This is a genomic window from Lactonifactor sp. BIOML-A5 (assembly GCF_009677585.1).
In the GTDB taxonomy this organism is placed as follows: Bacteria; Bacillota; Clostridia; order Lachnospirales; family Lachnospiraceae; genus Lactonifactor.
Window position 1 is genome coordinate 1 of sequence record NZ_WKYV01000035.1, and the last position, 45,303, is coordinate 45,303.

Annotated in this window: 35 protein-coding genes and 1 pseudogene; 9 read left to right on the top strand and 27 right to left on the bottom strand. The window is 45.2% G+C overall.

All coding sequences use genetic code 11. From position 1 onward, the window contains the following. The 15 genes and pseudogenes from GKG41_RS20130 to GKG41_RS20205 all read right to left on the bottom strand — a co-directional run. Positions 1–340 (bottom strand): annotated as a pseudogene (locus tag GKG41_RS20130) (hypothetical protein); the annotation flags it as partial. 58 nt (positions 341–398) lie between these two features. Next, entirely contained in the window at positions 399–698 is a 300-nt protein-coding gene (locus GKG41_RS20135; RefSeq protein ID WP_347563368.1) for a helix-turn-helix transcriptional regulator, read from the bottom strand. Between the two features lie 319 nt (positions 699–1,017). Beyond that, complete coding sequence (locus GKG41_RS20140) at positions 1,018–2,352, bottom strand: McrC family protein (RefSeq protein ID WP_154261630.1); 1,335 nt, start codon at positions 2,350–2,352, stop codon at positions 1,018–1,020. 14 nt (positions 2,353–2,366) lie between these two features. Further along, positions 2,367–6,143, bottom strand: a complete 3,777-nt coding sequence (locus GKG41_RS23655; RefSeq protein WP_243141080.1) for an AAA family ATPase — start codon at positions 6,141–6,143, stop codon at positions 2,367–2,369. Between the two features lie 23 nt (positions 6,144–6,166). Beyond that, positions 6,167–6,373, bottom strand: coding sequence for a hypothetical protein (locus tag GKG41_RS20150; protein WP_154261631.1), 207 nt, complete (start codon positions 6,371–6,373; stop codon positions 6,167–6,169). After that, complete coding sequence (locus GKG41_RS20155; protein WP_154261632.1) at positions 6,357–7,487, bottom strand: hypothetical protein; 1,131 nt, start codon at positions 7,485–7,487, stop codon at positions 6,357–6,359. Before GKG41_RS20155 ends, GKG41_RS20150 begins: the two co-directional genes overlap by 17 nt. A 52-nt stretch (positions 7,488–7,539) precedes the next feature. Beyond that, on the bottom strand, positions 7,540–7,764 hold the full coding sequence (locus GKG41_RS20160; RefSeq protein ID WP_154261661.1) for a helix-turn-helix transcriptional regulator: 225 nt from the start codon (positions 7,762–7,764) through the stop codon (positions 7,540–7,542). A 785-nt stretch (positions 7,765–8,549) separates the two neighbouring features. Beyond that, a complete protein-coding gene (gene rlmD / locus GKG41_RS20165; protein ID WP_347563369.1) occupies positions 8,550–9,944 on the bottom strand; it encodes a 23S rRNA (uracil(1939)-C(5))-methyltransferase RlmD in 1,395 nt (464 codons plus the stop codon). A 91-nt stretch (positions 9,945–10,035) separates the two neighbouring features. Then, a complete protein-coding gene (locus tag GKG41_RS20170) occupies positions 10,036–10,263 on the bottom strand; it encodes a hypothetical protein (protein ID WP_072848896.1) in 228 nt (75 codons plus the stop codon). Between the two features lie 76 nt (positions 10,264–10,339). Beyond that, positions 10,340–12,550 (bottom strand): DNA helicase PcrA, encoded by a 2,211-nt coding sequence (pcrA, locus tag GKG41_RS20175; protein WP_154261633.1) that lies wholly within the window; start codon positions 12,548–12,550, stop codon positions 10,340–10,342. A gap of 166 nt (positions 12,551–12,716) precedes the next feature. Further along, positions 12,717–14,915 (bottom strand): extracellular solute-binding protein, encoded by a 2,199-nt coding sequence (locus tag GKG41_RS20185; RefSeq protein WP_154261635.1) that lies wholly within the window; start codon positions 14,913–14,915, stop codon positions 12,717–12,719. Between the two features lie 167 nt (positions 14,916–15,082). Next, positions 15,083–16,246 carry a multiple monosaccharide ABC transporter permease gene (gene mmsB, locus GKG41_RS20190; RefSeq protein ID WP_154261636.1) on the bottom strand — a complete coding sequence of 388 codons (1,164 nt, stop codon included), beginning with the start codon at positions 16,244–16,246 and terminating at the stop codon, positions 15,083–15,085. Between the two features lies 1 nt (position 16,247). Continuing rightward, the gene (mmsA, locus tag GKG41_RS20195; protein ID WP_154261637.1) at positions 16,248–17,786 is read right to left on the bottom strand and encodes a multiple monosaccharide ABC transporter ATP-binding protein; all 1,539 of its coding nucleotides are present in this window, start codon (positions 17,784–17,786) and stop codon (positions 16,248–16,250) included. Between the two features lie 63 nt (positions 17,787–17,849). Next, positions 17,850–18,980 carry a multiple monosaccharide ABC transporter substrate-binding protein gene (gene chvE, locus GKG41_RS20200; protein ID WP_154261638.1) on the bottom strand — a complete coding sequence of 377 codons (1,131 nt, stop codon included), beginning with the start codon at positions 18,978–18,980 and terminating at the stop codon, positions 17,850–17,852. Positions 18,981–19,168: 188 nt separating this feature from the next. Continuing rightward, positions 19,169–20,245 carry an aldose 1-epimerase family protein gene (locus GKG41_RS20205; protein ID WP_243141081.1) on the bottom strand — a complete coding sequence of 359 codons (1,077 nt, stop codon included), beginning with the start codon at positions 20,243–20,245 and terminating at the stop codon, positions 19,169–19,171. Between the two features lie 109 nt (positions 20,246–20,354). Here GKG41_RS20205 and GKG41_RS20210 point away from each other — a divergent pair, with 109 nt between their 5' ends. Both GKG41_RS20210 and GKG41_RS20215 read left to right on the top strand, forming a co-directional pair. Beyond that, complete coding sequence (locus tag GKG41_RS20210; RefSeq protein ID WP_154261639.1) at positions 20,355–20,978, top strand: DUF1836 domain-containing protein; 624 nt, start codon at positions 20,355–20,357, stop codon at positions 20,976–20,978. A 208-nt stretch (positions 20,979–21,186) separates the two neighbouring features. Then, on the top strand, positions 21,187–22,443 hold the full coding sequence (locus GKG41_RS20215; RefSeq protein WP_154261640.1) for a uroporphyrinogen decarboxylase family protein: 1,257 nt from the start codon (positions 21,187–21,189) through the stop codon (positions 22,441–22,443). A gap of 94 nt (positions 22,444–22,537) precedes the next feature. Here GKG41_RS20215 and GKG41_RS20220 read toward each other — a convergent pair whose 3' ends face one another. Genes GKG41_RS20220 through GKG41_RS20230 form a run of 3 tightly spaced genes read right to left on the bottom strand, consistent with a single transcriptional unit; the run spans position 22,538 to position 25,319 of the window. After that, complete coding sequence (locus GKG41_RS20220) at positions 22,538–23,965, bottom strand: phospholipase D family protein (protein ID WP_154261641.1); 1,428 nt, start codon at positions 23,963–23,965, stop codon at positions 22,538–22,540. Further along, on the bottom strand, positions 23,962–24,540 hold the full coding sequence (locus GKG41_RS20225; protein WP_154261642.1) for a CDP-alcohol phosphatidyltransferase family protein: 579 nt from the start codon (positions 24,538–24,540) through the stop codon (positions 23,962–23,964). The genes GKG41_RS20220 and GKG41_RS20225 overlap by 4 nt, the downstream gene beginning before the upstream one ends. Positions 24,541–24,557: 17 nt before the next feature. Beyond that, positions 24,558–25,319: an IclR family transcriptional regulator gene (locus GKG41_RS20230; RefSeq protein ID WP_154261643.1), complete on the bottom strand. Its 762-nt coding sequence runs from the start codon at positions 25,317–25,319 to the stop codon at positions 24,558–24,560. A gap of 196 nt (positions 25,320–25,515) precedes the next feature. On the opposite strand from GKG41_RS20230, the gene GKG41_RS20235 reads away from it, so the two are divergent. The 3 genes from GKG41_RS20235 to GKG41_RS20245 all read left to right on the top strand — a co-directional run bounded on the left by GKG41_RS20235 (position 25,516) and on the right by GKG41_RS20245 (position 28,349). After that, positions 25,516–26,475: a bifunctional 4-hydroxy-2-oxoglutarate aldolase/2-dehydro-3-deoxy-phosphogluconate aldolase gene (locus tag GKG41_RS20235; RefSeq protein ID WP_154261644.1), complete on the top strand. Its 960-nt coding sequence runs from the start codon at positions 25,516–25,518 to the stop codon at positions 26,473–26,475. Positions 26,476–26,659: 184 nt separating this feature from the next. After that, positions 26,660–27,712 (top strand): inorganic phosphate transporter, encoded by a 1,053-nt coding sequence (locus GKG41_RS20240; protein ID WP_226904174.1) that lies wholly within the window; start codon positions 26,660–26,662, stop codon positions 27,710–27,712. A 13-nt stretch (positions 27,713–27,725) separates the two neighbouring features. Continuing rightward, a complete protein-coding gene (locus GKG41_RS20245) occupies positions 27,726–28,349 on the top strand; it encodes a DUF47 family protein (protein WP_154261646.1) in 624 nt (207 codons plus the stop codon). Between the two features lie 95 nt (positions 28,350–28,444). Here GKG41_RS20245 and GKG41_RS20250 read toward each other — a convergent pair whose 3' ends face one another. The 6 genes from GKG41_RS20250 to GKG41_RS20275 form a co-directional block, all read right to left on the bottom strand. Further along, the gene (locus tag GKG41_RS20250; RefSeq protein WP_154261647.1) at positions 28,445–29,206 is read right to left on the bottom strand and encodes an SDR family oxidoreductase; all 762 of its coding nucleotides are present in this window, start codon (positions 29,204–29,206) and stop codon (positions 28,445–28,447) included. A 5-nt stretch (positions 29,207–29,211) separates the two neighbouring features. Further along, a complete protein-coding gene (gene ilvD / locus GKG41_RS20255) occupies positions 29,212–30,927 on the bottom strand; it encodes a dihydroxy-acid dehydratase (RefSeq protein ID WP_347563371.1) in 1,716 nt (571 codons plus the stop codon). A 276-nt stretch (positions 30,928–31,203) separates the two neighbouring features. Further along, positions 31,204–31,896: an FCD domain-containing protein gene (locus tag GKG41_RS20260; protein WP_154261649.1), complete on the bottom strand. Its 693-nt coding sequence runs from the start codon at positions 31,894–31,896 to the stop codon at positions 31,204–31,206. A 173-nt stretch (positions 31,897–32,069) separates the two neighbouring features. Next, the gene (gene ilvD, locus GKG41_RS20265; protein WP_154261650.1) at positions 32,070–33,794 is read right to left on the bottom strand and encodes a dihydroxy-acid dehydratase; all 1,725 of its coding nucleotides are present in this window, start codon (positions 33,792–33,794) and stop codon (positions 32,070–32,072) included. Between the two features lie 93 nt (positions 33,795–33,887). Beyond that, positions 33,888–35,276 (bottom strand): gluconate:H+ symporter, encoded by a 1,389-nt coding sequence (locus GKG41_RS20270; protein WP_084067601.1) that lies wholly within the window; start codon positions 35,274–35,276, stop codon positions 33,888–33,890. A 199-nt stretch (positions 35,277–35,475) separates the two neighbouring features. Next, positions 35,476–36,174: a GntR family transcriptional regulator gene (locus tag GKG41_RS20275; protein ID WP_154261651.1), complete on the bottom strand. Its 699-nt coding sequence runs from the start codon at positions 36,172–36,174 to the stop codon at positions 35,476–35,478. Between the two features lie 431 nt (positions 36,175–36,605). Here GKG41_RS20275 and GKG41_RS20280 point away from each other — a divergent pair, with 431 nt between their 5' ends. From GKG41_RS20280 to GKG41_RS20295, 4 genes are read left to right on the top strand one after another with little or no spacing between them, the layout of a single operon-like run. Then, the gene (locus GKG41_RS20280; RefSeq protein WP_154261652.1) at positions 36,606–37,628 is read left to right on the top strand and encodes a zinc-binding alcohol dehydrogenase family protein; all 1,023 of its coding nucleotides are present in this window, start codon (positions 36,606–36,608) and stop codon (positions 37,626–37,628) included. Between the two features lie 37 nt (positions 37,629–37,665). Further along, complete coding sequence (gene uxuA / locus GKG41_RS20285) at positions 37,666–38,709, top strand: mannonate dehydratase (RefSeq protein WP_154261653.1); 1,044 nt, start codon at positions 37,666–37,668, stop codon at positions 38,707–38,709. 17 nt (positions 38,710–38,726) lie between these two features. After that, the gene (locus GKG41_RS20290; RefSeq protein ID WP_154261654.1) at positions 38,727–40,340 is read left to right on the top strand and encodes a mannitol dehydrogenase family protein; all 1,614 of its coding nucleotides are present in this window, start codon (positions 38,727–38,729) and stop codon (positions 40,338–40,340) included. Between the two features lie 10 nt (positions 40,341–40,350). Then, on the top strand, positions 40,351–41,619 hold the full coding sequence (locus GKG41_RS20295; RefSeq protein WP_154261655.1) for a lactate racemase domain-containing protein: 1,269 nt from the start codon (positions 40,351–40,353) through the stop codon (positions 41,617–41,619). Positions 41,620–41,713: 94 nt separating this feature from the next. On the opposite strand, the gene GKG41_RS20300 is transcribed toward GKG41_RS20295, so the two are convergent. From GKG41_RS20300 to GKG41_RS20315, 3 genes are all read right to left on the bottom strand, one after another. Continuing rightward, entirely contained in the window at positions 41,714–43,132 is a 1,419-nt protein-coding gene (locus GKG41_RS20300; protein WP_154261656.1) for a Na+/H+ antiporter NhaC family protein, read from the bottom strand. A gap of 32 nt (positions 43,133–43,164) precedes the next feature. Further along, positions 43,165–44,151: an ornithine cyclodeaminase family protein gene (locus GKG41_RS20305; protein ID WP_173015672.1), complete on the bottom strand. Its 987-nt coding sequence runs from the start codon at positions 44,149–44,151 to the stop codon at positions 43,165–43,167. A gap of 238 nt (positions 44,152–44,389) precedes the next feature. Beyond that, positions 44,390–45,040: a GntR family transcriptional regulator gene (locus tag GKG41_RS20315; protein WP_154261659.1), complete on the bottom strand. Its 651-nt coding sequence runs from the start codon at positions 45,038–45,040 to the stop codon at positions 44,390–44,392. Positions 45,041–45,303: the final 263 nt, after the last annotated feature.

The following is a 45,303-nucleotide window of genomic DNA, read 5'->3' on the forward strand; positions in this document are numbered from 1 at the left end:
ATAATAGGTTAGTCCGCTCGCTCCGCATCGCGTCCGTTTTGCTCCGCAAAACCGTCCGTTGGAGTCCGCCGACTGCACCATCATTCGAATATGGTCTTACATCCAAACTGCTGATGCTCATCGCATTTAAACAGACCAATCCAATCATGCCGGATTTTCTATAATACCCCATCATGCTGCGGTCATTCTCTCCGCAAATACAGCACTCCTCTTCAGAAACCTCTGACGTATAATGCACTCTGTAATCTTTTTCCTCTTCAACCGTGGCTCCTTCTGCATTCGCACATCCCGAAAGGCACAGCATTATTGCCACTAATAATACAATAAATTTCCTTCCCATAACATTCCTCTTTTCATAAAAAAAGAACAGTCCGAAGCTCTTACACTTTCGAACTGTTCTACTTTCTTTTAAGACTACGAACAAATGAAATCATGATTTCCTGTTCTTTTTCGTCCAATCCATCCCAAGTATCTAATATTTCTTTCTGCAAATCAGTCAAATTATTTCTTGATGCATCTCTTACGAAAAACTGTGCCAGAGTTATTCCAAATGCATCGCATATCTTCTGTAACGTTGAAATGGTTGGAGCGTGTTTTTGTGCAATCATGTTTGATAATGCAGTCTGCGATATTCCCGTTTTCTGCGACAGACGGTACTTTGTCATACCACGCTGTTCACACAACTCTTTTATACGCATCGCAATATACTCTTCTGGACACAAGTAATATACACCTCTCTTCTGATATTAGTAACTTTATTTTACCCTCTTACCAGAAGTTTTATTAGACCGATATTACTTTAGTAAACTACTCCAATTTATTTGACTATTTGATTAAAAAAATAAGGACTTAAAAAGCATTTTCCAGTTCGGTTAGCATATCGTCCAATCATCCAAATTCCCTTTGCTTTTTTTTAATCTTATCACACAATTCAATGATTGTCGAACTTTTTACCTTTTCCTGTGATGAACACCATCCTAAATAATTATAAAGGAGGCATAACTGCCGCCTTTATAATTACATGTCAACCGAATCCAAATGAAATGGTTCACCCACACTTATTCTTTCTCTCAATTGGATAAGGCTCTCTTCTATATTCTCCACATCCACGAAGAATACATTCACAGTTGTTCCATCTCCGGAATCAAAGCATATATCTTCATGATTTTTCATTTCATCGTTTACTGGGTAAAGCAGCCATATCTCTGACGTTTCATACTTTTTCGAGTACGCATACATCTGATACATGTCCGCCTGAGAGATTCCATAATTTTTTCTCTCATTGTTGATCAGCTTCTTCCACTTCGTATCCATAACAATGATTCTGCCCTCTTTTTCAAGAACAATATCCGGACGAAGTGAGAACTGTTTTCTAGGCTCCATGAACAGGTAATGTCCTTTGTCCTGTGTTGAAACATTCCAACCATCTGTCTCCATTACCTTCTTCATGTTCTGTGCCACATAGCTTTCATATACGCTTTCCATCGGGAAAAGCAATGCTCTTGACCGATCCTTACCAGAAAACGTTGTAAAACTCTTATTCATAAGAAACACCTTTGACCACTGCATAAGCATCTTATAATCACTTGTATTTCTATCTATACTAACCTTTGCAAAATCCTTCTGATAATTCACAGATGGAGCCACCATTTCAAATGCAGTAAGCAGCTGTCGAATCACCTTAGAGTTTTCAGCACTGCCAGTTAATTTCTGCAGCTTCATCAATGTAGCCTTCACCAGTTTGTTTTCCGCCCTGTTTGGATGAAATTCATCATACGCTACATAGAATCTCTCCGCATGCGCCATGTTCTCTCTGATGTGCTTACTTACCTGAAATTTACCTTTATAGTATCTGAGATTATCTTCTTGCTGCACATAAGCCGACTTAATCCCATGTTTTACAAGCTGCCTCACTTCCTGCAAGTACATGTTAATGAATATCTCATACAGATTCATTTTATCCACTTTCAGTGAAGCATCATTAAATACTTTACTTGGGAAATCTTTCATGCTACAGAGCATCTTCAGAAATGTTTTCTTAGTCTTAACATTTCCCTGGTCTTCACCATCACCAAAACTGATTTTAGGAAGCACTTGTATCTGATGACCGTTTTTCATTTGAATCAGGCCAACATAATTTTTAATTGTAATGGTATCTCCAACATTCCTTTTGTATCCTACACGCATGAAGTCTAATGCATCTGCATTTTCTTCATTTCCAGCGAATTCATGGATAAACTCAACCAGATCAGCAAAAGCATCCTTGTGCAGGTATTTGAAATTGTCATCGTCTTTATAATCTGAATTTCCGGTAATTACATCAAATTCTCTTACCTCTAATAGTATACCCATGTCATCACCATTTCTTAGATAATTTCCTTATAGCTATCAATATTCGAAAATGCCTCCGGATTGATAGTATACTTCTTCTCCGGTAAGTCGATCACATCATCAACGCTACCCTTGAAGATATCTTTTACCTTAACATCACTATCAAGAATAAATTTATGTGTATCATTACTCTTGCCGTTATCGCCTAAAACAAGCTGAATCTTCTGGTAATCTTCGTAGAAGTATTCCTGAAGAAGTGGAATCACTGATTTCTCAAAAATTGACTTCAGTGTATCCACAGTTGGTTTCTTGGCAAGCTTTGTAAAGAAAGCATGTCCAATTGTATGTTCTCTATCATATAAAAACGTAATTCGTTCATTAATCTTTTCAAGCATTGCTGCAACATCAAGGTCTTCCACCTTGTCAGCACCCATCTTGCGAAGGACATCTGCGTCCGGCATCATTTCAACAAACTCAAAACGACGTCTAAGTGCTGTATCCATAAGCGCAATAGATCGGTCTGCCGTATTCATCGTTCCAAGGATATAAACATTAGATGGAACACTGAATGGCTGTCCTGAGTAAGGAAGAACTGCCGCTGCTTCTTCATCCATTCCAGCTCTCTTTGTATCTTCGATAAGCGTGATAAGTTCACCAAAGATCTTAGAAATATTACCACGGTTAATTTCATCAATGATAAATACGTAGTTTTTATCATTTGGTGTAAACGCCTGTGGTTCTACTAATTTCAATAACTCAGCAATGCTTACTCTCTTTAAGCGCTGAAGCTGATCATTATCTAAGTACTTATTTCCATTAAGTTCTTTAATATTTCTAACCTTGTTGATTTCTAACCATTCAACAGTTCGACTCCATCTGAAGCTTGTCTTTTTCTCGTCGTACTCAGCATCTCCAGTAACAATACCAATTGCATCAATATCTGTACCAGAACCAGCATATGTAACAACGATATCACCAATGTTCACTTTTTCTTGGAAATGAGCAATCTGACTGAATGCATATGTTCCAGCATGTTCTTCTTTCGTTTTCCAGTCGTACATAATCTTGCCTTCATTGAAGCATTCAAACTTTACAGTATTTGCAGATACAAGATTTCCAGACTGTAATACCACTTTCCAGATCTTTGCATTGTGGTCAACAATCTTATTCTCCGGCATCTTAGTGCCTTCACAGAAAGCCTTAAACACACCATCTTCAATAGTATATCCAATGCCGTCTTCCCCTTCTCCAACAACAGGTTTAATACCTTCAATGAATTCTTCGTAGCCATAAGACTGATGGAATGTGGTAAAAGCAACTAAGCCATCCTCTTTATACTGGTTATATCTTTCAAAGACAACATCGTATGATTCATCTTTTATTTCGTCAATTGTTTTATTTTCTATAATTGCTACTGCATAGACTGCAGTCGCATAAGTTTTACCGGTTCCTGGAGGACCGTATAAAATCATGTTCTTTGCATATTCTGGATTATTCTTTCCTTCTCTAAATGCCTTTATTTTGCTCTTAGCATCTATTAACATATCGCTTTCCAAAGCCTCCTTAAGTTCAGCCCTAAGTTTCCATGAATATCTGTCATGTCCTCGTTCTAAAACGTTTCTTCCAACAAACGGTATCGTATAAAAACGTTCTCTATCTTCGTCTTTACAAAGTGGACATCCTGTCGCTTTATGTACTCGTTCTCCAAGAGTTCTTCCCCAGATGTTATATGCATTGACAACTCCACCATAGCATTCTGCTAAATTTGCACAGGTGCTTTCGCCACCAAGCTCCAACATTCTAAACAGCATCGTTAAAATGGCTTCGTTAGTTATATCAGCATTAAGCAACATTTCAATCCAGTCATCTTTAGAAATGCCTGGATTATATTCTGCTCGCGACGGCCAATACTCACTAATTGAAGTAAGTTCATACCATTCCTCTTTTAACATAGTTAAAATTGGCTCTTTAATTTCTATTCCAGAACCCATTGGGCTCCATGTCTGCTGCGGATGCTTTTCTTTCAAATCATCCTGCAACAAGATTTTTTCACCTTTATCACAATTCTGAATCCAGTCATATTCAACATCAATATGATTAGCGGTAACTCCTTCCGCAGCTTTGTCCGCATCATAATGTGGACCTTCATATGAATCTGTAACAACGCGTCCATGACCTATTACGCCACGTGGTTGAGCACCCGTTTTCATTAAGAAAACATCGTCACCTATTTGCGGCTGTTTACTATTGCATGTCCATGAAATAGTGTATGTTTCACCTTTTTTAGTACCTTCGCACCACTCTTTATATTCATCCCATGTCCAGTTTGCTGGATTCCATGTAAGTAACCAACCTCTTTTTTCTTCTACAGGTTTTGACTTACCAAGTACGTGATTGTAATAAGGAATAATTTCACCAATAGCAGTCATTACTTCCTGATGGTAATAATCATTTGTTTCGCCTTCTTTTTGCTCAATTACTTTACAGATCTGAACTTTCTTATATTCACCACTAGCGACTTTAGACATTACCACACTCTGCTTTTCATCAAGAATCTCTGGGTTTCCCCATTCATTACTTCCTGCAACATACACCAATCCGGGTTTCTGTGAAAGTTCAAAATGTTTATGGTACTGTTCCATACCAGCTTTATCTGTACCATCGTTTTTAATTTCCAAACTGATTCTGAAATAAGCTTTATCTTGTTTTCCTTTTTCAACAAAGATTGAAACACTTACTGGATTTGCGCTATCAGTCATGTATTTCATCTGTGTCCACAGATATTTTCTTGTCTTTGTATTAGATCCATCAAGCCAAGAACTAGGCAAGCACTTATCTAATCCGTATATCATTTCTGCCTGCTGCGCCATTTTCTTCATTTCAGCAACTGCAGCCTGACCTTTTTGCTTTACTGATAAAAGTTCAGCTTTCTTTTCTTGAGTAATACTTGGTGAATCTGGATTTGAATATGGTACTTCATAATTGTTTTCCAGATATACAAGCACTCCTATATAATCAATGTCCGGATTAACAAATTTCTTTTCTTCTTTTATAACGGAAGGATATTGTTCTTTAACAAAATACAATAGTTCTTCCATTGAAATTTTGCTACCATCCATCTCAAATACATCTTCTAAATCAAGATCCTGCGGGTAAGTCTTCGTATCGAATTCATCCATCATTGACAATCTTCTTTTCGAATCATCAGCATCTGCTCTAAGATAATTACAAGTGGCTTTTGCATTGTCTGCATTTACCCACCATGATACTCTTGCAGAATCAACATTCTTGTTAGTAAGCGTCTGAGCTCGCTTGACAATATCTACTTGCTTGAAATACATATCCGCTTTAGTAGCATTCAGATTGTTTGTATATACTTCTGCAGCCATTAAAGCTGTTGCTATCCACACTGCATCATTTACGCTATAACCACCATCTATTTCAGATGTATGATCCGATAAAATCGTAATGTTGAAATAATCTCTACTTACCTTTTCAAACTGAAATTGTGGGTATGCTCCATCCGCGTTATAAGGCGCAAAAATATCACCTAACTTTGATTCCCAGAATATGCGAACTCGTCCCATATCACTGGATTCTCGTTCAATATGTCCTTTATATTCCTTTCCATCAAAGTTAAAAATCAGTTCTTTTCTGCCTCCGTTTGGTATATCTTCAGAATTGAAAAACCATGAAATGTCAGCAGGAACGCCAGAACCCTTATGATTAAAGAATGATTTGTCGCTCTGCTTAATTCCTATATTTTCATCTATAATATTCCACGAATGGAACTGTCCATATTCGTGCTTCATCTTTGTCACCTCTATTGTTTCAATTACTTAATCTTTCTTGCTATATCAATAGCGCCCTCTAGAATTTTTCCGCCGTATTTTTTTACTCCTACGCCAAATGCTAAAATGCCAACACCTGCTCCCGCAGCATTTGCTTTTTTCTGGCATCTAGGGCAAAGTCCTGTTTTATTTTTAGGATCCGTTATAATTCTTCCACATGGGCATTCCTTCACTTTATTCTTCTTCATCATCTATATCCTCCACAGAAACAATGTACACTTCTTTTGAAAGGTCATTGTTCATGCTCAACTCCAGATTTTTCATACTTGTTTCTAATACTGGTGTCATTTCCTCAGAGAACTTTAACCAGCAATTCATATTTTCTGTGGTATATGGGAAATAATTCTGCATCAGATCTGCTGTAGACAATCCCTTTCTTGTTACCGGCTTAGTCAAGAAATCATACATAGTATGCTGATATGACTGAAGCACTGTCTGAGCTGTTTTTCTATCTCCAACATACTCAAGCAGCTGCATACGTACTCCAACGTATTTTGTTACTACCTGAAGGTCGGAAGTCAGGTAGCCCATATAGGTATCCATTTTGTTACTAAAATCATGAAATGGATTCTTCACACTTTTCGCAAGCCACTTTGAAGTTGTTTCAATATCTCTAGTCACAGCATTAATTGCCGTTCTCATTTTTCCATCCGCTTCTTTCAGAAGTTTTATTCTTTCTTCCTCATTTTCTTTTGTTTCAGCTTCGAGAACTAACATCCTTGCGTCCAGGAATGGAGCAACAATATCTCTATCTCGGTCCTTTTCTAATTGATAGTTCTGCATTTCCTGAATACCAGAAAGTTTTGTATATATCTGACGCATCTGCAGTTGATTTCCAATACTTCTTACAACATCAATATTGTCTGGATTATTCACTACTTTCTTAAGCGTAATATCCTTAACCCTTGTGCCCTCTTCATCCACAATAACTGCGCGTAAATTATCCTCAACCTGTCTGGATTCACCTACGGAATAAATACCTCTCTTAAGCTTTGACTTAATATCCGGTGGCAGGTTATCAAAGTCTGGCAACAAAGTAATATTCCCTTTCATGATTACACCGGCCTGATGAACCACGTCATTAATAATACCCAGATCTCCAATAGGAAGTTCTGTCATAATTTCCAATTCAGATTTCTCTCTTATTGCTAATGACATCTGCTGAACATAACCATCAAAGAAGTCACTCATGAGAGCAATGTCCTGACCATACCTGTCTTCTTTTGTTTTAAATATGACCAAAGGCTTATTTGATTCAACACCAACAATCTCACCTTTATTTATTTCTTTTTCATTTTCACTCATTGTCAATGCCTCCTAAACATATCTTCATATAAGCCCTTGTTATTTTCGCGAATTATTCATTGCCTGTTTTTATACAGTCTCCATCAGGGAAAGTAAAAGACTGCTCAAAGGTTACTCCCATTACATCTGCGATCTGTTTCAGTTCTTCTAAGGAAACCGTATCTCTTTTCAGCTTCTTGCCCAAATTTTGCGGTGTTTGGCCAATCCTTCTGGCAAGTTCTGAAACACTTATATTTCTTCTGTTACATAATTCTTTAATCATATCGGATGTTTTCATATTTGCCTCCATCCACTCTGCTATATTACATTATTCTTATATTATAAACCGTTTGGTTTACCATTACAATATCATTGAAAAAACGCCCAGTAACCTCAGGACATCCTAATACTTATGCTGTTGTTCAGCAACAGCAATTATTAACTTTTCCAAATTTCTGCAACTACTTTCTTTTAAATACGATGGTCAGCATTAGTTTATAGTGATGTCCAGATCCTTCATAAACCTTCATTTCTCTATATTCTTTATATGCCATAAGCACTTTTTCCTTTCGCCAATCGAGTATCCTTTTATGAGTTTCGCCAAAAAATAAGACTGTTTCGGCATAGGGTTTTATTCCCCTATGAACTTTTTGGCATAACTTTATGTTTAAGGGGGTAAAAATGTACTTCGGAATGTAAAATAATCTTCGATTTTCCACTTTTTCCGTTCAATTCAAAGAAACCAAAACCCCGAAAAATCCCGTAAACTTGGCGTTTCTTCGCCCTCTCTAGTGTATTCACAACATTGTCAGACACCCTGCCAAATCCAGGTTATCTATCCTGGCTGCAAAAAATAGCAAGGCAGCCGAAACCACCTTGCTAAAAAAATCAAAATTTTGTCGATTACTTGAATGTAATGCTTTTTTGTTTCTTCTGATTTCGCTAATCGAGTATACTTACGCCAAAAGATACTCCTTCGCCTCCAAACAACCTATCCCCCGGGGTATATCAATTTCCTCATACCCACTCTACGGAAACAGAAACACACATATATTTCAGCTCATAAATCGCTGAACTCTTGATTTATTGAGCTTTTCTCGACAGAAGGCACACCGTCTCCACATGCACCGTCTGACAAAATTGATCCACCCCTCCACATCTCTCCACCCGATACCCATTCTCCAAAAACACTTCCAAATCCCTCGCCAAACTGCTCGGCTTACAGGAAATATACACAAGTCTGTCCACCCCGTACTCTATGATCTTCTTCAAGGCCTTCGGATGCACTCCGTCCCTGGGGGGGTCTAGTACGATGATGTCTGGCTTCTCCTCAATTTCATCCAGCACTTTCAGCACATCCCCGGCGATAAACCGGCAATTGGTAATGCCGTTCAGCGCCGCATTTTCTTTCGCCGCCTCCACCGCTTCTTCCACAATCTCGACTCCAATTACTTCTTTGGCTACCGGGGAGAGGATCTGTGAAATTGTTCCTGTTCCGCTGTACAGGTCAAACACAGTCATATCCTTGGTATCTCCTATAAACTCACGGGCTGTACGGTAGAGTACTTCGGCCCCATAGGAATTGGGCTGAAAAAAGGAAAAGGGTGTCACCTTGAACTTCAGCCCCAGAATCTCTTCGTAAAAATAGTCCTTTCCATACAGAATCCTGGTCTCATCGCTCTGGACCACATCAGACAGAGAGTCGTTTATAATGTGCAGAAATCCCACGATCCTGCCCTCCAGCGGAAGCCCGAGGACTTGTTCCACAAGTTCTGTCAAATCGTGTTCTTCCTGGCTGGTGGTTACCAGATTCACCAGAATCTCACCGGTTGTCTGAGCCCTGCGCAGGAGCAGGTGGCGCAGATAGCCCACATGCTGCATTTTTTTGTAATACCCCACAGTTCGCTCCTGAAAATAAGACAGGATACACATTAGAATTCTGGTGTAGTCCTCGTGCACCAGCTTACAATCTGAAGCTGTCAGAACATCATAAGTGCTCCCCTTCTTATGTAGGCCGAGTGACAGAGGGCCGTCTTTGTACTCATCTCCGAAGGAAAATTCCATCTTATTCCGGTAGCCGAATTCCTGAGGACTGCCTTTGACGCCCTCAAATACATAGTCCGGCTGGCCGTTTTCATCGGTTTGTCCCCCTTTTTGGATGGCCTCGTCCAAAAGCTCTTTCACCTGTTTTTCTTTCATTTCCAGCTGATTTTCATAGGACATGGTCTGGTACATACAGCCTCCGCAGGCAGGGAAGATACTGCACACAGGCTCCCTGGTTTCCAGGGGGGATTTCTCCAACACTTCCAGGAGACGCCCTTCCATTTTATTCTTTCTCTTTTTATTTATGGCGAACCGGATCTTCTGGCCCGGGATCCCATTTTTGACGGTTATGGTCTGGCCGTCAATTACCACTTCTCCCTTGTTGGGAAATTCTATTTTTTCAATGATTCCTTCACAAATATCACCTTTTCTCACAGACTCTCTCCTTACTTCTCGTTATCTTATTATCTCCTGACAGAACGATAGCCCCGGCACAGGTCTGCACCGGAGCTATTATTATCATATCTTACTCTTCTTCGTCATCCTCATCTTCGAAATAGTCATCGAAGTCATCATCAAAATCCTCTTCGAAATCTTCCAAATAATCAGGTGTAAAGAAACGATATACTGCATATGCGATTCCCGCAACTGCTGCTACAGCACCTATAATTGCCAATATCCAGAGAACCGTATTTTTATTTTTTTCTTCTTCTTTTTTCTGTAATGCTGCAAGAAAATCTTCCACTTTATTCATTATATACACCATCCTCTCTTGTCGTTAGAGTTATTATACCACCATATGTGGGATTTTACCATCATTTCTGAAAATTTTAGATTTTCTTGAGTTTGGCGAAGGAAGCGAACATTTTTTTCACTCCTGCCTTATCAAAATTGACGGTAACCTCGTAATCCTTTCCGCCTTCTGCGATATTTTCCACGATCCCCACGCCGAACTTAATGTGTTTTACCGTATCTCCTACGCCGTAGCTCAGTCCCTCTGATTTTTTCACTTCAAACTGCCGGGGCTGGAAGGCCTGACTTTTGAAGGCCTGGCGCATCTGCTGGAATCCGGAGGGCAGCGGGATATCTTTTACCTTCCTTTCCTGGAAGCTCTGTCCCATATCCACCAGTTCTCTTGGAATCTCACGGATAAACCGTGATACTTTATTATACTGCGTTTCGCCACGAATCATACGCTGCTGGGCACAAGTCAGGGTAAGATCCTTCATCGCCCGGGTAATTCCCACGTAGCACAGACGGCGTTCCTCTTCGATTTCCGTGGGATCGTCTGCCACAATTGTCATATAGCTGGGGAAAATACCATCCTCCATGCCCGCCATATAGACATAAGGAAATTCCAGTCCTTTTGCGCTATGTAAGGTCATCATCAAAACCCTGTCGCTGTTCGTATCCACAGTATCGATATCCGCAATCAGCGCAACCTCCTCCAGGAATTCCCCAAGGCTGGGCGTATCGGTTCCCTCCTCATAGGTAACTACCTTGGTAATCAATTCATCGATATTTTCAATTCTGGCATTTGCCTCGTCGGTGTCTTCGGCTTTAAGGTCCGCTACATACCCGGTTTCTTCTATAATATCATCCAACAGTTCTGTGACGGAGAGGTACTCTGCCTTGCTTCTGAGACTTTGGATAAAGGTGACGAACGGACGAATTTTAGCCGCGCCTCTTCCCAGAGAAGGAATCTCATCCGCAGTGCGCAGTGCGTCGTAAAAGCTGATGCCATTGGCATCTGCATAATCCTGGACCCTTGTGATTGTTGTCAGGCCGATGCCGCGTTTCGGCACATTGATAATCCTTCTGACGGCAATATCGTCTCTGGCATTGTCAACGGTTTTCAGGTATGCCAGGAGATCCTTGATTTCTTTTCTGGCATAGAAGTTTACTCCTCCCACCATTTTATAAGGTATATTGGACATGAGAAATTTTTCTTCAAACAAACGGGACTGGGCATTGGTCCGGTATAGTATAGCACAGTCTTTGTAGCTGCATTCTCCCTCACGGACCTTTTGGCTGATATCCCCAGTGATATATTCTGCCTCTTCAAAACCGTTCATAAACTGCCTGAAATGCAGAAGCGCTCCTTCTTCGTTGTCCGTCCAGAGTGTCTTGCTCTTTCGTCCCAGATTGTTTCGGATCACCTCATTGGCAGAATTCAGAATATTTTGGGTGGAACGGTAATTTTGTTCCAGTTTAATCACCTTGGCATTGGGAAATACCTTTTCATAGCCCAGAATATTTCCTATATTAGCGCCCCGGAATTTGTAGATGGACTGATCGTCGTCGCCCACCACGCACAGATTCTGATATTTGGAGGCCAGAAGGCTGACAAACTTAAACTGTGCAGTATTGGTATCCTGGTATTCATCCACCATCAGATACCGGAACCGTTCCTGGTAAGACTCCAGCACGTCGGGGCAGGCCTGGAAGAGTTCCACGGTCTTTACAATGAGATCATCAAAGTCAAGAGCATTGTTCTTTTTCAGCTGCTTCTGGTATTCCTTGTAGGCAAGGGCAATCTTTTTCTTTCCGAAATCCCCCATAGTGTTGAGCTCATATTCCTCAGGGCTTATAAGCTCATCCTTTGCGGAGGAGACGGCGCTCATAATCGCCCGCTCTTTGTAAACTTTTGTATCAATATTCAGCCGCTTGCAGATATCCTTCATCAGGGTCTTCTGGTCATCGGTGTCATAGATTGTAAAATTATTGCTGTATCCCAGGCGGTCAATGTAGCGTCTCAGGATTCTCACACAGCTGGAATGAAAGGTGCTCACCCAGACGCTCTCGGCGCCGAAGCCCACCAGCTTGTCCACACGGTCCCGCATCTCCTCCGCAGCTTTATTGGTAAAGGTGATCGCCATGATATTCCACGGGTTGACTCCCTTTTCTTCTATCAGGTACGCAATCCGGTGCGTCAGCACTCTGGTCTTGCCGGAACCTGCTCCCGCCAGGATCAGCACCGGCCCCTCTGTCCGAAAAACCGCCTCCTGCTGCTGGCTGTTCAGTGTATCGTATATACTCATATGCATTCTCCATCTATCCTAATCATCCATCCTGCTAAACAGGCAATTTTCATTATAGCACAGCCCCCGCCTGAGATCCAGAAGTTCCGGGGAATCCCTATTGCGGCAGGATAAAAAGCCCGGGGAATCCTTTGGATTCTCCAGGCTTTTTGTCCTGCCGCTTTTCTTACCGCTCCAGAAGCCTGCGGATATTTGTCTCCATATTCCGAAGGGCTTCCTGCTCACTGATCTCCCCCTTCAGAACCCGCTCAATCTCTTTGGGAATCAGAGAGGTATAGATATTATTCTTCCACCGGCTTTCGTCCAGTATCTCAGGCATAAAACGCTTTTTACTCTGTTCATAGCACTTTAGGATCAGACATTTCCAGGGCTCCAGGTTCTCCAGATCTGCCCTTCTGTAATATTCTTTCCTCAAGGTTGAGCCCCCAAGAAGAGAGAGGGGAATCCCATTCTGGCTGCCGCAGGCCCACAGAAGAAAATTTTGAGCATCCTCCTGGTGGGTGCCGTAACGGTTCAGGCCCAGACTCCAGCCCCCCAGAACAGGAGCTCCCCCCGGGATCTGGGAATACCCCAGGTTCCCGGCCACTTTTGATTTCGTATAATTATTAATATCCCCGGCATCGGAGTCATAGAGGAGTACCATAGCGCTGTTTCCCCGGGCAAATTCATCTGCCACCTCATTCCAGGAGCAAAGCTGCTTCCCAGAGGTATATTTATAGGAAAGAACCAGATTTCTAAGGGCTGCCGCCGCATTGCTCTCGTTGATGCTCACCTCTCCGTTTTCGTCAAATACCCGGCTTCCGTAAGACCACAGGTGGCACAGGAAGCTTAGGGCAGTATAGACATTCTCTCCTCTGGGAAGAGAGGCTCCGTACATCACCGGTGACTGGGGATTGTATTCTTTGGTAAAGAACTCTGCAATCAGATTAAACTGCGCCCAGGTCTGTGGGGGAAGAAGATCTTCCTTATATTTTCTTTTAAACCGCATCTGCAGGGCCCGGTTTTCGAATAAATCCTTCTGGTAAAACAGCAGGAGGGCGCCGGACATAAATGGAATTGCATAGAGAGATTCCACATACATACCGTACTCCTTTACCACCCCGTCGATAAACCCGTCGAAATAGCCTCTGTGGTCCGCCCAGAGCGCATCCAGATTTTTTACGCCTCCGCTCTCTATGAGACCTTCCAGCCAGGTAATGTCCATCATAAACCCATCGTAATAGCTGTCCTTTTCCCCCGACTTCTGATAGAGGAGCTCCTCTAACTCTCCATAGGGATAGAGATCAAAGATAATTTTTCTGCCGCTCTCTTTCTCGTAAATCCTGGATAGCATCTGCAGGCTTCTGGAGGAGGAGCAGTCATACATAGCAAATCTCAGATCATGCTCTGCCTTTTTGATTCCTGTAGTAGCAGGCTCTATCTTATCATAGTCTGCATGGAGAAATGTAGTCATATTCTCATGCAGATGAGGCCTTCTCACAGCCTCAAGAAGACGCTCCGCCGTCTTCTGTGCCATGACCTTAGGAGATACGGTAAGCTGGGCGGCAAAGTACCCGGCATCCTCCATCCAGCTGCTCTCTTTCATGACCATCACAGGAATCCCGGGTACCTCCAGTATGTCCATGGCCCGCTTTACGCCGTTTGCTATGGTGGCACTTCCCGCGATTACGCAGTCCAGATTCGAATCTGCGGTATACAATTGGAAAAATGCCTGGAACCCCCGCTCCTGGCTCCCATCTACCACTTTGATTAAGTCGTTTTCCGGATAAAAGCGGTGGTAAATTCCCGACAAATCTTCTTCCTGGAGAAGATCCTTTTCCAGGATCAGACCTACCCTCTCCCAATCGCTGGCCGCACACTCTTCCATAGCCTGCGTGAATGCCCGGCTGTAATCAATGATTATCTTATCCCCGGCAAACTGTTCCGTCTCACTCCGGCTGATAATCACTGCGGGCACATTAGACTTTTCCAGAAGGGTCACCGGCTTTCTGCGCTGTACAGAATACAGGATAATCCCGTCCACGCATTGTTCCAGAAAAGCCTCAATGCACTGCTTCTCAATCAGACGGTTATTTCTGCTGAACTTCACCAGAATATGATATCCTTTTTCCCTCAAAAGACGTTCCAGCTCGAGTAAAAAGTCTGCCAGATCCCTTTGCAGAACATCTGGTAAGATCACCCCTATGACACCGCTCCGTGTATTTTTCAAGCTTCTGGCATTGGCGTCCGGACGGTAGGAAAGCTGCTCCATTGCCGCTTCCACCCTCTGAATCAGCTCTTCGTTCTGGGTCTTTCCATTTAATACGTTGGATACCGTCCCCAAAGATACATTTGCAAGCTTTGCAACTTCCTTAATCGTGGCCATATCTGTACTCCTTACTCTTTTCTGCTGCTTTTATTTCTATATAAAGTAGTGATAAACACTGCGACATTCTGATTGGGTAATGAAATGTGCCGTTCACAGCATTCCTTTCAGACCGTACTGTGAACAGTTACATCTTATCACATCAGGTTCACCGCCTGCAAGGTTTGCTATTTTTTCTTGGTCTGATTTACAATATCAAAAACCACGGCTGCCAATAGAACCAGACCCTTGATGGATTTCTGCCAATCTGTCCCCACGCCGATGATAGACATACCGTTATTCAGGACACCCATAACCAGACCGCCCACAATAGCGCCGCTGATTCTCCCCACCCCTCCGGAAGCGGAAGCGCCGCCGATATAGCAGGCGGCAATGGCATCCAGCTCAAATCCGTCGCCGGCGGTAGGATTGGCACAGTTGATTCTGGCAGAGTATACGATGCCTGCAAAGGCTGCAAGAAGTCCCATATTTACAAAGGTCATAAATTTCACCCGTTTTGTTTTGATTCCGGACAGGGCAGTGGCCCTCTCATTTCCTCCCAGGGCATAGATATGCCGCCCCAGAACGGTCTTCTCTGTTACAAAAGAATAGATAAAAGTAAGAATCCCAAGAATCATCAGAATCACTGGTGCTCCCTTGAATCTGGTAAACCAATAAGTGGCAAAGGCAATCAATCCTGCCATAAACACAAGCTTCAGGGTATATACCCCGCTGCCTGATACCGCAAATCCATAGGATATCTCCCGTTTTCTCTTCTGCAGCTGTGTGAGCAGGAAAACAACAATCAGTGCAGCCCCGATCAGAATGGTAGTCAGGTGTATCCGGGAAGTGCCTCCCACATCAGGAAGGTAAGCCTGGGCGATGTACTGGTATGCGTCGGGATAGGGACCGATGGTTTTTCCCTGGGTGATTACCAGGGTAAGACCTCTGAAAAACAGCATACCCGCAAGCGTTGCGATAAAAGCAGGTACCTTTACATAAGCGATCCAGAATCCATGCCATATCCCGATAAGAATCCCTACCAGAAGTCCGACGGCAATCCCCAAAGCCACCGGCATCCTTGTCTCTCCTACCAGGAGCTTGCTGGTCACAGCCCCTACCAGGGCAACCACGGATCCCACAGACAAATCAATATCTCCGGTTAGAATAATGGGCAGCATGCCGATTGCCAGGATTAATATGTATCCATTCTGCATAAGTAATTTTGATATATTCATAGGCGCCAAAAGCACCCCTTCTGTCAGCCATTGAAACAGTGCGGTAATTACTACCAGGGCAATCACCATCCCATATTTTTTTAAATCCAAATGAAATTTTCTTCCCTGATTCATCTCAGTTCCTCCTGTTGCTCTGTAAAATTGATTTCATAATCTTTTCCTGGGTTGCCTCTTCCCTGGTAAATTCACCGGCTATCCTGCCCTCATTCATAACATAAATTCTGTCGCTGGTTCCCAGTACCTCCGGAAGCTCTGAGGAGATGACCAGAATGCACTTTCCCTGTGCGGCAAGCTCATTTATAATGTGATATATCTCATACTTTGCCCCCACATCGATGCCTCTGGTAGGTTCGTCCAGAATCAGAAGATCGGGATTTGCGTAAATCCATCTGGCCAAAAGCACCTTCTGCTGGTTTCCCCCGGAAAGGTTATTGGTTGTCTGGAAGATCCCGGGTGCCTTAATCCCCAGCCTTTCTATATATTCTTCAGCCACCTTAATTTCTTCATTTTGATTTACCACCCCTTTGCGGGCCAGTTTGTGCAGGCTTGGCAGGGATATATTTCCCTTAATGCTCTCCTGGAGCAGCAATCCCAGTGCTTTTCTGTCTTCCGTCAGGTAGGCAATTCCATTCTCTATGGCAGAAGAGACCGTGCTTACGTTGATTTCTGTTCCATCCTTTACTACGCTGCCCTGTACTTTTGATCCAAAGCTTCTGCCGAACACGCTCATGGCGAATTCTGTCCTGCCGGCGCCCATGAGACCTGCGATGCCTACCACCTCGCCTCTTTTTATCTTCATATTTACATGGTCAATCATGACCTTGTCCTTATATTCTTCGGAGTATACCACCCAATCCCTGATCTCAAACCGGATCTCTCCAATCCCTGAGTCTCTTGCCGGATACAGGTTCGTCAGCTCCCGTCCAACCATTCCCTGAATAATCCGCTCTTCCGTGATGAGATCCGAAGCGGCGCAGAGCGTTTCCACGGTGCTCCCGTCTCTGAGCACAGTAATATCATCCGCAACCTTTGTCACCTCCGCCAGCTTGTGGGAAATAATAATGCCGGTCATACCGTGCTCATCTCTCAGACGGAGGATAAGATTCAGCAGACGTTCACTTTCTTCCTCATTCAGAGCTGCCGTAGGCTCGTCCAGTATAAGCAGCCGAACTTTTTTCGCCAGAGCCTTGGCTATCTCTACCAGCTGCTGCTTCCCCACACCGATCTGATTGATCAGAGTCTCTGGTTTTTCCTTCAGACCCACCAGTTCCATCAGTCGTATGGCCTCAAAACGGCATTTCTCCCAGTCAATCACTCCTTTCTTCTGCTGTTCATTTCCCAGAAAAAGGTTTTCCATGATGGAGAGCTGCGGAATCAGCGCCAGCTCCTGATGGATAATTACAATCCCCTTTTTTTCACTTTCCCGGATGTCTCTGAACCGGCATTCACCCCCGTCCCATATAATCTTTCCTTCATATGAGCCGTGGGGATGTACACCGCTCAGAACCTTCATGAGCGTGGATTTTCCTGCCCCGTTCTCGCCCACAAGAGCATGGATAGTTTTTTCCCGGACTTTGATATTTACATTATCCAACGCGCGGACACCCGGAAATTCCTTTACTATATTCTGCATTTCCAATAATACCTTTGTCATGCCTGCCTCCCGTGTTCTCCTGTATATGGAAAGGCGGTACTTCTATGCACCGCCCTTCTATGCTTACTTTAATTCAGCTTCTGTATAATAACCGGAATCGACCAGTTTTTCCTGATAATTATCCTTTGTTACTACAATCGGCTCCAGGGCATAGGCAGGAACTACTTTTGCCCCGTTATTGTAAGTAGTAGTATCGTTGTACTCAGGCTCTTCTCCGTTCATAAAGGCCTGAGCCATAGATGCTACCTGCTTGGCCAGCGCTCTTGTATCCTTGAAAACTGACATAGACTGTTCCCCGGCAATGATAGCCTTCACATTTGCTGTATCGCAGTCCTGTCCGGTAATCACAGGAAATGGAAGATCCCCTGAGCCATATCCGGCCGATTTTAATGCAGATTCAGCACCCAGTGCAGTAGAGTCATTGGAGCAGAGCACCGCATCTAGTTTCTCTGCTGTGTAATATGCAGTCAGAATATTATCCATTCTGGCCTGGGCTACATCGGTCTGCCATGCATCCGTTGCGCACTGTTCTCTCGTGGTCTGCCCGGATCTTACAACCAGCTTGCCGCTGTCTATGTATGGCTGAAGGATCTCCATTGCCCCGCCCAAAAAGTAAGATGCATTGTCGTCATCCAGGGAACCTGCAACAATTTCCAGATTAAATGGCCCATCTGCATGCTCCAGATCCAAAGCATCTGCGATATACTGTCCCTGAAGAGCTCCGACCTTATTGTTGTCAAAGGTTCCCACGCAGTCTACATTCTCTGTCTCTGTAATAAAACGGTCATGGGCAATCACTTTAATGCCCGCATCATGCGCTTCTGCTAATACCGCCGATAGAGCGCTGCCGTCTACCGGTGCAATTATGAGCACCTTCGCTCCTTTTGTGATCATATTCTCAATCTGGGAAACCTGCTGCTGTACTTCGTTGTCTGCATACTGAAGATCTACCTCATATCCCATTTCCGTAAGAAATTTGTTCAGATTCTCTCCATCCTGATTCCAGCGCTGCAGAGACTGTGTAGGCATGGAGACGCCGACCATCCCCCCTTCGCTTTTTTCCCCTGTGGATTCGCCGTCCGCCTCCTTCGTGTCTGAAGCGGACGTGCTTGTCTCCTCTTTGGTGTCCCCGCATCCTGCAAACATAGACAGGCACAGCACAGATGCTGCTAAAACTGCTGCTAACTTTTTCATGTTGTTTCTCCTTTCCCTTTGCAATCATAGTTTTGTCTTTCATGAAACGTTTCATGATTTATTATAAATATAGCACTGATTATTTTATCTGACAAGCTATTTTTACAACTTTGTTTGTTTATTTCAAAAACAAAGGGCTGCTATTGGCAAATCTGCACAATAACTGCCCTGTTTCCTCTGTATTTGGCTTACCTTTGAAGAAGCAATTGTGCTTCATCCGAAGCGGCTTTCAGTTCTTCTTCCCCCTCAAGGATCTCTATGGAAAACTGAATCTTCTCTTTTTCAAAGGGCTGCATGGTATGTAGGTGCTCTCCCTCCCGGGACCTTCCATATACCCCGGAATTGGTTGGTTCCAGCCCCATCACATAGTCCCCTGAGGCTAGGGATTTCCACTGTACAAAGTAGGGAAGGTACTTTCTGGAAAAACGGATCCTTAAGCCCAGCTGCAGCCTTTCATTGATAAGGCAGGCAAAGGTATTTCCCTCCCTGTCCTCCGCCAATTCATGCAGATACACCCGCTCCGGCTCATTATCTGCAGGCGCCTCCATCTGGTCCCAGAGTTCCTGTTGTTTCATGGCTGCCTCATCTCTTGGGGTGACCTTTTTCGTGGGAAGTATCACCCTGGCCCCCTCATCCAGGAACGGATAACCCATGTTAAAGTGATACAGAACCATCATAGGTTCCTCCCGATACGCCAGATTCTCAATCTCGTCGGTAATCAAAATCTTCCTCTCCCCATATACAGTTTCAATTCTCCGGCTAAGGCACATATGGTTGCCGAAGAGCTTTCCCTCCCGCATCTGTCCGCTAACAGCTATCCGGTACTTTCCCTCTTCCCACCCGGCGCTTGCGCACAGCTGTTCTCCGGGGGCCGAGCGGACTCTTCCGTGCATGGGATAATAGGCCTCCCCCTCTCTGCAGGCAAGACAGGTATTCTCCAGCCCGCAGGTAAACAAAAGGCCTCCCATAATGTTTGATGTTCCCTCTTCCCCGTGGGTATCATAGTCCATTCTCCCTATAAGACCCGACTTTGCAAGAAACGAAAGATTGATCCCCTTGTAGGATAATTCGCTGATATCCAGGCACTTGTCTCCCATTACCTGAAAACGGAGGGGACCGTTCTTAATGTCATACCCCTGCATTCCTCTGGCTCTCCCCTCCTGAAATTCTATCTTTCGCACTGCCGCTGTCTGTTGGATATTTCCCACCTTTTTTAGGATCTCATACTGCTCCTTCATCTTATCTACCTCCATATATCGTTTCATGCACTGATACTACCATTTATCATTTTGAATTTCAACTGCATAAATTTAAACAAATCACTTATTTACAAATAGTATTGAAAACTATATAATAGAGAGCAGAGGTGATGAAATGACAATTAATACAGAAGATATGTTAAACAGCATACTGGCCAGTATCTCCCGGATTGACTATATTAAACCGGAAGATATCCCCGGCATTGATTTATATATGGATCAGGTAACTACATTCATGGAAAAGAATCTGCAATCCTCCAAGCGCTATCCTGAAGATAAGATTCTAACCAAAACTATGATTAATAATTATGCCAAGAATAACCTGCTTCCGCCCCCGGTAAAGAAAAAGTACTCCAAGGAACACATGTTTCTTTTGATTTTTATCTATTATTTTAAAAATATACTTTCGATCAATGATATTCAGACACTGCTCCAGCCCATTACCGGCAAATATTTTGATACCGACGAAGACTTTGACCTGACTGCCATCTACAACGAGATCGTAAAGCTGGAGATGGATCAGATTGTGCCCCTGAAGAAGGATATTACCCGCAGGTTTAACCTGGCAAAGGATTCCTTTTCCCAGTGCCCTGAGGATGAGCAGCCCTTTCTTCAGCTGTTTTCCTTTATCAGTCTTCTCAGCTTTGACGTATACGTGAAAAAGCAGCTAATTGAAAAATTAATTGATGAACTGCCCCGAGAAAATAGCAAAGGCAGAGGAAAAGAACCAAAAGAATAGAGATGTGATACGGCCTCAGTAAGAGAGGACAGGGAAGATTTCCAAGGAATCTGCCCTGTCCTCTCTTACTTTTGCCTTTCTGGAAAAAACGCTTGACAAAACAATATGGGTATACTATCATGGCTTTATGAAACGATTCATGAAATACATAGTATTGTGTTTTCACTAAAACACAGAGAAAAATGAATGAAAGAGAGAGGCAAGAATTATGACGGGAAAGGAAAAATTAAAGCTGGCAGTCAACCACGAGGAAGGCCCGCTCCTCCTTGATATCGGCGGAATGCCTACCACTGGGATTCACTGCATTGTTTTGGAGCAGGTCCGGGAGTATCTGGGACTGGAGAAGCGTCCCATTAAGATATTAGAGCCGGTGCAGATGCTGGGAATTCTGGACGAGGATATCAGGGAAGCCCTGGGAATTCAGACACAGCCATGCTGGGGAGCCGGCAGTATGCTGGGATTCCCGGTAAAAGACGACTATAAGGAGTGGAGAACTCCATGGGGACAGGATGTCCTTGTACCCAAGGATTTTGTCACGACTACGGATGCCAAAGGAGATACTCTCATATATGCCTGGGGGGATACCCGTTACGAAGCAGCGGGACGTATGCCCAGAACAGGGGTTTTCTTTGACAATACAGAACGTACCCCTGCGTTTGATGAGGACGATTACCGCCTTGAGGACAATTTGGAAGAATTCGGTCCCATTTCACAGGAGGATCTGGACTGGCTGGCCCTCCAGCGTTCCAGGTATGAAGCTTCTTCCGACGTAATTATGGGCAATCTTGGGGGCACTGCTTTCGGCGATATTGCCCTGGTCCCAGGACCCATGCTTAGGGAACCAAAAGGGATCCGGGATATTACAGAGTGGTACGTATCCATTGCATCAAGGCAGGAGATTCTCCATGAAATCTTTGAGTACCAGGCACGCTGTGCGATCGAAAATCTGGAAAAAATGCATAAGGCTCTGGGAGAAACCATCCAGGTCGCTTATATCTGCGGCACTGACTTCGGGACCCAAAAAGGCCCTTTCTGCAGCAATGCCACCTTCAATGAAATGTATAAGCCGTATTATCAGAAGGTCAACCGTTGGATCCATGAGCATACCTCCTGGAAGACCTTTAAGCACTGCTGCGGAAGCATCAAGGATCTGATTCCAGAACTCATCGACGCAGGCTTTGACTGCCTGAACCCTGTACAGTGGACCGCTGAGAACATGGACCGAAAGGAAATCAAAAAGCTCTACGGAGACAGAATCGTATACTGGGGGGGAGGTATTAACACCCAGAGAACCCTCCCAATGGGCACCTATCAGCAGGTATTTGACGAAGCCCTGGAGTGCTGCCGAATCTTCGGCAAAGGGGGCGGATTTGTATTTAACACCATCCACAATATAGTTCCCGGAGTTCCCCCGGAAAATGTGGTGGCTCTGGCCGATGCAGTGAAAAAGTACAATCAGGGATAAAAAGGGTTATCTCTAATCTTAAGTAATAAAAAATGCTGTCCGCGGCCAATACCTCGGCTGCGGACAGCATTTTGTCTGTTATGATCATATTTTATCAGGCCAGATAGCGCACCATCTGAATCAGCTTGGAAGTAATCCAGAACAGACGAGCCTTTCCCGTAGAGAGTTCTTTTTGGCTGATCCCTTCTTTCTCAGCATATGTGTCTGGTCCGGTAACCTCCAGAGACTCCGCCTGCAGCTTATCCATCTTTTCCTCCAGCAGAGAATTGAACTCTTCTCCGTAGAGCACCAGCATAGTCTCGGTATCTACATAGGTACTTCTCATATCAAAGTTATAAGACCCAACCACAGAAAGATCGCCGTCTATGAGTATGGATTTGCCGTGGCAGGAGTGCTCCCCAAAATACTCATGCACCCTTACCCCCGTGTCCAGTACCTTTCCCTTATTATGGGTATAGTCCGAGGAGGCCATAAAATTATCGCCGACTGCTGTGGAATTAATGAGCATGTCTGTCTTTTCCACAGTTTTTGCAAGCTGTTCCATTCCCTCATACATATCCTGAGAAAATACTGCATAAGGCGTCTGAATAACTACTCTGCTGTCAGCCTCCAGCATCAGCTGCTGCAAGGTATACCATACCCAGGGTTCCTTTGGTCCTATATTCGTGGGGTTTGTCACAAAGGTCGCTTTTTTCACGGGCACAAGTTCTTTCGTCCAGTCGATGTCTGTCTCGGTCCCACGTGTTCCAGACAATTTTTCATAGCGCCGGGAAAGTTTTTTTATTTCTTTGGCCGTCTCCTCATCTTCCCGGGACTTCCCCTCGAATACCGGTCTTGTACATTCCTGACTCCAAATCTTCTGAAAATACTCTCTCACTTCCAGAATTACGTTTTCTGAGGAGGTCTCCCCCTCTATCTCCTGATGATACAAGAGAACTTCTCTGTCATATCCCTTGCTCTTTTGGGGATAATTTCCTATAAAATAATCGAACATATTTCTGCCGCCCATAAGAAGCAGCTTGTTGTCAATCAATACATATTTATCATGCATTCTTCCGTTGATTGTCCACGGCTTCAAAAGATTAGGCTTATTATAGTACCGGATCTCCAGATTAGGGTGGCTCCCCGCAGCCTGAAAAATGTCCTCTCCATCCATATGAAGCATTCCGTACAGACCGTCTACAATTACCTGAACTTTTACCCCCCGATCCGCCGCCGCCAACAGGAAGGCAAAGATATCCGATGTGCTTTTTCCCGGACGGATATCAAAGGTAGAGATCACAATGCTTTCCTCTGCCTCTTCAAACATGGCCAGGCGTACGTCCAGTGCCTCTTCATTTGTCTCGGCAATCTGTGCCCAGTCACTGCCTGAGGATACCTGTGTAAAAGACTCTGTATTCAATTTTTCAGAATACGCCTTCTTTACTTTTTTTGTATGTATAAATGGAATACAAGCCCCTACAATCTCATACAGCAGTACAATCAGCAAAAGAATCAGCAGTATTTTTAATTTCTTTCTCAATTCTGACTCCCGCCTTCCCTGTTCATCTTGCCAAATACGGGAATATACAGAAGAAATGACAGCAGCATCAGCGCACCGCTGATTCCGATAAGGATATTTGCCCCCGTCATTGGAATATTGGGGATCAGTATCAACAAAAACATGACCAGATACAGCACGGCTGTGCACACCTTACCAAACCACATTGCCCCGTTTAGCATCCTGCCCTTTCTTAACATCAGGATTCCCATAATCCCCATAAATCCCTCTTTTATTACAAAGAGGACTGCCAGTACTGTCATCAGGGGAAACCGGAAAGAGAGGGATAGAACAATGGCTCCCTGGGTTAACTTGTCCGCTATGGGGTCCACTGCCTTTCCCAGTTTGGTTACCATATGAAACTTTCTCGCCACAAATCCATCTAAAAAGTCAGTAATCCCTGAGATTCCTATAATCACCGCGGCTATGCGGTAATCTCCTATAGAATCTGCGGTCAGATATCTCCAGACAATGACAGGGATCAGCAGTATCCTGAAATAACCCATCAGATTTGGAATAGAAACGATTTGTTTTTTCAGCGGCAGTTCTTCCGTCATATTAACGCCCTCTTTCTCTATGACATTTCCTGAATCATCTGCTGTTTCATCTCCAGCACATAACCGGAAAGCTCTGTAATTCTCTCATCCGTCATTCGGTTCACCGGAGCCGAGATACTAAAAGCATACTTTGCCTTGCCTTTAAAGTCAGTTAGACAGGCAGCAATACAGCGCACTCCCTCTTCATTTTCCTCATTATCCAGGGCATAGCCTCTTTTTCTTATGTCTTCCAGATCTTGCAGAAAGCTGCTGTAATCTGTAATGGTATGAGGAGTGAGCCTGTGAATATCACTGGCCTCCCACAACTTTTTAACAGCCTCCGGCTTCATGGTTGCCAGCATGGCCTTGCCTACGCCGGAGCAGTAGAGAGGGATACGGCTGCCCACCTTTGACACCATCCGCACAGAGTTCTGGTGAGATTCTACTTTATCAATGTACACCGCCTCTGTCCCGTCTATCTGAACAAAATGTACGGTCTCACCGGTCTGCTGCATCAGTCGCTTAAGATGTGGTCGGGCAATTTCCAGCACATCTACCTTGTTCAGGACCCTATTGGATATTTCCAGAATTTTAAAGGTAAGACTGTATTTTCCTGTCTCCTGATCCTGCCGGGCATAGCCCATATAGATCAGTGAGTTTAAGAGCCTGTGTACCGTACTTTTATGAAGGTTTAGCCTGTTGCTTAAGTCAATCAGCCCAGCCGGCCCTGTCTCTGCCAATGTCTCCATCACCAAAAACAGCCGGTCCGCTACCTGGATGGGATTCTTTTCTTCTGCCATATTTTATCTCCTGATTCCGCAGCTTATCTATGCATCTTTATGTGTTTCCTTAGATTGAAACATATTGTAACACGTTATGATTAGAATGTAAATATTTCTCCCATCCGCTTGACATTCCTTCCTTGTGTAGTATAATTCTACTATAAATACTATATCGTGGAACTTAGTTTTGTATTATGAAACAAAGGAGAAAAAAATGCACAACGTTTTAGAGCAAATTCAAAAAATTGGTATTGTTCCTGTAGTGGTTCTGAAAGACGCTAAAGACGCCCTTCCTCTGGCAAAGGCCCTCTGCGAAGGAGGCCTGCCCTGTGCCGAAGTCACCTTCCGCACGGATGCTGCCGAAGAATCCATCCGGATTATGGCGAACGCTTTCCCGGAAATGCTGATCGGCGCTGGCACTGTACTGACAACTGAGCAGGTGGATCGTGCAGTGGCGGCAGGCGCCCGTTTTATCGTCAGCCCCGGCCTGAATCCCGACATTGTCAGATACTGTAAGAAGAAAGGGGTTCCCATCACCCCCGGCACTTCCTCACCCAGCGATGTGGAACAGGCCCTCTCACTTGGCCTTGATGTAGTAAAATTTTTCCCCGCCGAGGCATGCGGGGGACTGAATATGATTAAAGCCATGGCTGCCCCTTATACGAATATGATGTTCATGCCAACAGGCGGGATCAGCGCACAGAATCTGAACAGCTACCTGGCATTTCCCAAGATTCTGGCATGCGGCGGAAGCTGGATGGTAAAGGGGGATTTGATCGACGCCGGAAACTTTGACACCATCCGCCGTCTTACCCGGGAAACGGTAGAGACTATGCTGGGCTTTGAATTAAAACATGTAGGCATCAACTGTCAGAATGAGGAGGAGGCTGATCTCACGGCATCTTCTTTTGAAAAGTTATTTGGTTTTGCCAAAAAGACCGGCAACAGCTCTGTCTTCGCGGGCACTGCTGTGGAAGCTATGAAGAGCCCTTATCTGGGCGCCAACGGCCATATTGCCATTGGTACCAATTCTGTGGCCAGGGCTGTGCATTATCTGGAATCCCAGGGATTTACTTTTAATATGGATTCCGCCAAATATAAAGGGGATTGCATAAATGCCATATACCTGAACGGGGAAATCGGCGGATTTGCCGTTCATTTGGTACAGAAATAGCCGCTGTCCCTGCCAATCATAGAGAGATTGCACCCATGACTTTTGTCTGGGGTGCAATCTCTTTTTCTTTCTTCCTCCCCATTAAGATGCTGTTAAAATAGCGAAATAAGACTAAGCAGAAATGAAAATATATGATATGTTAAAAAACGTACCACATAAGAACAAGATCAAGGGAGGAATATTTGTGACAATATCACTGAGTGAGTTTTTTAGCTTTCTGGCAGAAAGTCCAGTGCTGGTCATTACTGTTCTGCTTACACTTGCCGTTGTTTTAGTAAATGGGTGGACCGATGCTCCCAATGCCATAGCAACCTGTGTGTCCACCAGATCCATGAAACCCCGGAATGCCATTCTTATGGCTGCTGTATGTAACTTCCTGGGTGTATTTGTTATGACTGCTGTGAACGCGAGTGTAGCATCTACTATCTACCATATGGCAGATTTCGGGGGAAATACACAGGAAGCACTTACAGCCCTTTGCGCCGCTCTGGTTGCCATTGTCACCTGGGCCACTGCCGCCTGGCGGTTCGGGATACCCACCAGTGAGAGCCACGCCCTCATTGCCGGCCTGTCAGGATCTGCCATCGCACTTCACGGAGGACTGCAGGGAATTAACCCTGCAGAATGGATTAAGGTTTTATATGGACTTTTGCTTTCCACACTGCTGGGATTTCTTTCCGGATGGATCAGTGCAAGGCTGGTAGCGGCAGTCTGCAGGAATCAGGACAGGGAACGCACCACTCCTTTCTTCCGGAAGGCCCAGATTGGAGGGGGTGCAGCAATGGCCTTTATGCACGGTGCCCAGGACGGACAGAAGTTTATGGGCGTATTTATGCTGGGGATTTTCCTGGCTAAGGGACAGGAAACCGTAACCTCTTTTCAGATTCCTCTGTGGCTCATGATTCTATGCAGCCTGGTGATGGCCATAGGCACTTCCATCGGGGGATACCGTATCATAAAGGCTGTGGGGATGGATATGGTCCGTCTGGAAACCTATCAGGGATTTGCTGCGGATCTGGCAGGTGCTGCCTGTCTTCTGCTCTCCTCACTTACGGGCATACCCGTATCCACTACCCACACAAAAACCACTGCCATCATGGGGGTGGGGGCAGCCAAGCGACTGTCTGCAGTGAACTGGAATGTAGTGAAAGAAATGGTATTGACCTGGATCCTCACCTTTCCGGGCTGCGGACTGATTGGATTTATCATTGCTAAATTATTTATGTATATTTTTTAAAGGAGAAATGACTATGGCGTCGAGAAAAGAAAACAATTATTTTAATATGTTTATAGAAAATGTTACATATGCCTGCAAAGCTGCTGCTCTGCTTCAAAAATGCTTTGACAATTTTAACCCGGAACATTTACCCCGGCAGATGGAAGCCATGCATCAAATCGAACACACCGCCGATTTGGCCAAACACACCATGATGAAGCATCTCCACCGGGAATTCCTGCCCCCCATTGACAGAGAGGATATTATGGAACTGTCCGAGACCATAGACGATGTCACCGACTGCATCGAGGATGTAATGCTCCGCCTATATATGTTCCATATCACTAGCTTAAGAGAAGATGCCGCTTCGTTTGCGGATCTAATCTTAAGCTGCTGTGAGGCTATGTTGGATATGATGGAAGAATTCTCTGTATTTCACAAATCAAAGGTTATCGGAAGTAAAATAATCGAAATCAACCGCCTGGAAGAAAACGGCGACCGGCTGTATATGGAAGCCATGCACAGGCTATACATCAACCCCACTTCTTCCATAGAAGCCTTCACATGGACCTCCCTGTATGACTGCCTTGAAAAATGCTGCGACAGGTGCGAACGAGTGGCAGATGTGGTGGAGAGGGTGATATTGAAGAATAGTTAATTTCTATCTAAAGTTCGGAGGATTGGGATAGGCCACTTACCCACGGTCGAAGGAGGCAGGACAGGAACCAGGGAGGGCAGGGCCAATATGCGTCCCTATTTTCCCAAATACCCTCCATCCACAGGTATAATCGCCCCGCTCACATAATCACTGGCGTGAGAGGCCAGGAAAATAGCAGTGCCTTTCATATCATCCCCGGTTCCCCATCTATGTGCAGGGATTCTCTCTGTAATGGAAGCATATCTTGGATTGGCCGGATCAAGAAGGGCTTTATTCATCTCTGTGGCCATATACCCCGGAGCAATGGCATTGACATTTACCCCTCTGCCCACCCAGTCATTGGTAAGTGCCTTCGTAAGCTGTGCAATTCCCCCTTTTGCAGCTGCGTAAGCCGGAATCGTCTGTCCGCCGAAGAAAGAGTTCATTGACGCAATCGTAATAATTTTTCCATACCCCTTTTGCAGCATTATCCTGCCTGCCTCCTGGCAAAGGATAAAGATGGATGTGAGATTTACACTTATCACTTCATCCCATTCTTCCACTGGAAATTCTTCCGCGCTGTGGCGCCGCTGAATGCCGTGGGCTGTCAGAAGAATATCCAGATCTCCCCCGAGAAGCTCAACGCATTCCTGAAATACTCTGTATACCTCCCGGCGCTCACCCAGATTTCCTTTTACTCCGTGGCATGAGAAACCTCTGTCCCTGAATTCCTGTGCAGTGTTATAAACGCTGTCTGAGGTTCCCACAATCGCCACTTCACAGCCAGCCTCAAGATAACCCTCGGCCATTTTGTATCCAAGGCCTCTGGTGCCTCCGGTAACAATGGCTTTTTTTCCGCTGATATCGAATACGTTCATAGTATCTACTCCATATATCCGCCCTTCATTGGAGAAGCGGCCCTTTCTGAAAAGATTTTTAATACTCCCTTTGTATACTTGGAAGGTTTGGGAGACCATTTATTTTTCCGCTCTTTTAACACAGCATCGATCTCCTCCGGTGTTTTTCTCTCCCCTGCAATCCCTACGATCTGCAGGATACGTTCCGGGATATTTACTTCAATGATATCCCCTTCCTCTACCAGAGCGATGGGACCGCCCTCTGCCGCTTCCGGTGAGATATGTCCGATGGCAGGTCCCTTGGAGGCGCCTGAAAATCTTCCGTCTGTGAGCAGTGCAATAGATGCCCCAAGCTCTGCATCCGATGCAATGGCCTCTGTGGTGTAGAACATTTCCGGCATCCCGCTGCCCTTAGGTCCCTCGTAGCGGATGAATACAGCATCCCCTGGTTTAATGTCATGTGTGAGCACAGCGTGGATCGCGTCTTCCTCACAGTCAAAGGGACGGGCATTTAAAGTTGCCCGGAACATTTCCTTTGGGACTACGGTGTGCTTTACAACAGCACCGTCCGGGCAGAGATTTCCGTAGAGAATTGCAATACTTCCGTCTGTTCCGAAAGGCTTGTCAAAGGGACGGATTACATCCTCCCGTTTTAGTCCTGCTGCCGCCAGATACTCATCGCATTTATCATAAAATCCGTTCTTTTTAAGTTCTTCCAGATTTTCACCCAGTGTTTTGCCTGTGACAGTCATAACATCCAGGTGGAGCATATCCTTAATCTCTTCCATAATAGTAGGAACGCCGCCAGCGTAATAGAAGTACTGGGCAGGCCATTCACCCGCAGGGCGGATATTTAGTAAATAATGTGCTCCTCTGTGCAGGCGGTCAAAGGTGTCTCCGTCAATTTCAATTCCGAACTCCCTAGCGATAGCTGGAAGATGAAGAAGAGAGTTTGTGGAACCCGAGATAGCAGCATGTACCATGATCGCATTTTCAAAGGATTTCATAGTGACAATTTTATCTGGAGTCAGATCGTGCTCTGCCAGCCATACTGCCTGTCTGCCTGCTTCCCTGGCCATTGTTCTGAGATCCGGGCTTGTCGCAGGCATAAGAGCGCTTCCGGGCAGCATAAGTCCCAGGGCTTCTGCCATAATCTGCATGGTAGAAGCAGTCCCCATAAAAGAACAGGCCCCACAGGAAGGGCAAGCATGGTGCTTATAATAGGTAAGCTTTTCTTCTGTTATCTCACCTCGCTCGCACATTGCATTATATTTTCCAATCTGCTCCAGTGTCAGCAGATCAGGACCTGCATCCATAACCCCACCGGTGACTACAATGGATGGAATATTCACTCTTCCCACCCCCATCAGATGAGCTGGCATCCCCTTGTCACAACTCGCAATAAAAACGCCGCCGTCAAAAGGAGTGGCATTGGCGTGGATTTCAATCATATTGGCAATCATATCACGGGAAGCCAGGGAGTAATTAATCCCGTCGTGCCCCTGAGCCTCACCGTCACAGATATCTGTTGTAAAATACCTGGCACCGAAACCTCCGGCTTCGGCCACCCCTTCTCTCGCCTCTTCAACTAACTCCAGAAGATGACCGCTTCCCGGGTGACTGTCTCCAAAAGTGCTCTCAATCATAATCTGAGGTTTTGACAAATCTTCCAATTTCCATCCGGTTCCCAGACGCAGGGGATCTAACTCCGGTGCTACTTTCCTTAATTCCTGACTTCTCATTTTCATTTTATCTCTCCTTTTACAGACACACTATATTTACACATTTCGGTTGCAATGGATTTGGAATTGAGTTTTTATAGACGTCATACGTCGTATCTGTTTTTATAGTAGCACTTCTGTACTTAAGGGTCAAGAGGTTCTTCCATTTTATCTCTTTTGTCGGTTTTTGTTGTTCCTTTTTGTATAAGATTACTAAAGGGGACAGGTCAGTTTCATTTTGGGACACCCTGGATCGAAAATGGGACGTGTTCTTTTTAGAAAGAACACGTCCCCCTTTTATGCTATTATCGTTTTTATCTTTTCCCGGTTGCTCACTAGATGTTCAATCATGGCCGCTCTCGCCTCTTGGGGATCATGATTTTTAATTGCGTTGAGTATCATTCTATGTGTGCGTATGGTTTCCTGGGTTAGGGAATACTCTGTAATATTGATAAAAATAGAAATTCCTGACTGTATCACAGGTATGATATTGGGCATCACAGTATTCTTGCTGCACTTGGCAATTAGACCGTGAAATTCTATATCTTTTTCCATATGCTGCAGCTCCTGCTCACATAATACTTCTACTTCTTTTGCTACTTTCTCTAATTCTTCGATCTCTTCCTCCGTTGCCCGTTCTGCAGCCAGGGCAGCAATCTCAGGCTCGATAATCATGCGTACCTCGCATAGGTCCAAAGCCAGCTTTCCCTTATCTTTCATAAATCGAAAGCCCAGGGGATCGTCTACCATGCCGGGATGGTCGCATACAAAGGTGCCGCATCCCCTTCGTATCTCTATAATATTGCGTGACACCAGGATCTTGATTGCCTCACGGATGGTGCCTCTGCCCACGCTCAGCTGCTGGGCCATATCGAATTCATTGGGAAGCTTATCGCCTGCTTTTAGCTGCCGCTCAGTGATCAGTCGGATTATCTGCTCTGACACCTGTTCCGGCAGCAGCTTTTTGTTATTGTTCAGTGACTCTAACATGCCTTATACCTCATTTACCATTCCATTTTCATTAATACCCAGAGGCACTTCTATATGTATGCGCTCCGGTCAGACGTACGGCATCTGCCGTACATTGGATTATTTTAACACGTTATTCCTCTGAAATCCACAGCAATCCGGCATTTTTCTGCAATATTCTGCCTGTTGGTCCTTTAGTAGCCGGCACCTTTCATAGCAGAAAGAGCCGAGCTTGTATATCTGCCAAACAGACCGCTGCGCCGTGGTCTGGAAATAATTCCCTTCTTGCTGCGCTCTTCTAATATTTTTCCTACCTCCCCGGGAGACATCTCTTTCCCGTTAATCCCCACAACATCTATGGTTCTCTCAGGAATATTATAAGAGATGATGTCTCCGGTCTCGATGAAGGCCAGAGGGCCTCCGCATGCAGCTTCCGGAGATACATGGCCAATGGCAGCTCCCCTGGTAGCCCCTGAAAATCTTCCGTCTGTCACCAGTGATACCGTTCCATTTAGCCGCTCGTCGCACACAATGGCCTCTGTGGTCATCAGCATCTCCGGCATCCCGGTGCCCCTTGGTCCTTCATATCGGATGACTACAACGTCGCCGGGATTAATTTCCCCGTCAACCACAGCCTGGTAAGCCTCTTCTTCTCTGTTGTAAACCCGGGCTGTCCCCTTGTGGATCCGCAGTTCCTTAACACAGGCTGAGTATTTGACTACAGAACCCTCCGGTGCGAGATTCCCTTTTAGGATCGCAATAGACCCCTTTTCCTCAGCTTTCTCCACAGGAAAGATAACCTCATCTCTGGTGAGGCCATAATTAGACAGATAACCCAGATTTCTTTCAAAGAAATTCTCCTTCGTCAACATGTCCAAATTCTCTCCCAGAGTTTTTCCGGTGACTGTCATAACATCCAGATTCAGCATGTCTTTCAGATACCACTGCACCATTGGTATGCCGCCGGCAAACCAGAAAGCTTCCGTGAGATGCTGCCCCGAGGGAGTTATATTTCCCAGATGGGGTACCATATGGTTGATCTCATCAAAGAGATCCGGGGAGAGCTCCAGACCGATCTCCCGTGCAATGGATGGGAGATGAAGGGTGGCATTGGTGGAGCCTCCGATGGCACTGTGGATAATGACTGCATTCCGGAAGGCTGCCTCTGTCATAATATCCCCGGGCTTTATATTCTTTTCCACAAGACCCATAATCGCCCGGCCGGCCTTTCTGGCATAGGACTGGATATCCCGCATAGTAGCCGGCATCACTGCGGATCCGGGCAATGCCATGCCGAGGGCCTCTGCCATACACTGCATGGTACTTGCGGTACCCAGAAATGTACAGGCCCCGCAGGAAGGACACCCCGTAAGCTTGTAATCCCTTACTTCCTGATCTGAGATCGCCCCCTCCCGTTTCTGACGCAGTGAAATATCCCCGGCCACCAGTGAAGTTGTCATATTCGGTCCCGGCCTCATGCTGCCTCCCGGTATAAATATAGCAGGAATATTCAGCCTGGCTGCCGCCTTCAGATGGGCGGGAATGGACTTGTCACAGGAAGAAGCCAGGATCATTCCATCCCAGGGATACACAGATCCATGAACCTCTACCATATCGCAGATAGCCTCTCTGGATGCCAGTACATAATTCATTCCGTCATGGCCCTGGGCACAGCCGTCACAGATATCCGTGGTGTGATACTGGGCGGGAAAGCCCCCGCGTTCAAAGACACCGTACTTTGCCTGTTCCATCAGCTGTGATAAATGTGTACTCCCCGGATGGCTGTCCCCATATACATCTTCCAGGAGAATCTGGGGCTTTGTAATATCCTCCTCATCCCATCCGGATCCCATATTCAGGGCATCCAGCTGCGCCCAGTAGAGACGCTGGGGCGCACTCTTTTGCTGTATGTTGCTCATTGGTAAAACCTCCTTTTCTATATGCAAACAGAGGCTGCCTCCGGATAATGGAATGACAGCCTCTTGCTTTTCCTATGCGATCGCCTTGTTCTGTTATATCATCAGTCCAGGCAGGAATCCCTGGAATAAGGAAAGAATTGATACGAAGATCAGTATGGCCACGCCTGCTACAAATCCGCCGATACTCCATCCGCGGATGGTATCCGTAACCGATATACGGAAGAAACGGCTGATAGCCCAGAATCCGGAATCGTTTGGCAGAGAAAGACCAATTCCGCCTGCGCAGATTGCAATTGCACAAAGAATCGGAGATACTCCGCTTGTTGCAATTGTGCTGGACATAATTGCTGCAGTTGTCATAAGTGCAACCGTTGTGGACCCCTGTGCACAACGGATGATCTGTGCAATCAGGAAGCAAAGGATTAAGATTGGAATACTGAAGCTGGATAAAGTACCTGCTACGTAATCTGCAATACCTGTTGCCTGAAGAACCTTACCGAAAGCTCCGCCGGCACCGGTGATTAACAGAATCAAACCTACCTGGTCAGCAGCCTCCGTCATAATGTCAGTTGCAGTTTTCTTAATGTATTTTCTGGAAATGACTGCTGCGTAGATAACGCCTACCATCATTGCAAAGTTTTTGTTGCCGATGAAGGTAACAAAAGGAACAATTGCAGCTTCCTTGCCCACTGCCAGGGGAACAAAGCTTCCTAAGAGAATCAGGACAATAGGAACTAACAGAATTGATAATGCTTTGCCTGCTCCCATTTTATCTTTGCTGTCACCTTTTGCCATCTGTGCCTCTTCCTGGTCCAGATCCTCAAAGGTATAGAAATGGTTATTCTTATGATCCTGCTTGTTCAGGAAAGAACCGTACACGATTCCCCCCACCAGCATACCGACAAATGCTGAGATAAGAGCATAAAAGAAAAAGATACCGATTTCAATCCCCAGCTCCTCGGCAACCGCAAGCGGAGGTGCTGTTGGCAGTACCAGCGCAAAGGTACAGGTAGTTGCAACAGAAATTGCACAGGCAAAGTTTACCATAGAAATCTTTGTCTTTTTGGACAGTACACGCAGCATAGGAGCAAACATAATATAAACAACATCGCCGAATACCGGAATACCTGTGATAAATCCGGATAATGCTACTGCGATGGGAGATTTCTTCTCTCCGAATGCACCTAAAATCTTGTTAGAGATAGACTCAATACCGCCGGATTCAAACATGAATTTACCCAGCATAACACCAAGACCGGTAACCATACCGATACCGCCCAGGGTTCCCCCGAATCCATCTGTAACAGTCTGTGCCACATCTGCCAAGGGCATATTTACTAATACACCGGTACCGAAAGCAGTCACCAGCAAGGCAACAAAAGCATTCAGCTTAAACTTAATAATTAATACGAGTAATACGGCAATTGCAAGAATGAAGATTCCAATCAGCAAAGGCCCTGTAACCATTTCTCCTGAAAACATAAATGTTTTCCCCCTTTTCTCCTTTTCTTTTCGCTATCACCAGAATCCTCCCGGCAGGTGATAACACGTATGACATCTCATCCATTCCATAAACCGACTATATCAAATCAGACGTCATACGTCAAGAGGAAACATTAATTATGTTGAAATATTATAAATTTTCAATTAAATTTTTGTGCATTATTTTATTGGTAAGTTTTTACATGTGGAAATATCCAGGGTATTCTTCCAAAATACCCTGAAAATGTTTTCTGTAGGTTCCCAAATGCCTGTCATAAAAATGCTTCAGGTCAAAGTCAGCAGTCATCCCCAGCAGAAGAATATGTGCAATATCTTTGTGCTCCATTAAAATGCCTTCCAAATCCGTCTGGTTCACGATCGCGTCCAGATACCGCACCCTATCATAATGAGAGCTTACTTTTTTCACCGCGTACCAGGTGATATCCTTTCCTGCAGCTGAATAAATCAAATGGTGAAACTTATCATCCAGTTTAAAAAAAGAATCTATCTTATCCTCTGCATGAAGGGCCTCCTTTTGCCGATCCAGATTTTGTTTCAGGCACTCCATCTTCTCCCCCGGAACATTTCCCGCAAGCTGGCGGATAATCTCAGGTTCAATCACGGAACGCAAAAAATACCCCTCCTTCAATATATCAATGTGGATCAGTGAAACCCTGGAACCGCTCTGGGGATATACATCCACCAGCGTTTCCTCTTTCAGCATCAGGATGGCTTCATGTATAGGGGTTCTGCTGATGCTAAGCAGATCTGTCAGTTCTCCTTCATTCAGTGTAGTCCCCGGCAGCAGCTGAAGTGTCATAATATTGTGCCGCAGCAAACGGTATGCATATTCTCTGTTGTTCTCTTTTTCTCTTTTCTCTACGATTTTAATTGGCATAGCCGCACTCCTTTCCGGTCTCTGTGTTGTTTATTCTGATAGGAAGCGTATCATATGCCTGAGGCTCCGTCAATAAAAATAAGAAGTACAAATCAGGAAGCATACTTATATGATAAGAAGGAATATTATACGACGTCATACCTCTTTGTGAAATATATACATTTTTCCCATTCGGATGTTAGTGGTTTTTAATATTGATCTTTGATTTAATATTTGCTATAGTGTCAGTAAGGTAAACTAATATATTACTTCAAGCACCATTTCCATTCCATTTTCACCTTATTTCAATTTTAATCGCGCAATACCCAGAAATAAGGCTTTTGAATTAATATATTAGTTTCCTATCTAATATCAAAGTGCTGACTGCCCTGGAACTGCCGGGGAGAGCATCAGTACATAAACCTTTATTTCATTCACAAGGAGATCTTAAAATGAAAGCAATTAAAGTAATTGAGCCATTTAAAGTTGAAATTGTAGATGTACCAAAGCCAACGATTCAGAATCCAGACGATGTTATTGTACGCATCACATCCGGCGGTATCTGCGGATCTGATATCGGAATCTATAACGGTACAAACTCTCTGGCCACTTATCCGCGCCTCATCGGCCACGAATTTGGAGGCATTGTAACAGAAATTGGAGCAGACGTTATGAATGTAAAAGTAGGCGACAAAGTTGCTGTGGATCCGGTAGTAAGCTGCGGACACTGCTATGCCTGCAAAATCGGACGCCATAATGTCTGCCGTGACCTGGAGGTCATGGGTGTGCACAGAGACGGAGGCTTCTCCGAATTCGTCTCCGCTCCCGCACAGAACGTCCACAAATTCCATAAGGATTTTGATGAATCCTACTTAGGCCTGGTAGAACCATTCACCATAGGAGTGGAAATCAACAACCGCGCACAGGTGACAAAAGGTGACAAGGTACTTATCATGGGTTCCGGCCCAATCGGTATCGCCGCCATGCAGGTTGCCAAACGAAACGGCGCAGAGGTTATCATGACCGATCTGGTGAAAGAGCGGCTGGATAAAGCCCTGTCCATGGGAGCAGACGAGGTAGTTCTGGTCTCTGAGGAAAATCTGGAAGACCGATTAATGAAATTCACAGACGGCGAAGGAATTCCCGTTGTGGTAGACACCGTGTGCATCCCGTCTTCTTTTGAACAGAGCGTACAGCTGGCCTGCCCTGCAGGACGGATTGTATGTATCGGTCTGAAGGATGCCCCGTCTCAGATTACCATGGCTGATATTACAAAAAAGGAGCTTACCATCGTAGGTTCCCGCCTCAACAACAACTGCTTCGACGAAGTCATCGCAGGCTTTGAAGACGGCTCTCTGCATCCGGAAGATTTGATGACCAAGGCATATAACTATAAAGATATTATGGACGCTTTAACCATGATCAAAGAGCATCCCCAGGATGTACTGAAAATCGTATTAAAATTCGAAGATTAATCACATACTACCCTATTATGAAAGGAGAAATCAGCATATGAAAATGTCATTTCGCTGGTATGGCGACGACGATGCCGTAACTTTAGAAAAGATTCGTCAGATCCCAAATATGAGCACAATCGTAACCGCAATCTACGACGTCCCCGTAGGTGAAGTCTGGAGCGAGGAAAGTATAGAGGATTTAAAAACAAAGGTAGAGGCTGCCGGCCTGGACTTTGAAGTAATCGAGAGTGTACCTGTACATGAAGATATTAAGCTGGGCAAACCCTCCAGAGATCAGTACATCGAAAATTATAAGGAAAACATCCGCCGTCTTGGCAAAGCAGGCATCAAGGTTATCTGCTATAACTTTATGCCCGTATTTGACTGGACCAGAACACAGCTTGACAAAGAACTGCCCGATGGTTCCAATGCCCTTGTATATTATCCGGAACAGATTGAAAAGATGGATCCCCTCACCGGAGAATTATCCCTTCCCGGATGGGACTCCAGCTATACCAAAGAGACCCTGAAAGAAGTATTTGACGACTATAGTAAGATTACGGAAGAAGATTTGTGGAGCAATCTGGAGTATTTCTTACAGGCTGTAATTCCCACCGCAGAAGAATGTGACGTTAAAATGGCCATCCATCAGGACGATCCGCCCTGGAGCATCTTTGGACTTCCCAGAATCATTACCTGTGAGAAGAATCTGGATCGGATGTTATCCTTAGTGGACAGCAAATACAACGGACTTACCCTGTGCACGGGTTCTCTTGGGGTATCTCCTTCCAATGATCTGGTACATCTGGCAGATAAGTATTCCGCAATGGGAAGAGTTCACTTTGTGCATTTGAGAAATGTAAAGATTCTGGACGGAGGATTTGAAGAGGCAGCTCACTTCTCAGCCTGCGGCAGTCTGGATATGGTAGGAATTATGGCTTCTCTGCATAAAAACGGCTTTGACGGCTATATCCGTCCGGACCATGGAAGAATGATCTGGGGCGAAACCGGCAGACCCGGCTACGGCTTATACGACAGAGCCCTGGGGGCAACCTACTTAAACGGTATCTGGGAAACTCTTGATAAATTAGGGAAATAAGAAAGGACTTGTGTTCCATGAAATTATCACAGGAAGCATTGAACAATAAAAATATGTGGGAAGAGGCTGGCTTTGCCCTTCCCCAGTACGACAGGAAGGCTGTTGCGGCAAAAACAAAGGAAGCACCGGCCTGGATACACTTCGGCGCCGGCAATATCTTCCGCGCATTTACAGCTAACCTTCAGCAGACCCTGTTAAATACAGGAAAAGCCGATACCGGGATTATAGTAGCAGAAGGTTTTGACTATGAGATCATTGAAAAAATGTACCGTCCCAATGACAATCTAAGTGTACTGGTTACCTTAAAGTCTGATGGCACCATTGAAAAAACCGTCGTGGGCAGTATCGTGGAATCTGTCATCGTGGATTCTTCCAATGTTGCAGAATGGACACGCTTAAAAGAAATTTTTACTGCTCCCACACTTCAGATGGTAAGCTTTACAATCACTGAAAAAGGTTACAATCTTTTTGCCGCTGACGGAAGCTACTTCCCTCCGGTGAAGGCTGACTTTGAAAATGGTCCCCAGGCTCCTGTGAGCTATATCGGAAAACTGACCGCGCTGGTCTATGAACGCTATCTTGCCGGCAGACTTCCCCTTGCTCTGGTAAGTATGGATAATTGCTCACACAATGGCACCAGACTTCACGATGCAGTAATTGCATATGCGAAAGCCTGGTCTGAACACGGACTTGTTCCCAAGGAGTTTCTGGACTATGCAGAGGATCCTGCCTGCATCTCCTTTCCATGGTCTATGATCGATAAGATCACCCCACGCCCTGATGACAGCGTAAAAGAAATGCTGAAAAAGGACGGTTTTGATGATGTTGAGGCTATTGTTACCAGCAAAAACACCTATGTTGCAGCCTTTGTCAACTCTGAAGAACCTCAGTACCTGGTGATCGAGAATGCATTCCCCAACGGACGTCCGAATCTGGATGAGGCAGGAGTTATATTTGCAGACAAGGAAACGGTAGATAAGGTAGAGAAGATGAAAGTCTGCACCTGCCTGAATCCGCTTCATACTACCCTGGCCGTATACGGCTGTCTCCTGGACTATACATTAATCGCAGATGAAATGAAGGATCCGGAACTGAAAAAATTAGTGGAGATTATCGGTTATCAGGAAGGGCTTCCGGTTGTCGTGGATCCCGGCATCATCAACCCCAGAGAGTTTATCGACGAAGTGCTTCAGGTCCGCATACCGAATCCTTTTATGCCCGATACCCCTCAGCGGATTGCCACGGATACTTCTCAGAAACTCGGCATTCGTTTCGGCGAAACCATCAAAGCTTATGCGGCCAGTGATACTCTGGATGTGAAAGATCTGAAGCTTATTCCTCTGGTTCTGGCTGGCTGGTGCCGCTATCTGCTTGCTGTAGACGATAACGGGAATGCATTTACGCCAAGCTCAGACCCTCTGCTGGAAAGCTCTATGGCATGTGTAAAAGATATTAAGCTGGGACAAAAGGGCGATTTCCATGCCGCACTCCAGCCCATCCTCTCCAATGCTGCTATCTTTGGTGTAGACTTATATCAGGCTGGCCTTGGGGAAACTGTGGAAGCGTTATTTGCAGAATTAGCAGCAGGTCCGGGTGCCGTAAGAGCAACACTCAAGAAATATACCGCCTAAGGAGGATATCATGAACGAGATTTATATGACCAACGAAGCGTCCGGCATTTCCATGTCAGAGGTAGAACAATGCATGGAACAATTGCTGGAACAATATCCGGACTTGAAAAAAGTCCTGATAATTCCCCCTGACTTTACCCGCTGTTATTCTTATGCCGGGGAAATCACCCAGGTTCTCTATAAAAAGCTGTCCCCAACAGCCACTGTACACGTTATGCCGGCACTGGGAACTCATATGGCCATGGACGCTGGGGAAAAAGAAAAGATGTTCGCGGGTGTCGTGCCAGAAGAAGCATTTCTGGTACATCACTGGCAGACAGATACCATCTCCATCGGCCAGGTTCCACGGGAAGTGATTGAGGAGATCTCAGAGGGCCTGTATTCTACGGATATTGAAGTAGAGGTCAACGAAAAGTTAATTAACGGAGGGTATGACCTGATATTATCCATCGGGCAGGTAGTTCCCCATGAGGTTGTAGGAATGGCCAACTACAGCAAAAATATCTTTGTAGGTGTGGGCGGACGCCAGATGATCAATAAATCCCATATGTTAAGTGCCATCTGCGGGATGGAGAAAGCCCTGGGCGTAGCCGACTCCCCGGCCCGGAAAGTATTTGACTATGCGCAGCAGCATTTTCTGGACGGAAAACTGCCTCTTGTTTATATTCAGACAGTAACCACCCTGAAAGACGATCAGGTAACCTTAAACGGCCTCTACGCAGGCCCCTCCCGAAAGCCCTTTGAACATGCGGTAGAGCTCTCCGGCCGGCTGAATATCTGCCATGTAGAGCGCCGGGCGAAAAAGCTTGTAACTTATCTGGATCCTTACGAGCTGAAAACCACCTGGGTGGGCAATAAGGGCGTATACCGCACCCGTATGGCTGTGGCCGACGGAGGGGAGCTCATTATTCTGGCACCCGGAGTAAAAGCTTTTGGTGAAAATGAAGAAATGGATCGCATGACCAGAACCTATGGGTATAAGGGCCGCGACTATGTCCTGAAGCTTTTCAATGAAGGTGCTTTTGAAAACAGGATCATGGCAGCTGCCCATCTGATTCAGGGTTCTTCCGACGGACGTTTTACTATCACTTACTGTACCCGTCCTGAAAACCTGTCCAAAGAGGATATTAATACTGTGGGCTATGAGTGGATGGACTATGAAGAGGCGGCCGCCCTTTATAATCCTCACACTTTGAAAGAAGGATGGAATACCCTGGAAAATGGAGAAGAAATTTATTTTGTTAAAACTCCTGCCCTGGGATTGTGGAAAGTAGACTGATGCTTTCTGACTTTCGGGGATGTTAGATACAGGACCCAAAGAGCTGCCTCCTGGCACACAGCTCTTTGGGTCCTGTTATTTATTCTAATCACTTTTATTCTGCTTCTGCCTCTTCCTGTATGCCTGCCTCTGGTGTAAATTTTCCTAAAAATCCCCACAGAATAACTAGAATCAAAGATGCCCACGCGGAGAATACAAAGGGAAAATACGACCAGGCAGATATGCCAAGAGAAGATACCACCAGCAGCGTCCCGCCGCTCCATGGGCACATTCCTCCCATATAGGCCGCTCCCTCGTCTATAGCCCTGGACAGATTGATAATATCTAGATTTCTCTTTTTATACGCATTCATGTACATTCTTCCGTTCAAAATCATGGACACATACACACTGGAGCTAAGAAATACACCAAGCATGGAGGTAACTACCGTACAGGCAATCAGGGAGCCGGTTCCTTTGATAATCAACAGCAGCTTATCCATGATAGCATCCAGAATCCCAATCCGTTCCAGAATTCCCGCAAAAGTAAATGCGGCAAATAAAAGAAGAACCAGCCCTGCAATGCTCATGGCACCTCCTCTTGTCAGAAGGCTGTCTATGACTTCATTTCCAGTCTCTGATACATAACCGTTCCACACAATCCCTGACAATTCCTGAAAGGTTTTTCCCTGGAAGATAACGGCCTCTCCCATGCCTATGCCGATTCCAATGACAAGTGCTGGAAGAATTGGAAATTTCAAAATTGCCATAACGAATACAAATACAATTGGTGCCAACAGCAGTATATTAAAGTGAAAAGCGCTGTTCAGGCCTTCCATCAGCTGTGTTACCGCACTGGTATCCGCACCTCCCGGGGAGTATTTGAATCCCACTGCCAGAAAGACAAGGGAACCGATCACTGCCCCCAGGCCCGAGGTGGGAATCATATGGGTAAACAACCGGATAATATTCTGCCCCGTGGACGCTGCTGCCAGGTTAGGCGTATCTGACAGGGGGGACCACTTATCTCCCAGAAAGCAACCGGATACTACGGCTCCTGCTGTAAGATACATGGGAATCCCCAGTCCGGTTCCAATTCCCCCCATGGCAAGGCCCAGGGATGTAACTATCGCCCAGCTGGAGCCTGTGGCAATGGACGAAATAGCTGTGATTACCATAGCGGCAAACAAAAAGATCGAAGGATGTATGATTTTCAGTCCCATATAGATAAGATATGGAATCGTACCGCTGGCAATCCAGGAGGCACTCACAAAGCCTACCAGCATTAAAAAATATAAAGCGGGCATGGCTGTCTTTACAACATTCAAAACATTGCTGAACATGTCCTCCCAGCTGTGTCCTAATACCACACCGTACACCGCACATATGACAGCACAGTAAAGTATTCCCATGGCTGTGGGGATCTTGGCAATCATCGCTCCCCACACCATGATTATTACGATTATAAGCAGCAGGAGCACTGCCTCAGCAAACTTTACTTTTCTGGGTTCTCTTTTTCTTTTCTCCCTGTTCAATTCCGGACCTCCTTTACATGTGATATGGGTGATTAAAACTCTTTTTCCATTAAAGGAAGCATAATGCCCGCTCCTTTATCCCTGGCCCTTTCGTATATATACTGGCCCAGGGAAATATCTTCACATGCAATGCCGATATTAAATGCAAGGATCCTTTCCTCATCGTTCTCTCTGCCTGGCTTGCCCTTTACAATCTCCCCCAGTTCCCCGTAGAATTCCGGGAGGCCGCCCTCAAACGCACCTGTGGTGGCATATTGTGAAGTCTGGCCAAGATCATCCGTGATTACCTTATCTGCACCGTGAAGCAGTTCCTTCGGCCAGGCTCTGCCGGCTTCCAGTCCTCCCCCAAGCATCCCCGGCTTCAGGGCATCTGTGGGAATAAATGGCCTGGATACTTTCTGTGTCGCGGTAAATATGATATCTACCTCTCTCACTGCTTCTTCCACACTTGAACAGGGAAGCACTTCCATATTCAGCTCTTTTCCCAGGGTATCCGCATAAACCTTTGCCGCCTGAGGAGAGATATCATAGACCCGGCATACCTCCAGAGAAGGCATTACATGTTTGATGGCCCGTAGATGCATCTTGCCCTGAACGCCTGCCCCTATGATTGCAATTCCTCTGGAATCTGCCTTGGCACAATGCCTTACAGTGACAGCAGTTACCGCTGCTGTCCGAACTCCGGTGATCCATCTGCAGTCCATGATGCACAATGGAACCCCTGTATCCGGGCAGTTCATGATCTGAAGCCCCAGAATCTGAGGAAGGCCCTTCTCCCTGTTATCCGGATAACCGCTCACCCACTTAATCCCACAGGCATCCATCTGTTTCAGATATACCGGCATTTCATGGATAAACGCGTTCTCTCTGGAATGGATACCTCTTTTCGGGGGATTCTCAATGGTTTTATCCGCCTGCTCTATGAGTGCCAGCTCTACTCTATGAATAATCTCCTCCCAGCCGATGCCAAGCCCCATAATATCTTCCTGTGACAAATAAAGTAACTCCACTTTCTGCATAAAAAATTCCTCCTTTTTCATCAATGTTCGCCGCGGCCTGAAACGGCACACTTTACTAAGGCCTCACCGGAGATACACTCCCCCTGCCAAGCGTGCGCTGACACAGAGACAGCCTCTCCGAAATTTATTGATAAATTAGAGGATATGAGGTATAATAATAAATGGTCGAGGCGTGATTTTCTATCATTTTCAACAGTTGCAGCTGTTTTGATAGGGAATCATGCTTTTTATTATCTACTTACATATCCTTCAAATTTAACCCCTGATAGGTATGCTCCAGATGCTGATGCATACATGTTATACAGCGTTTGGCATCTCTCTCTTTTAATGCCTGGATAATCTCCCGGTGCTCTTTATAGGCGGCAGAGTCCTCAATATTTGTTTCAATAAAACGATCGTAGAAGATTAGATACAGATTACTCTTTGTCGTCAGCTCAGAGATGTACTTTTCCAGATACCGGTTGCCGGAAGCCTGCCCTATGATTGTATGAAAATCATAATTTACTTTATTAAAAGCCAGCAGATCTCTGTCAACATGTGTCCTTGCTTCCTCCTCCAGGCACTTCTCCAAAAGCTCAATCTCCCATCCTTGTATATGCTGGCTGGCCAGGGCAATTGACTGTGTCTCTATTAACATCTTGGCCTCAAATACTTCCTCAATCTCCTCTGCCGACGGGGAAGATACAAAGGCCCCTTTGTTAGGCACAATATCAATCAGCCCCTCGTAGGAAAGCTGCTTTAACGCCGCCCTGATAGGAGTTCTGCTCACACCCAGTTCCCTTGCCAAATCCATTTCTACAATCTTTGTGTTAGGAAAGAGCTTCTTATTAGTAATCGCTTCCCGAAGATATTCATATACCTGACTCTCTGTTCCATTCAGTGTATCCATCTCTGCTCCTCCTTTCTTCACTGTGAGTATACAATATTGTATACTGTTTTGTATACTGGTAAATCTGCCAATCTTTTATTGTGCATTTTGTATATTATTCCGGATTTATCCGTTATTTTTTTCACATATCATCCAACATAATACAAAAATCCCCCGGAGCCTCAGCTGCCTTTTCATATGAAAAAAGGGGCTGTCGGTTAATATCGATTTTTGCCCCCTTACATACAAGGAAGAGACAATCCCATAGTATTCGGGCTTTTTCA

Excerpts from the sequence above, each read along its gene's own strand:
- GKG41_RS20275 (WP_154261651.1), bottom strand. The coding sequence starts at position 36,174 with ATGCCAATTAAAATCGTAGAGAAAAGAGAAAAAGAGAACAACAGAGAA.
- GKG41_RS20290 (WP_154261654.1), top strand. The coding sequence starts at position 38,727 with ATGAAATTATCACAGGAAGCATTGAACAATAAAAATATGTGGGAAGAG.
- GKG41_RS20210 (WP_154261639.1), top strand. The coding sequence starts at position 20,355 with ATGACAATTAATACAGAAGATATGTTAAACAGCATACTGGCCAGTATC.
- GKG41_RS20250 (WP_154261647.1), bottom strand. The coding sequence starts at position 29,206 with ATGAACGTATTCGATATCAGCGGAAAAAAAGCCATTGTTACCGGAGGC.
- GKG41_RS20140 (WP_154261630.1), bottom strand. The coding sequence starts at position 2,352 with ATGGGTATACTATTAGAGGTAAGAGAATTTGATGTAATTACCGGAAAT.
- GKG41_RS20155 (WP_154261632.1), bottom strand. The coding sequence starts at position 7,487 with ATGAGTGAAAATGAAAAAGAAATAAATAAAGGTGAGATTGTTGGTGTT.
- GKG41_RS20270 (WP_084067601.1), bottom strand. The coding sequence starts at position 35,276 with ATGTTTTCAGGAGAAATGGTTACAGGGCCTTTGCTGATTGGAATCTTC.
- ilvD (WP_347563371.1), bottom strand. The coding sequence starts at position 30,927 with ATGAGAAGTCAGGAATTAAGGAAAGTAGCACCGGAGTTAGATCCCCTG.
- GKG41_RS20305 (WP_173015672.1), bottom strand. The coding sequence starts at position 44,151 with ATGCAGAAAGTGGAGTTACTTTATTTGTCACAGGAAGATATTATGGGG.
- GKG41_RS20135 (WP_347563368.1), bottom strand. The coding sequence starts at position 698 with ATGCGTATAAAAGAGTTGTGTGAACAGCGTGGTATGACAAAGTACCGT.
- GKG41_RS20185 (WP_154261635.1), bottom strand. The coding sequence starts at position 14,915 with ATGGCCACGATTAAGGAAGTTGCAAAGCTTGCAAATGTATCTTTGGGG.
- ilvD (WP_154261650.1), bottom strand. The coding sequence starts at position 33,794 with ATGAGCAACATACAGCAAAAGAGTGCGCCCCAGCGTCTCTACTGGGCG.
- GKG41_RS20295 (WP_154261655.1), top strand. The coding sequence starts at position 40,351 with ATGAACGAGATTTATATGACCAACGAAGCGTCCGGCATTTCCATGTCA.
- GKG41_RS20205 (WP_243141081.1), bottom strand. The coding sequence starts at position 20,245 with ATGAAACGATATATGGAGGTAGATAAGATGAAGGAGCAGTATGAGATC.
- mmsA (WP_154261637.1), bottom strand. The coding sequence starts at position 17,786 with ATGACAAAGGTATTATTGGAAATGCAGAATATAGTAAAGGAATTTCCG.
- GKG41_RS20225 (WP_154261642.1), bottom strand. The coding sequence starts at position 24,540 with ATGACGGAAGAACTGCCGCTGAAAAAACAAATCGTTTCTATTCCAAAT.
- GKG41_RS20260 (WP_154261649.1), bottom strand. The coding sequence starts at position 31,896 with ATGTTAGAGTCACTGAACAATAACAAAAAGCTGCTGCCGGAACAGGTG.
- GKG41_RS23655 (WP_243141080.1), bottom strand. The coding sequence starts at position 6,143 with ATGAAGCACGAATATGGACAGTTCCATTCGTGGAATATTATAGATGAA.
- GKG41_RS20230 (WP_154261643.1), bottom strand. The coding sequence starts at position 25,319 with ATGGCAGAAGAAAAGAATCCCATCCAGGTAGCGGACCGGCTGTTTTTG.
- GKG41_RS20245 (WP_154261646.1), top strand. The coding sequence starts at position 27,726 with ATGGCGTCGAGAAAAGAAAACAATTATTTTAATATGTTTATAGAAAAT.
- GKG41_RS20150 (WP_154261631.1), bottom strand. The coding sequence starts at position 6,373 with ATGATGAAGAAGAATAAAGTGAAGGAATGCCCATGTGGAAGAATTATA.
- pcrA (WP_154261633.1), bottom strand. The coding sequence starts at position 12,550 with ATGAGTATATACGATACACTGAACAGCCAGCAGCAGGAGGCGGTTTTT.
- mmsB (WP_154261636.1), bottom strand. The coding sequence starts at position 16,246 with ATGAATCAGGGAAGAAAATTTCATTTGGATTTAAAAAAATATGGGATG.
- GKG41_RS20170 (WP_072848896.1), bottom strand. The coding sequence starts at position 10,263 with ATGAATAAAGTGGAAGATTTTCTTGCAGCATTACAGAAAAAAGAAGAA.
- GKG41_RS20160 (WP_154261661.1), bottom strand. The coding sequence starts at position 7,764 with ATGAAAACATCCGATATGATTAAAGAATTATGTAACAGAAGAAATATA.
- GKG41_RS20315 (WP_154261659.1), bottom strand. The coding sequence starts at position 45,040 with ATGGATACACTGAATGGAACAGAGAGTCAGGTATATGAATATCTTCGG.
- GKG41_RS20215 (WP_154261640.1), top strand. The coding sequence starts at position 21,187 with ATGACGGGAAAGGAAAAATTAAAGCTGGCAGTCAACCACGAGGAAGGC.
- GKG41_RS20235 (WP_154261644.1), top strand. The coding sequence starts at position 25,516 with ATGCACAACGTTTTAGAGCAAATTCAAAAAATTGGTATTGTTCCTGTA.
- uxuA (WP_154261653.1), top strand. The coding sequence starts at position 37,666 with ATGAAAATGTCATTTCGCTGGTATGGCGACGACGATGCCGTAACTTTA.
- chvE (WP_154261638.1), bottom strand. The coding sequence starts at position 18,980 with ATGAAAAAGTTAGCAGCAGTTTTAGCAGCATCTGTGCTGTGCCTGTCT.
- GKG41_RS20280 (WP_154261652.1), top strand. The coding sequence starts at position 36,606 with ATGAAAGCAATTAAAGTAATTGAGCCATTTAAAGTTGAAATTGTAGAT.